Here is a 41987-nt window from a genome sequence, read left to right on the forward strand (position 1 = left end):
CAGATACTAAATGTGATACTTTAGTGATCATGCCGCGGATAGCAGCATTATCGTTTTGTTCTACTGTTTGGTTTACTTTACGTAGACCTAATGCTTTAACTGTTTCGCGTTGGTCTTGAGGACGACCAATTACGCTTTTAGTGAGGGTAATTTCCAGTTTGTTTGCCATCTAATTTCCCTCCTTATCCTAACAGTTCTTCTACTGATTTACCACGTAACTTCGCTACGTCTTCAGCACGTTTTAATTGTTTTAAACCGTCTAAAGTTGCACGAACCATGTTAATTGGTGTGTTTGTTCCTAAAGATTTAGATAGGATATCAGCAACACCAGCTAACTCAAGCACTGCACGCACTGGGCCACCAGCGATAACTCCAGTACCTTCAGAAGCAGGTTTTAGCAAGATTTCACCAGCACCGAAGTGTCCGATAATTTCGTGTGGGATTGTTGTACCAACCATAGGTACTGCCACAAGATTTTTCTTCGCATCTTCAACTGCTTTACGGATTGCATCTGGTACCTCTTGAGCTTTACCAGTACCAAAACCAACATTGCCATTTTTATCTCCAACAACTACAAGTGCAGAGAAACGGAAACGACGTCCACCTTTAACAACTTTCGCTACACGGTTGATAGTAACAACGCGTTCTTCAAGTTCAAGTTTGTTTGGATCAATACTACGACTACGCATCTATTTTTGTCCCTCCTTTGACTATTAAAATTCTAAGCCGTTCTCACGAGCAGCATCAGCTAAAGCTTTAACGCGACCATGATATAAATATCCACCGCGGTCAAAAACTACTGATTTAACGCCTTTTTCTACAGCACGTTTTGCAACTGCCTCACCGATCTTAACAGCAGCATCAACATTACTAGCAGATTCTAAGTTAAGCTCTTTATCTAAAGTAGACGCACTAGCGATTGTTACACCATTAACATCATCAATAAGTTGAGCGTAAATGTGTTTGTTTGAACGGAACACATTTAAACGAGGACGAGCTTGAGTACCGCTTAATTTAGAACGCACACGTGCGTGTCTTTTTTTACGGGTTACATTCTTGTCAGCCTTCGTAATCATTCAGGTCACTCCTTTCATTTGCCTATATGGCATTACTTACCTGTTTTACCTTCTTTTCTACGTACGAATTCGCCTTCATAACGAATACCTTTACCTTTGTAAGGCTCTGGTGGACGAACGTCACGGATGTTAGCAGCAAGTGCTCCAACGCGCTCTTTGTTAGTTCCTTTAACAATAACTTTAGTAGCAGAAGGAACTTCAATTTCAATTCCTGCTTCTGGTTCGATCTCAACTGGATGAGAGTAACCTACGTTAAGAACAAGTTTGCTTCCTTGTTTTTGCGCACGGTAACCTACACCGATAAGTTCAAGACCTCTTTCAAAACCTTTAGAAACACCTTCGACCATGTTAGCTAACAAAGCGCGAGTTGTTCCGTGCAATGCACGATGTTCCTTCGCATCAGAAGGACGAGTTACGTTAATTACGTTCTCTTCAACGTTAATTGCGATATCAGAGTTAAAAGTACGAGTTAATTCGCCTTTAGGACCTTTAACCGTTACAGTACTGTTATCAATAGTAACTGTAACGCCTGCTGGTACTTCGACTGGTTTTTTACCTACACGAGACATTTAGTTGCACCTCCATTCATTTAAACCTTTATTACCAAACGTATGCTAAAACTTCTCCGCCAACTTGTTTAGCGCGAGCTTCTTTATCAGTAATTACTCCTTGAGAAGTAGAAACTAGTGCGATTCCAAGACCGTTTAGTACACGTGGAACTTCAGTAGCTTTCGCATATACACGAAGACCAGGTTTACTAATACGTTTAAGTCCAGTAATTACACGCTCATTGCTAGAACCGTATTTAAGGAAAATGCGGATGATTCCTTGTTTGTTGTCTTCAATATACTCAACATCACGGATGAAACCTTCACGCTTAAGAATTTCAGCGATTTCTTTTTTCACATTAGAAGCAGGAACCTCTAATTTTTCGTGACGTACCATATTCGCATTACGGATTCTTGTAAGCAAATCTGCAATTGGATCTGTCATAACCATTGTATTAACCTCCTTCCCATAATGGGGTTTTACCAGCTAGCTTTTTTCACACCAGGAATTTGTCCCTTATATGCTAATTCACGGAAACAAATACGGCAAAGCTTAAATTTACGGTACACAGAATGTGGACGACCACAACGTTCGCAGCGTGTATATTCTTGTACTTTATATTTAGGCGTGCGCTTTTGTTTCGCAATCATTGACTTTTTAGCCACATTTACGCCTCCCTCTAATTAAGGATTACTTTTGGAACGGCATTCCAAATTGAGTTAATAATTCACGAGCTTCTTCATCAGTGTTAGCTGTTGTAACGATAACAATATCCATACCTCTAACTTTGTTTACTTTATCGTAATCAACTTCAGGGAAGATCAATTGTTCTTTAACACCTAGAGTGTAGTTACCACGGCCGTCAAAAGATTTCTTAGAAATACCGCGGAAGTCACGAACACGTGGTAGAGAAACAGATACTAGTTTATCAAAAAACTCATACATGCGTTCTCCACGAAGTGTAACTTTCGCTCCGATTGGCATACCTTCACGTAGACGGAAGCCTGCGATAGATTTTTTTGCACGAGTAACAACTGGCTTTTGACCAGAAATTACTGTCAATTCTTCAACTGCAATGTCCAATGCTTTTGCGTTAGCAACTGCTTCACCAACACCCATGTTGATAACAATCTTCTCAAGCTTTGGAACTTGCATTACAGATTTATAATTGAACTTGCTCATAAGAGCAGGTACAGTTTCTTTTGTGTACTTTTCTTTTAGGCGGTTCATCCATAGTACCTCCCTTCTTTTTTAAACTATTTATCTAGAATTTCACCGGATTTTTTCGCTACGCGTACTTTTTTACCGTCAACAGATGTTGAACCTACACGAGTAGGAGTACCTGTTTTAGGATCGATAAGCATAACGTTGGATACATGAATAGCTGCTTCCTGGTCATTGATTCCACCTTGTGGATTCAACTGGGATGGCTTATTGTGTTTCTTAACAATGTTGATTCCTTCAACTAGCACACGGCTTTTTTTAGGGAATGCTGCAAGAACAACACCAGTTTTGCCTTTATCCTTACCAGAGATGACCATTACTTTGTCACCTTTTTTAACATGCATCTTTTCGCACCTCCTTAAAGGCAATTGTATTTATGATTTATAGTACTTCTGGAGCTAATGATACAATCTTCATGAAGTTGTTATCGCGTAATTCGCGAGCAACTGGTCCAAAGATACGAGTTCCACGTGGACTCTTATCATCACGGATAATTACACATGCGTTTTCATCGAAACGAATGTAAGTACCGTCTGCGCGGCGTACACCACTCTTAGTTCTTACTACTACTGCTTTTACTACGTCACCTTTTTTAACAACGCCACCTGGTGTTGCTTGTTTCACAGTAACAACGATGATATCACCGATATTTGCAGTTTTGCGGCCAGAGCCACCAAGAACTTTAATAGTTAGTACTTCACGAGCACCAGAGTTGTCAGCAACTTTCAAACGTGATTCTTGTTGAATCATGTGTGTAACCTCCCTTCGGGATGAAGCTTATTCCGAACAATTATATAATAACTGCTTTTTCTACTACTTCTACAAGACGGAAACGTTTTGTAGCTGATAATGGACGTGTTTCCATAATACGTACTACATCGCCAATTTTAGCTGTATTTTGCTCATCGTGAGCTTTATACTTTTTAGAGTATTTCACGCGTTTGCCATATAATGGGTGCTTTTTGTAAGTTTCTACTACAACAGAAACGGTTTTATCCATTTTGTCAGAAACAACACGACCAGTGTAGACTTTGCGTTGATTGCGTTCGCTCATCTTACGAACCTCCTCTCACGTTATCGATTATTGACGCCGATTTCTCTTTCACGAATAACTGTTTTCATGCGAGCAATCGCTTTGCGTACTTCACGAATGCGAGCTGTATTTTCAAGTTGTCCTGTCGCTAATTGAAAGCGAAGGTTGAAAAGCTCTTCTTTTAAAGATTTAACTTTTTGTTCAATTTCTGCAGTGGTAAGGTCACGAATTTCATTAGCTTTCATTAGTTTCACCACCAATTTCTTCACGTTTTACAAACTTACATTTAACTGGAAGTTTGTGTGATGCAAGGCGAAGTGCCTCACGAGCGATCTCTTCAGAAACACCAGCAATTTCGAACATAATTTTTCCAGGCTTAACAACTGCTACCCAACCTTCTGGAGCACCCTTACCGGAACCCATGCGGACTTCTAGAGGCTTTGCAGTGTAAGGCTTATGTGGGAAAATTTTGATCCAAACTTTACCGCCACGTTTCATGTAACGAGTCATCGCGATACGAGCAGATTCAATTTGACGGTTAGTAATCCAAGATGCTTCTAAAGATTGCAAACCATATTCACCGAAAGTTACTTCTGTGCCGCCTTTTGCTTGACCGCGCATTTTTCCACGGTGTACACGACGGTATTTAACACGTTTAGGTAGTAACATTATTATTTGCCTCCTTCCTCAGTTTTCTTCTTCGTTGGAAGGATCTCTCCACGATAGATCCAAACTTTAACGCCTAATTTACCATAAGTAGTATCTGCTTCAGCTGTAGCGTAGTCGATGTCAGCACGTAGAGTGTGCAAAGGAACAGTTCCTTCACTATATGACTCAGAACGAGCGATATCTGCACCGCCAAGACGACCTGATACCATTGTTTTAATACCTTTAGCACCCGCACGCATTGAACGTTGGATAGCTTGTTTTTGAGCACGACGGAAAGATACACGGTTTTCTAATTGACGAGCAATGTTCTCAGCAACAAGTTTTGCATCCATGTCCGCTCTTTTAATTTCAAGAATATTGATGTGTACACGTTTGCCAGTAAGTGAGTTAAGAGCTTTACGTAAAGCTTCTACCTCTGTACCACCTTTACCAATAACCATTCCTGGTTTAGCAGTGTGAACAGTAACATTCAAACGATTAGCAGCACGTTCGATTTCAACTTTAGAAACAGAAGCGTCATTTAAACGTTTTGTAATGTACTCACGTACTTTAAGGTCTTCGTGTAAAAGATCAGCATAGTCTTTGCCTGCGTACCATTTAGATTCCCAATCACGGATTATCCCGACACGCAAACCGACTGGATTTACTTTTTGACCCACTGATTACCCCTCCTTCTTTTCTGATACAACGATAGTGATGTGGCTAGTACGTTTATTGATCTGACTTGCACGACCCATAGCACGTGGACGGAAACGTTTAAGTGTTGGTCCTTCGTTAACGTATGCTTGTTCAACCACTAAGTTATTGATATCCATTTCGTAGTTATGCTCTGCATTTGCAATAGCAGATTTAAGAACTTTTTCTACGATAGGTGAAGCAGCTTTTGGAGTTAACTTCAAAATTGCTACCGCTTCGCCTACTTGCTTACCTCGAATTAAATCTACGACTAAACGAGCTTTACGAGGAGCAATACGAACTGTATTTGCAACAGCTTTAGCTTGCATATGAATGCCCTCCTCTCATTAACGTCTTGTTTTCTTATCGTCACTTGCATGACCTTTGTAAGTACGGGATGGAGCGAATTCTCCAAGTTTGTGACCTACCATGTCTTCAGTAATGTAGACAGGTACATGCTTACGACCATCATAAACTGCGATTGTTTGACCGATGAATTGTGGGAAGATAGTAGAACGACGAGACCAAGTTTTGATAACTTGTTTCTTATCAGACTCACTTAATTTTTCGATCTTTGATAGTAAATGATCATCAACAAAAGGTCCTTTTTTTAAGCTGCGACCCATGAGTGAACCTCCCTTCGTGATTGTTCTACGGTTCTAGTTATGAACCGTAGTTCAACCCCGTTATTTTTTACGGCTACGTACGATAAATTTATCTGATTTGTTTTTCTTCTTGCGAGTTTTAGCACCAAGAGTTGGTTTACCCCAAGGAGACATTGGTGATTTACGTCCGATTGGAGCGCGTCCTTCACCACCACCGTGTGGATGGTCGTTAGGGTTCATTACAGAACCACGAACTGTTGGGCGTTTGCCTAACCAGCGAGAGCGTCCTGCTTTACCAATTTTAATTAATTCGTGTTGCTCGTTACCTACTTGACCGATCGAAGCACGGCATGTAGCAAGAACTAAACGTACTTCACCAGAATTTAAACGTACAAGTACGTATTTACCTTCTTTACCAAGAACTTGTGCAGAAGTACCTGCAGAACGAACCAGTTGTCCGCCTTTACCTGGTTTTAATTCGATGTTGTGGATAACAGTACCCACTGGAATGTTAACTAGTGGTAGTGCATTACCTGGCTTGATATCAGCCTCAGGTCCTGACATTACTTCTAAGCCAACTTCTAGATTTTTTGGTGCAAGAATGTAGCGTTTTTCACCGTCTACATAGTTGATTAACGCGATGTTAGCAGATCTGTTTGGATCATACTCAATTGTAGCAACGCGTCCTGGAATGCCATCTTTATCGCGTTTGAAATCGATGATACGATATTGACGCTTATGACCTCCACCTTGATGACGAACAGTTAACTTACCTTGGTTATTACGGCCGCCTTTTCTGTGTAAAGGAGCAAGCAATGATTTTTCTGGAGTACTTGTAGTGATTTCACTAAAGTCAGAAGATGTCATGTTGCGTCGACCATTAGAGGTAGGTTTGTATTTTTTAATCGCCATTTGTGTTCCCTCCTCTTCTCAGTTATATATTAAGCTTCGAAAAATTCGATTTCTTTGCTGTTAGCTGTTAGCTTAACAATTGCCTTACGACGTTTGTTAGTGTAGCCTCCGAAACGGCCCATACGCTTGAACTTACCTTTGTAGTTCATAATGTTAACTTTCTCAACTTCAACGCCGAAAATTTCTTCTACAGCATCTTTAACTTGAGTTTTGTTAGCTCTAACATCAACTTCAAACGTATATTTTTTCTCAGCCATTAAGTCAGTAGAACGTTCAGTGATAACGGGGCGCTTAATAGTATCGCGTGCATCCATTATGCAAGCACCTCCTCTACTTTTTCAACTGCTGCTTTCGTCATGATTAATTTATCATGATTTAATACATCTAATACTGTAACATCAGAAGCAGAAACGACAGTAATTCCAGGAATGTTACGAGCAGATAATGCTACGTTCTCATCTAGGTCAGCTGTAACGATAAGTGCTTTCTTCTCTACAGATAGATTACCTAAAACAGTTTTGAATTCTTTAGTTTTTGGTGCATCGAAAGCTAGGCTTTGCAATACTAAAATGCTTTCTTCTAATACTTTAGTAGAAAGTGCAGATTTGATTGCAAGTCTGCGTACCTTTTTAGGTAATTTGTAGCTGTAGCTACGTGGAACTGGTCCAAACACTGTTCCACCACCACGCCATTGTGGAGATCTGATAGAACCTTGACGTGCACGTCCTGTACCTTTTTGGCGCCATGGCTTACGGCCACCACCAGCAACCTCAGAACGAATTTTAGTTTTATGAGTACCTTGACGTAAAGAAGCTCTTTGCATAACAACTGCTTCAAATAGAACGCTGTTGTTAGGCTCGATACCGAATACAGAATCCTTTAATTCGATATCTCCAGCTTGAGTACCGTCTTGGTTGAATAATGCAACTTTAGGCATTCTTGTTTCCTCCTTTCCGGTTTACTAATTATGCTTTAACCGCACTTTTTACTTTTAATAGAGCTTTTTTAGCTCCAGGAACATTACCTTTGATCAATAGAAGGTTACGCTCAACATCAACCTTAACGATTTCAAGGTTTTGAACAGTTACTTGTTCTCCGCCCATACGTCCTGGTAATGCTTTACCTTTGAATACACGGTTTGGAGCTACTGGGCCCATTGAACCTGGACGACGGTGGTAGCGAGACCCGTGAGACATTGGTCCGCGAGATTGTCCATGGCGTTTAATTGAACCTTGGAAACCTTTACCTTTAGATATTCCTGTTACATCTACGATGTCGCCTTCAGCGAAAACATCAACTTTGACTTCTTGACCAACTTCGTACTCTGCTAAGCTAACTTCTCGCAATTCACGAACGAAGCGCTTAGGAGCAGTGTTTGCTTTAGCAACGTGCCCTTTTTCAGGTTTGTTAGACAACTTTTCACGTTTATCTTCGAAACCGATTTGAACAGCTTCATAGCCGTCAGTTTCAATAGATTTCTTTTGAAGTACAACGTTTTGAGCAGCTTCAACTACTGTTACCGGGATAAGATCGCCGTTTTCAGCAAAAACTTGAGTCATACCAATTTTTCTTCCTAAGATTCCTTTGGTCATTTCAGTCACACCTCCTGGTAGTTATATATTTATTTAAATTATAGTTTGATTTCGATATCTACACCTGATGGTAAATCCAAACGCATTAATGAATCTACAGTTTGTGGTGTTGGGTTAACGATGTCGATTAGACGTTTATGCGTACGCATTTCAAATTGCTCACGAGAATCTTTATATTTATGAACCGCACGTAGGATTGTGTAGATAGACTTTTCAGTTGGTAACGGAATAGGTCCAGATACAGCAGCACCAGAGCGTTTAGCAGTTTCAACAATTTTCTCAGCAGATTGATCAAGAATTCTGTGATCATACGCTTTTAAACGAATACGAATTTTTTGTTTTGCCATTATTTTCCCTCCTTTTCGCCTATTTTAGAATAGACAGTTCTCCGCAAAAATTTCCCACACACTCGCCATGGCAAAGCGGCCGGGTGTGTCAGCAACCTTCTGCTTCATCGCAGTCAAAGACCAACATTGTCTATTATACATAAACATTGTAAGAAAAGCAATACCTAAATTATTTTTCTTTATACGTTTTGTACACTTTGATTATTATACAGCGACAATCAATATTTTTCAACCCATTAATGAATAGTTGTAAAATTACAATCTATTCCAAACTAATCAGCATTAAATAATAATCATCGAAATTAAAACATATATATAGAAGGAAATAGAAATTACTTGTTTTTCACATAAAAACAGACCGGGATAAACCGGCCTGTTTATTAAGTAATATTATTCAACGATTGTAGCAACTACGCCAGCGCCTACAGTACGTCCACCCTCACGGATAGAGAATTTAGTACCTTCTTCGATAGCGATAGAAGAAATCAATTCAACATCCATTTCGATGTTGTCGCCAGGCATAACCATTTCTACACCTTCAGGAAGGTTGCAGATACCAGTTACGTCAGTTGTACGGAAGTAGAACTGTGGGCGGTAGTTTGTGAAGAATGGAGTATGACGTCCACCTTCTTCTTTAGACAAAACGTAAACTTCAGCTTTGAATTTTACGTGTGGAGTAATTGTGCCTGGTTTAGCCAATACTTGACCACGTTGGATATCTTCACGAGCAACCCCACGAAGAAGTGCACCAATGTTGTCACCAGCTTCAGCATAGTCAAGCAATTTACGGAACATTTCAACACCAGTTACAGTAGTTGATTTTTTCTCTTCAGCAAGACCGATAATGTCGATAACGTCTCCGACTTTAACTTGTCCACGCTCAACACGTCCAGTAGCAACTGTACCACGACCTGTGATAGAGAACACGTCCTCTACAGGCATCATGAATGGTTTTTCAGTGTCACGAGCTGGAGTTGGGATGTACTCATCAACAGCAGCCATAAGCTCGTTGATTTTTTCTTCCCATTCTGCTTCGCCTTCAAGTGCTTTAAGAGCAGAACCTTTGATAACTGGAATGTCATCACCAGGGAACTCATACTCAGAAAGAAGATCGCGAACTTCCATTTCAACTAGTTCAAGAAGCTCTTCGTCATCAACCATATCACATTTGTTCAAGAATACAACTAGGTGAGGTACACCAACCTGGCGAGACAATAGGATGTGCTCACGAGTTTGTGGCATTGGACCATCAGTTGCAGAAACAACTAGGATACCGCCATCCATTTGAGCAGCTCCAGTGATCATGTTTTTAACATAGTCAGCATGTCCTGGGCAGTCTACGTGCGCATAGTGACGAGTAGCTGTTTCGTACTCAACGTGTGCAGTAGAGATTGTGATACCACGCTCGCGCTCTTCAGGAGCAGCGTCGATTTGGTCGTAACCTTTTGCTTCACCGCCACCTGCTTTTGCAAGTACAGTAGTGATAGCAGCTGTTAGAGTTGTTTTACCATGGTCAACGTGACCAATAGTTCCGATATTTACATGGGGCTTTGAACGATCGTATTTAGCTTTTGCCATTAGGAAAATCCTCCTTTGATTTGTAAAAATTAAGTATTGAGCTGTGACGTTATATCACAGCTTTATTGCTTACATAGTAGTTATACTTCATTAAAAGAGTAAAATCAATTATTACCCTTTATTTTTTTTGATGATCTCTTCAGAGATTGATTTTGGTACTTCTTCGTAGTGATCAAATGTCATTGAGAACACACCACGACCTTGAGTGCTTGAACGTAAAGTTGTAGCATAACCAAACATTTCTGATAGAGGTACCATTGCACGAACAACTTGTGCGTTACCACGAGCTTCCATACCTTCTACACGGCCACGGCGAGAAGTAATGTTACCCATGATATCACCCATGTATTCTTCTGGAATGATAACTTCTACTTTCATTACTGGCTCAAGGATTACAGGGTTACATTTTGAAGCAGCATTTTTAAGTGCCATAGAAGCGGCAATTTTAAACGCCATTTCAGATGAGTCAACATCATGGTATGAACCATCAAATAATTTAGCTTTAATGTCTACCAATGGGTATCCTGCAAGAACTCCTCTTTCCAATGCATCTTCAAGACCTGCTTGAACTGGAGCGATATATTCACGTGGAACAACCCCACCAACTACAGCATTTTCAAATTCGAAGCCTTTACCTTCTTCGTTCGGAGCGAATTCGATCCAAACGTGTCCGTATTGTCCGCGTCCACCAGACTGACGTGAGAACTTACCTTCAACTGCAGCAGATGAACGGAATGTTTCACGGTAAGCAACCTGAGGTGCACCAACATTAGCTTCTACCTTGAATTCACGACGCATACGGTCTACTAAAATGTCCAAGTGAAGCTCACCCATACCAGCAATGATTACTTGTCCAGTTTCCTGGTTAGTATGTGCACGGAATGTAGGATCTTCTTCTTGTAATTTTTGTAGTGCAGTTGTCATTTTATCTTGGTCAGCTTTTGATTTTGGTTCAATTGATAATTCAATAACTGGCTCTGGGAATTCCATAGACTCTAGAATAACTAGGTTTTTGTCATCACATAGAGTATCTCCAGTTGTTGTATCTTTTAAACCAACAGCAGCAGCGATGTCACCAGCATGTACTTCTGTAATCTCTTCACGGCTGTTAGCATGCATTTGCAGGATACGTCCTACACGCTCACGCTTACCTTTAGTCGAGTTTTGTACGTATGAACCAGAGTTCAAAGTACCAGAGTATACGCGGAAGAAAGTTAATTTACCAACATAAGGGTCAGTCATAACTTTAAACGCTAATGCAGCGAATGGCTGATCATCACTTGATGGTCTTGTTACTTCTTCATCAGTATTAGGAACTGTACCTTTAATAGCTGGTACATCTAATGGTGATGGCAAGTAGTCAATAACTGCATCAAGCATTTTTTGAACACCTTTGTTTTTGAAGGCAGAACCACAAATTACAGGGTAGAATTCAACGTTTACAGTTCCTTTACGGATTCCTGCTTTCAATTCTTCTGTTGTGATTTCTTCTCCACCAAGATATTTTTCCATCAGTTCTTCATCAAGCTCAGCTACTGCTTCAACCAATTTTTCATGGTATTCTTCAGCAAGGTCTTTGTATTCTTCAGGAATTTCTCGGTCTTCGATATCAGTTCCTAGGTCATTACCATAGAACGTTGCCTTCATTTCAACTAGGTCAATGATGCCTTCGAATTGATCTTCAGCACCGATTGGTAGTTGAATTGCATGAGCATTTGCTTGTAGGCGGTCATGCAAAGTTTTTAATGAATAAAGGAAGTCTGCACCAATTTTATCCATTTTGTTAACAAATACAACACGAGGTACACCGTATGTTGTTGCTTGACGCCAAACTGTTTCAGTTTGTGGTTCAACACCAGACTGTGCATCCAATACTGCTACAGCACCATCTAATACACGTAGAGAACGTTCAACTTCAACAGTGAAGTCTACGTGCCCTGGAGTATCGATAATGTTTACACGATTACCTTTCCATTGTGCAGTTGTTGCTGCAGATGTGATCGTGATACCACGTTCTTGTTCTTGCTCCATCCAGTCCATTTGAGATGCACCTTCGTGAGTTTCACCAATTTTGTGGATACGACCAGTATAGTAAAGTACGCGCTCAGTTGTAGTCGTTTTACCGGCATCGATGTGAGCCATGATACCGATATTACGAGTATTTTCTAAGGAGAACTCTCTAGCCATTGGTATTTCTCCTTCCATAAGAAAGTATTTTTAAAATATTTGATCCTACCAGCGGTAATGAGCAAATGCTTTGTTTGCTTCCGCCATTTTGTGTGTATCTTCACGTTTCTTAACTGATGCACCAGTGTTGTTAGCTGCATCTAGAATTTCGTTAGCTAATCTCTCTTCCATCGTTTTTTCTCCACGAAGACGAGCGTAATTAACTAACCAACGAAGACCTAAAGTCGTACGTCTGTCTGGACGAACCTCCACTGGTACTTGATAGTTAGAACCACCAACACGACGAGCTTTAACTTCAAGTACTGGCATGATGTTCTTAAGAGCTTGATCGAATACTTCGATAGCCTCTTGTCCAGAACGTTGTGCAACGATATCAAAAGCTGAGTATAGGATAGCTTGAGATTTACCTCTCTTACCATCTATCATCATTTTGTTAATCAAACGAGATACAAGTTTAGAATTGTATATTGGATCTGGTAATACGTCTCTTTTTGCTACAGGACCTTTACGTGGCATTTGATTTCCTCCTTTCAACCGATTGTTATATTATTAGTTTATTATTTTTTTGCTGGTTTTGGTCTTTTCGTACCGTATTTAGAACGACCTTGCATACGACCGTTAACACCAGCTGTGTCAAGAGCACCACGTACGATATGGTAACGTACCCCTGGTAAATCTTTTACACGTCCTCCACGGATAAGTACAACACTATGTTCTTGTAGGTTGTGACCAATTCCAGGAATGTAAGCTGTAACCTCGATACCGTTAGTCAAACGCACACGAGCATATTTACGCAACGCTGAGTTTGGTTTTTTCGGTGTCATTGTACCAACACGAGTACATACCCCGCGTTTTTGAGGTGAAGATACATCAGTTTGTGATTTTTTGAAGCTGTTATAACCTTTGTTTAACGCAGGAGACTTCGACTTCTCTTGAGCAGATTGACGAGGCTTGCGCACTAATTGGTTAATAGTTGGCATTTATTTTTCCTCCCTTCCATTTATGTTTGAAGTCCACACATCCAGGTGGTTCATATTAGGGCAAAAACAAAGTCTTCATGGCTTATTACCATAAAAACAGTTTTTAAATATTTATCGCAACAGTCGTCGCGCCTACTTCAATTCCACATGACTTGCCAAGCTTTATCATGGAGTCTACGAGTATGACAGGTACATTTGCTTCTTTGGCAGCTTCTATAACTTTCCCAATTAGAATCGGGTCGGCATCTTTAGCTATAATCACTTCCGCAACTTTCCCAGCCTTTAACGCTTTTACCGTTTGCTTTGTTCCTACTACTATTTTTTTGGCCTGTGATACTTTTTCATAAGACATAAAATGATATCCTCCAAAGCAACAGGTGAATAGGAGCACCTTTGATATAGTATCATCTATGAAAATAGATGTCAATTCTTTTCCCAAAAAAATTATAGGTTTATTACAATATACCAAGAGCAGTGCTAAAAACTATGTCAATGTCTTTAGCAACTGCTTATTGGTATCATATTAATTTATCTCAGTAAATTATTCTACTGAAACGGATTCTTCTGTTGTTTCATCCACTGTAATTGGCTCTGCATTACGGTATCTTGGCATACCTGTTCCAGCTGGAACTAGTTTACCAATGATAACATTTTCTTTCAATCCAAGCAGTTCATCACGTTTACCTTTAATAGCAGCATCTGTAAGAACTCTTGTAGTTTCTTGGAATGAAGCTGCAGATAGGAATGAATCAGTTTCAAGAGATGCTTTTGTTATACCTAACAATACTGGTCTACCAGTTGCAGGCAATTTGCCTTCTCTTAAAGCTTTCGCATTTGCATCAGTAAATTGGTGGATATCCAGTAGTGTTCCTGGTAGAACTTCTGTTTCACCAGCATCAACTACACGCACTTTGCGAAGCATTTGGCGCACCATTACTTCAACGTGTTTATCCCCGATTTCAACACCCTGCATACGATAAACCTTTTGCACTTCACGAAGAAGATATTCCTGTACAGCAGTAACGTTCTTCACTTTGATCAATTCTTTTGGATCTATAGAACCCTCAGTCAATTCTTGACCTTGTTCTACTACATCGTCTATCTTAACTTTAAGTCTAGCAGTATAAGGCGCAGTGTAAGTTCTTGTTTCAAGTTCTCCTTGAACCACGATTTCATGCTGACGGTCTCTTCCTTCGTTGATTCCGACAACAACCCCTGCCATTTCTGTAATAACAGCCTGACCTTTAGGGTTACGTGCTTCAAAAATTTCCTGAATACGAGGTAGACCCTGAGTGATATCGTCTCCAGCAACCCCACCTGTATGGAATGTACGCATCGTTAACTGTGTTCCTGGCTCTCCGATTGATTGGGCAGCAATAATACCAACTGCTTCACCAACTTCAACTTCTTGACCAGTAGCAAGGTTACGTCCGTAGCATTTTTTACATACGCCATGGCGAGTGTTACAAGTAAACGCAGAACGAATCCACACTTCTTTAATGTCAGCTTCTACGATTTCAACAGCAAGATCTTCTGTAATAAGTTCGTTTTCTGCTACAATAACTGCTTTTGTTTCTGGGTGTTTAATTGCTCTTCTTGCATAACGTCCAATTAGGCGCTCATCCAATGGCTCAATAATTTCTGTGCCTTCTTTAAGAGCTGCAACAAGCAATCCTCTATCAGTTCCACAGTCATCATCACGTACAATGACATCCTGAGCAACGTCAACAAGACGGCGAGTCAAGTAACCTGAATCGGCTGTTTTTAGTGCTGTATCGGCAAGACCTTTACGAGCACCATGTGTAGAGATGAAGTATTCCAATACTGTTAATCCCTCACGGAAACTTGAGATGATAGGTAACTCGATGATTCTACCAGCCGGGTTGGCCATCAATCCGCGCATACCTGCTAGCTGTGTAAAGTTAGATGCGTTACCACGGGCACCGGAATCACTCATCATGAAGATTGGGTTTCGTATATCCAATGACTTCATCAGTTTCGCTTGGATGACATCCTTAGCAGCACTCCAGATAGAAATTACTCTGTCATAACGCTCTTCTTCCGTGATTAGACCACGTCTGAATTGCTTCATAACATTGTCTACTTTACCTTGTGCTTCATCAATAATTTCTTGTTTTTCTCCAAGAACTACGATATCCGCAACACCAACAGTAATACCTGCTTTTGTTGAGTGTCTAAAGCCAAGATCCTTCATTCTATCAAGCATCTTAGAAGTTTCAGTGATTTTGAATCGCTTGAAGACTTCAGCAATGATATTTCCAAGTATTTTCTTCTTGAATGGCTCAATGATTGGCATAGCTTGAATAGCTGCACGTACATCTGTACCTTGCTCCACAAAGAATCTTTCTGGAGTTTTTTCTTCAAGATTAGATTTTGTTGGTTCGTTAATGTATGGGAAAGATTCAGGAAGAATTTCGTTGAATACTAATTTCCCTACAGTTGTCAAAAGAAGCTGGTTGTTTTGTTCTTCTGTGAATGTTTGGTTATTCAAAGAACTTGCACGCACAGCAACACGAGTATGCAAATGAACATAACCATTTTGGTATGCCAATAATGCTTCGCTCGTATCATTGAAGATCATACCTTCACCAACAGAGTCTTCTCTTTCAAGTGTCAAGTAGTAGTTACCAAGAACCATATCCTGTGACGGCGTAACAACTGGTTTTCCATCCTTAGGGTTCAAGATGTTCTGAGCAGCAAGCATTAGCAATCTAGCTTCAGCTTGTGCTTCGGAAGACAACGGAACATGGACAGCCATTTGGTCACCATCAAAGTCAGCATTATAAGCTGTACAAACAAGTGGATGCAAACGGATAGCGCGACCTTCAACTAGTGTTGGTTCAAACGCTTGGATACCTAGTCTGTGCAAAGTCGGTGCACGGTTAAGCAATACTGGATGCTCTCTGATAACTTCTTCTAAGACGTCCCATACTTCTGGTTGAACTCTTTCAATTTTACGCTTAGCAGATTTAATGTTATGCGCTAAACCTTTTTCAACCAATTCTTTCATAACGAAAGGCTTAAATAGCTCTAACGCCATTTCTCTTGGAAGTCCACATTGATACATTTTCAAGTTTGGTCCAACTACGATAACAGAACGACCTGAGTAGTCAACACGTTTACCAAGTAAGTTTTGACGGAAACGACCTTGTTTCCCTTTAAGCATATGAGAAAGTGATTTAAGCGGTCTGTTCCCTGGACCTGTAACAGGACGGCCACGACGACCATTGTCGATAAGCGCATCTACTGCTTCTTGAAGCATACGCTTTTCGTTTTGCACAATGATACTTGGAGCACCTAAATCCAAAAGTCTTTTCAGACGATTATTACGGTTAATTACACGGCGGTATAAATCATTTAGATCTGATGTCGCAAAACGTCCACCATCCAATTGAACCATTGGTCGCAATTCAGGAGGAATGACAGGAAGAACATCTAAAATCATCCATGAAGGTTCATTCCCAGAACCACGGAATGCTTCAAGAACTTCCAATCTTTTAATTGCACGTGTACGGCGTTGGCCTTGTGCTGTTTTCAATTCTTCTTTTAAACCTTCTACATCTTTGTTCAAATCGATGTCAGAAAGAAGCTTTTTGATTGCCTCAGCACCCATGGATGCCTGGAACTTAACACCATACTTGTCTCGGTATGCACGGTACTCTTTTTCTGATAGAAGCTGTTTCTTTTCAAGTGCAGTATCACCTGGATCAGTTACTACATATGAAGCGAAGTAAATAACTTCTTCTAAAGCACGTGGTGACATATCCAATACAAGACCCATGCGGCTCGGAATGCCTTTGAAGTACCATATGTGAGAAACAGGTGCTGCCAATTCAATATGACCCATACGTTCACGACGCACTTTGGCACGAGTTACTTCTACTCCACAGCGGTCACAAACTACACCTTTATATCTTACACGCTTGTATTTCCCACAATGACATTCCCAGTCTTTTGTAGGACCAAAAATACGCTCACAGAATAAGCCGTCTTTTTCTGGTTTTAAAGTTCTATAGTTAATTGTTTCAGGTTTTTTTACCTCACCAAATGACCATGAACGGATTTTATCTGGCGAAGCTAAACCGATTTTCATGAATTCAAAATTATTTACATCCAACAAGGGTCCTACCTCCCTTTTGATCTTCAGGCTAAGCCCTACATACATTTGCTAAAAAAAGTCTAATCTAGGAAGGCTGACCCTTTTTCACTAGTGTCAGCCTTCCTCCAAAATTACGTCAAGTTACTCTTGCATGCCTACTTTTTCTGATGCAGGCTCTTGTGCATCCGGTGCTATAGTTAGAGATTCAGCTTGTTGAATATCATCATCATCTTCTGTATCTCGCATTTCTATTTCTTCTTCTGTGCTGGAAAGAATTTTAACATCCAATCCTAAGCTTTGAAGCTCCTTCATCAATACGCGGAATGACTCTGGAACACCTGGTTCTGGTACATTTTCACCTTTAACAATTGCTTCATACGTCTTCACACGACCAACAACGTCATCTGATTTAACAGTAAGAATCTCTTGTAAAGTATATGCTGCACCATAAGCCTCAAGTGCCCAAACCTCCATCTCACCGAAACGCTGTCCACCAAATTGAGCTTTACCGCCAAGTGGCTGCTGCGTAACAAGAGAGTAAGGACCAGTTGATCTAGCATGAAGCTTATCATCAACCATGTGAGCAAGTTTAATCATGTACATGACACCAACAGATACCCTGTTATCAAATGGTTCGCCTGAACGTCCATCATAAAGTACTGTTTTAGCATCCTGTGCCATTCCAGCTTCTCTTATTGTTTCCCAAACATCTTCCTCGCGTGCACCATCGAATACTGGAGAAGCTACATGGATATTTAGGCTTCTTGCAGCCATACCCAAGTGAAGCTCAAGCACCTGTCCGATATTCATACGAGAAGGAACGCCTAATGGGTTTAACATGATATCAACAGGTGTACCATCAGGAAGGTAAGGCATATCTTCTTCAGGCAATATGCGGGAGATAACCCCTTTATTACCGTGGCGTCCTGCCATTTTATCGCCTTCATGAATTTTACGTTTTTGTACAATGTAAACACGTACAAGCTGGTTTACACCTGGTGGAAGTTCATCTCCATCTTCACGGTTAAACACTTTAACGTCGTGGACAATTCCGCCGCCGCCATGTGGTACACGAAGACTAGTATCACGAACTTCACGTGCTTTTTCACCAAAGATTGCATGAAGCAGACGCTCTTCTGCTGTAAGCTCTGTTACCCCTTTAGGAGTTACTTTACCAACAAGAAGATCTCCATCTTTAACTTCAGCACCTACACGGATAATACCGCGGTCATCCAAGTTGCGAAGAGCATCTTCCCCAACGTTAGGAATATCACGTGTAATTTCTTCAGGTCCTAGTTTTGTATCACGAGACTCAGATTCATATTCCTCAATATGGATGGAAGTATAAACATCATCTTTTACTAGTCGTTCACTCATGATGATGGCATCCTCATAGTTGTAGCCATCCCAAGTCATGAAGGCAACAAGGACGTTTCTTCCTAGAGCTAATTCTCCCAATTCCATGGAAGGTCCATCAGCAAGGATTTCACCCTTAGTCACTCTATTCCCAACAGCCACGATAGGTCTTTGGTTGTAGCATGTTCCTTGGTTAGAACGAATGAACTTAAGCATTCTGTATTTATCTAAATTGCCTTTAACTTCTTGGCCGTCAATAACAGTAATTCTTCTTACCCAAACTTCACGCGCTTCTACATGTTCAACAATACCTTCGTGTTTACAAATAACAGCTGCACCTGAGTCTTTACCTGATACATATTCCATACCAGTACCAACTCTTGGAGCTTCTGGCTGCATCAAAGGTACAGCTTGACGTTGCATGTTCGCTCCCATTAGGGCACGGTTCGAGTCATCGTTTTCCAAGAATGGAATACATGCTGTCGCAGCAGACACAACTTGCTTTGGAGATACATCCATATAGTCAATGCGATCGCGCTTAACAACAGTGTTTTCCCCTCTGAAACGTGACACTACTTCTTCATCAAGGAATGATCCGTCATCACCAAGACGAGAGTTCGCCTGTGCAACAACATAGTTATCTTCCTCATCAGCAGTCAAGTAATCGATATGATTCGTTACTTGGCCTGTTTCTGCATCAACACGTCTGTAAGGTGTTTCAATGAAACCAAAACGGTTCACTTTAGCAAATGAAGACAAGGAGTTAATCAAACCAATGTTTGGTCCCTCTGGAGTCTCGATTGGACACATACGCCCATAGTGAGAATAGTGAACGTCGCGCACTTCAAATCCAGCACGTTCACGAGTCAAACCACCAGGTCCTAATGCAGACAAACGACGTTTGTGTGTCAATTCAGCAAGTGGATTCGTTTGGTCCATGAACTGAGAAAGCTGTGAGCTTCCGAAGAACTCTTTAATGGATGCAATAACAGGTCTGATGTTAATCAGTTGCTGTGGAGTGATCGTGTTTGTATCCTGGATGGACATTCTTTCACGCACTACACGCTCCATTCTTGATAAACCAATACGGAATTGGTTTTGAAGCAATTCACCAACTGAACGAAGACGTCTGTTACCTAAATGGTCAATATCATCTGTAAGACCTACACCATGAAGTAAGTTAAAGAAATAGCTGATTGAAGAAATAATATCTGCAGGAGAGATGTTTTTAACAGCTTCCTCCACATATGCATTACTTATTACATTAATTTCTTTTTCTCCATCATCGATAGGTGCATAGATTTTAACTGATTGAACTGTTACATCATCTTCTAAAACGCCAGCATAAGGGCTAAGTGTCTTGAAACCGATGTTGTTTTCCAAATTAGGAATAATACGGTCCAATGCACGGCGATCTAAAAGTGTACCCTTCTCAGCAATAATCTCACCAGTTTCAGGGTCTACAAGCGTTTCTGCTAGACGTTGACCGAACAATCTATTTTTAATATGAAGCTTTTTGTTGATTTTATATCTACCTACGTTTGCTAAGTCATATCTTTTAGGATCAAAGAATCTTGATACTAATAGACTTTTAGCATTTTCAACAGTAGGTGGCTCACCAGGACGTAAACGCTCATAGATTTCTAATAGAGCTTTTTCCGTACCTTCAGTATTGTCTTTTTCTAAAGTATTTCTTAAGTATTCATTGTCACCGATTAAATCAAGGATTTCTTGATCGGATCCAAATCCTAGCGCACGCAATAATACAGTAATTGGAAGCTTACGTGTACGGTCAATACGTACATATACAACATCCTTTGCATCCGTTTCATACTCAAGCCAAGCACCACGGTTTGGAATTACTGTAGCTGTAAAACCTTTTTTACCGTTTTTATCTAATTTACCATTATAATAAACACTCGGAGAACGCACTAACTGCGAAACGATAACACGCTCTGCGCCGTTAATAACGAACGTACCAGTCTCTGTCATAAGTGGGAAATCACCCATGAACACATCTTGGTCCTTTACTTCCCCTGTTTCTTTGTTAACAAGACGCACCTTTACACGCAATGGCGCGGAATATGTAACATCTCGCTCTTTTGATTCCTCGACAGAGTACTTTGGTTCACCTAAGCTATAGTCGATAAAATCTAATGATAAGTTGCCAGTAAAATCTTCAATTGGTGAAATATCTTGGAACATTTCACGCAATCCCTCATCTAGAAACCATTGATAGGAAGAGGTTTGGATTTCTATTAGATTTGGTAATTCTAAAACTTCACTAATTCGTGCGTAGCTTCTGCGCTGGCGGTGTCGTCCATACTGAACAAGTTGACCTGTCAACTGATTCACCCCTCAAATCAAACGTTATAGTACATCTATTAACATCTTATAAGCAGCATATAACACTATTTATAAGACAAAAAGAAAAAGGGTTTTCAAAACAAAAAACCGCATTTTTCATATTTCAAGTATTATTTTGTTAGCTTTTCCGAAATCCACCATATTTATACAGTAATTGAATAAAAATTATGGATAAAAGAAAAATAATATATTGGCATTATACAATGCTATCACAACGATTCGGACTAGTCAATCCTTTTTGCTTTTATAATAAAATATCCTTTTTGCTTTTCTACAACTTCCACTTCTTGAAATAATTGCTCTAGCTTTTCTAGAGCAGAAGGTGCACCTTGCTTTTTCTGAATTACAACCCACAACTCTCCATTATGGATAAGATGTTCAAAACTCTGCTCAAAGATATCATGGACTACCTTTTTCCCTGCACGAATTGGCGGGTTTGTTAAGATAGCAGCAAATTTATTCCCTTTCACCTGCAACAATCTGTCACTTTCATAAATTAAAACATTATCTATATGGTTGATTTCCGCATTTTCTTGCGCAAGATTCAATGCTCTTTCATTCACATCAACCATATGTATAGTTCTGCCGTTCCCCTCTTTTGCTAGAGAAAGTCCAATCGGTCCATATCCGCAGCCAACATCAAGTATGTCGCCATCCACTTCCGGATATGAAAATGCTTCTATTAATACGCGCGAACCGAAGTCGACTTCTTTTTTTGAAAAAACACCGTTATCTGTTTTAAAGCGAAACGCGTTTCCTTTCAGAGTGAAATCCCAATGATTTGGATCACTGCTAACATTTTGGGAACGAGAGAAATAATGTTCAGTCATATTTGACCACCTCCATGGAGAAATTTATAGAAGAATAATACCGAGGATATTAACAAAACTCATTTTAACAGTTGTTCATTTCAAGGTCAAAAAAGCCCGCCTATGCAGCGGGCTTTTCCAAACTAACATTACTTAACTTCAACGTTAGCTCCAACTTCTTCAAGTTTAGCTTTGATTTCTTCAGCTTCTTCTTTAGTAGCTCCTTCTTTAACTGCTTTAGGAGTGTTGTCAACAAGTTCTTTCGCTTCTTTAAGACCAAGGCCTGTGATTTCACGAACAACTTTGATAACTTTGATTTTTTGATCTCCAGCAGATGCAAGAACAACATCAAATTCAGTTTGTTCAGCTGCAGCTTCTCCGCCAGCAGCACCAGCAACAGCAACAGGAGCTGCTGCAGTTACACCGAATTCTTCTTCAATAGCTTTAACTAGGTCGTTTAGTTCTAAAACAGTCATGTTTTTAACTGCTTCTAAGATTTGTTCTTTAGACATTATATATTTCCTCCTTGTTTTGTATGTGTTTTATTAGGATACTTGATAGTAGCGTAATAGATTACGCTCCTTGTTCTTCTTTTTGATCTGCAACTGCTTTTGTAGCAAGAGCCAAGTTGCGGATTGGTGCTTGAAGCACGCTGAGAAGCATAGAAAGAAGTCCTTCGCGAGATGGTAGCTCAGCAAGAGCTTTAACATCTTCAACAGAAGCGATATTTCCTTCGATTACACCCGCTTTAATTTCAAGCGCTTCGTGTTTCTTAGCAAAGTCGTTAATGATTTTAGCTGGTGCAACTACATCTTCATTACTGAATGCAATAGCGTTAGGACCAGTCAAAGCTTCATTAAGACCGCTTAGTTCAGCGACTTCTGCAGCGCGGCGTGTCATTGAGTTCTTGAAAACTTTGAATTCAACGCCAGCTTCACGAAGTTGTTTACGAAGTTCAGTTACTTCAGAAACAGTAAGACCACGGTAGTCAACAACAATTGTTGATTTACTTGCTTTCAATTTATCTGCGATATCAGATACAATTTGCTGCTTTTGTTCGATAATGCTGCTCATCTTTACACCTCCTGTAGAATTACATTCATACCGGCAAATAAAATCCTCCATATCAGGAAAAGACATGGAGGAATATACAATAGTCGTTTACACAACTGTTAAGTCTATCGTATTACCTCGGCAGGAAATTAAGCTCAATGCACCTGCTGTCTTTGGTATAAATGTTTATATTTATTTTAACAACAAGATGAAGTATATGCTATTCATCTTATTTTGTCAAATGTCAATTTTTATCAAACAGTAGAAGGATCTACTTTAACGCCAGGACCCATTGTTGAAGTAACAGAAACGTTCTTCATGTAAGTTCCTTTAGCTGCTGCTGGCTTAACTTTTTGCATTGTATCAAAAATAGTTGTGAAGTTATCAACTAGTTGAGCATCTTCGAAAGATACTTTACCGATTGGTACGTGGATGTTTCCAGCTTTATCAACACGGTATTCTACTTTACCAGCTTTAATTTCGTTAACTGCTTTTGTTACATCAAAAGTAACTGTACCAGTTTTAGGGTTTGGCATTAAACCTTTAGGTCCTAATACGCGACCAAGTTTACCAACTTCACCCATCATGTCTGGTGTAGCAACGATAACGTCAAAATCGAACCAACCTTGTTGGATTTTAGTGATATAATCAGCATCTCCAACAAAATCTGCACCTGCAGCTTCTGCTTCTTTAAGTTTTTCACCTTTAGCAAAAACTAACACGCGTTGAGTTTTACCAGTACCGTGTGGGAGAACAACTGCTCCACGGATTTGTTGGTCAGCTTTCTTAGGATCTACTCCTAGACGGAAAGCAACTTCAACTGATGCATCGAATTTTGTAGTGCTTGTTTTTTTAACTAGTTCAATTGCTTCTGCAACTGGGTAAGCTTTAGTACGATCAACTTGTTTGATAGCTTCTAAATACTTCTTACCTTTTTTAGCCATAACTATATTTCCTCCTTGAATTGTGGTTTTAGCGGAATTACCTCCCACGAATAAAGGTTGCGACGCTAACAAAAGATGTCGCAACCTTAATCAACAGAACCATATTGGATATGGTTTAGTCTTCAATAACAATACCCATGCTGCGGGCAGTACCCTCAACCATGCGCATAGCTGCTTCAACGCTAGCTGCATTTAGATCAGGCATTTTTGTTTCAGCAATCTCGCGTACTTTATCACGCTTAACAGTAGCTACTTTATTACGGTTAGGTTCACCAGAACCAGACTCAATACCAGCTGCTTTTTTCAATAAAACTGCAGCAGGTGGAGTTTTTGTAATAAATGTAAATGAACGGTCTTCAAAAACCGTAATCTCAACAGGAATAATTAAACCAGCTTGTTCAGCTGTACGAGCGTTAAACTCCTTACAGAATCCCATGATGTTAACACCTGCTTGACCTAGTGCTGGTCCAACTGGTGGTGCCGGATTTGCTTTAGCTGCTGGAATTTGCAATTTAACAACCTTAATTACTTTTTTAGCCACGAGACACACCTCCTTAAAGTCCGTGATGTGGTAATAGGGGTTTTCCCCTCCCACTCAACACATATGATCTTTATATTATCATAAAGAATTCGACAATATCTTGTCTCTTTATTTGAGACATACTGACCTTTGAAATATTAACACTTTTTCGTGCTCATTTCAAGTTTTTCAGATTAAAATTTTTCAATTTGTGTAAAATCAAGCTCCACAGGAGTATCTCTGCCGAACATGTTCACTAAAACTTTCACTTTTGCCTTGTCATTATCGATCTCTTCAACTGACCCAGTAAAGTTTGCAAACGGACCTTCATTTACCTTCACTGTTTCACCTAATTCGAATTCAATTTCGAAGCGCTGCTCGTCAACACCCATTCTCTTAAGGATGACTTGCACCTCATCAGGCATAAGTGGTGTCGGCTTCGAACCAGAACCAGCAGAACCAACAAATCCTGTTACTCCTGGCGTATTGCGGACAACATACCACGAATCATCTGTCATGACGATTTCCACAAGCACATAGCCTGGGAAAACCTTTCTTTTAACAACTTTCGTCTTGCCGTTTCTTACATCTGTTTCTTCTTCTTCTGGCACGATTACACGGAATATCTTATCTTGCATTCCCATTGTTTCAACGCGCTTTTCCAAGTTAGTTTTAACTTTATTCTCATAACCAGAATAAGTATGAACTACATACCAATTTTTTTCCATATTAGAGGACTGTTATGTCCGTCCCTCCTTAACGCTATTTACTCTTCATGCCTTATATAACCTAGCCCTATAAAAAAGAGCTATCACATGAAAAAGCTTGTTTATTATTTTCAAGCAATGAAAAAACCCGTTTCCGGGCTTTGTTTGTTTCCTATTGTGTTACCATTATACCATGAGTGGACAACAGTTATTCAAGTATTAAACGAATTAGTTCGGAAATTCCCATATCTACAAGTGCAAAGAACACAGAAAAGAATATTACTGTCGCAAGAACAGTGATTGTATAGTTAGTCAGTTCTTTCCTCTTTGGCCAACTAACCTTTTTCATTTCTCTGCCTACTTCACGGAAAAAGTTAACAGTGCGTTGCATTTCGTTACCTCCATATTTAAAAGCGGGTAGCCTGTCTTAAGCAGTAATTTGCTATTTTGTCTCTTTATGAACTGTATGTGCATTGCATGTTTGACAATATTTCTTTACTTCAAGGCGATCTGCGGTTTTGCTGCTCATTGTAGAATAGTTTCTTGAGCTGCACTTCTCACAAGCCAGTACAATCTTATTTTTCATTTAAATTACACCTACTACGTCCTTTATATCTCCCCAAACTGTAACATGGACATGAATGTATGTCAATATTAGTCAGTTTTTTGCCTTTTCTTACGAATTTGCTTCTATTAGAGGGAAAACTCACGAATCTCTAAATAACGCTCAAGCTTTCTTTTAACCCTTTGAAGAGCATTATCTATCGACTTCACATGTCTGTTCAGCTCTTCTGAAATTTCCTGATAGGATTGGCCATCTAAATAAAGTGCCAGCACTTTTCTTTCCAAATCACTAAGAAGCTCCGACATTTTCACTTCAATATGGTCAAACTCTTCCTGATTGATAATCAACTCTTCTGGATCTAATATCTTTGCTCCAGAAATAACATCCATTAATGTTCGATCTGACTCTTCATCATAAATTGGCTTATCAAGAGAGACGTAGGAATTTAAAGGAATATGCTTCTGTCTTGTTGCTGTCTTAATAGCAGTGATAATCTGCCTTGTAATACATAATTCGGCAAATGCTTTAAACGACGAGAGCTTGTCCCCTTTAAAATCACGGATTGCCTTATATAAGCCGATCATGCCTTCTTGGACAATATCTTCTTTATCAGCACCAATTAGGAAATAGGATCTAGCTTTAGCTCTAACAAAATTACGATACTTCTGGATGAGAAAGTCTAATGCATCACTTTCTCCTTTATGAACTAATTCGACCAGTGTTTCATCTTCAAGCTCTAAATACTTCTCAACACTTTCATTGCTTTTACTCCTGTTGTCAGTACTCATACAGATCCCCCCGACCGCGCAATCATGGATAAAACCATTATACAGTAGGGTTTTTTTAAGCGTCAACAACTCATTTTTCGCCACGGCGCCATTTTTCAAATAATTCTTCCATTTCTTTCGAAAGCGGTATCTTGATTACAGGCTTTCTTTCCTTAATTCGCTTCACTTTTTTTTCAATATTTTTTTCTATCTCTGCCATTTCAATCAGAAGCTCTCTTGCTGATATTCTTAGAGCTCCTTGTCCAAAAATAGCCCACTGTTCGGTAAAGTCAGATGTGGCAACATGGATTTGTGTTCTCCTGTTGCTGAGCTCCTTGGCAAGCTTTTCAATTCTTTCATCAGCCGTTTCATTTTCCTTTGTAAAGATGACCTCAACCTTGGAGTTCTTAAGCTTCTTTTCTGTGCCCCTAACATAATAAGCATCGAAAACTACGATAACACGAAAGCCTGAGAACCCTTGATATTCTGCCATTTTCTCTAAAAGAGCATCTCTTGCAGCAGATAAATCCTTATTTTTCAGCTTGTTGAGCTCTGGCCATGCTCCAATAATGTTATAGCCATCAACTAAGAGTATATCCATTGTTATCCCTCAAGTGGATGGCGTTTACGATAAACCTCATACATTAAGAGTGCTGCAGCTACAGATGCATTCAATGATGTAACCGCTCCTGCCATTGGTAGCTGAATTAGAAAATCGCACTTATCACGGATGAGCCTTCCCATGCCCTTTCCTTCACTTCCAATAACAAGACCAAGCGGCATCGTACCATCAAACTGGCGATAATCCTCTTTCCCTTTAGCATCAGTTCCCGCAATCCAGACTCCTCTTTCCTTCAGTTCATCGATTGCTCTAGCCATATTTGTTACCCTAACGACTGGAATATGCTCAATTGCACCTGTTGATGCTTTAGCTACTGTTGCAGTAAGGCCAACAGCTCTCCTTCTTGGGATAATAATACCATGCGCACCGACAGCATCCGCAGTCCTCATGATAGATCCCAAATTATGAGGATCTTCTATCTCGTCAAGCAGCATGAAGAATGGTGCTTCGTTCCGTTTTTCTGCCAGAGCAAACAAATCATCTATTTCAGCATATTGATATGCTGCTACTTGTGCAACAACACCTTGGTGATTCGCATCCACTAATGTATCTAACTTTTTCTTTGGTACAAACTGGACAAGCACATTTTCAGTTTTTGCCAAACCTATAACAATCTGCATCTGTCCTTTATGAGAACCCTCTGCTATAAAGATTTTATTAACATCTCTTTCGGATTTTAACGCTTCAATTACGGCGTTTTTCCCAACAATATAATCATTATCCACTTCTTTGCTCCTCCTACTGCTTTTCAATGATGGACAGTGCGGCTTGGATAATCTCCTCAAGCCGCTTCTCATCCTCAGTTAAATATAAATATCCAAGCACAGCTTCAAACCCTGTACTGTACCTGTATGTTTGAACATCTGTGTTCTTCGGTATACTTCCTGATTTCGCGTTCCTTCCTCTTTTCATGACCGCGAATTCTTCAGGTGTAAAGAATTCATCTTCTATAAGTGCATGAACAACTTTTGCCTGCCCCTTGGCAGAAACATACTTTGTTGCTTCTCTATGCAGCTGGTTTGGTCGAACCTTCCCACTGTATAAAAGATGCCTTCGCACATATATCTCCAGAACAGCATCACCCATATAAGCAAGCGCTAAGCTGTTCAATTGTTTTTCATCAAGTTTCTTATCATAAAGGAGCATCCATTACCCTCTTTTCCAGCGAATGCCCTGTGGTGTATCTTCTAAAATGATGTTCATCGCCTTCAGTTGATCTCTAATTTGGTCTGCCAACTGGAAATTACGGTCCTTACGAGCTTGGTTACGCTTCTCAATAAGCGCTTCAATCTCTTCATCAAGCAGTTCTTCCTTCACAAGAGAAAGTCCAAGAACACCAAACAGCTCTTCAAACTCTTTTATGAAAGCATTAATGACTGCTGCAGACGTTGTCTTTTCCAACAAGTAATAGTTTGCTTGCTGTGAAAGCTCAAATAGAACAGAGATTCCGTTGGCCGTATTAAAATCGTCATCCATGCTTGTGATGAACTGTTCATGTAGGTCGTTAATCTTATTTAACCACTCTTCATTTGTATCCGTTAAGTCAGTACTTGTAACCTTACGATGGAGCAGATTGTCATAAGAAGTTCTAATACGTTCCAATCCAGCCCTTGTATTCTCTAATACTTCTTCACTGTAATTAATCGGGTTACGATAATGAACTGACAGCATGAAGAATCTTAATACTTGGGGATCATGAATCTTCAAGATATCGTGAACTGTAATAAAGTTACCTAATGATTTGGACATTTTTTCATTATCTATATTAATATAGCCGTTGTGCATCCAATAGTTTGCAAACGTCTTACCGGATAATGCCTCAGACTGGGCAATTTCATTCTCATGATGAGGGAAAGCTAAATCCTGTCCTCCTGCATGGATATCAATTGTGTCTCCTAAATACTTCTTCACCATCGCTGAGCACTCAATATGCCAACCAGGTCTTCCTTGCCCCCAGGGACTATCCCAAGAAATCTCTCCTGCTTTCGCGTTCTTCCAGAGCGCAAAATCAAGGGAATCCTGTTTTTTCTCTCCAACAGCTATTCTTGCACCAGACTTCAGTTCATCAATTGATTGATGAGATAATTTACCATACCCCTCAAACTTTCTAGTACGGTAATACACATCTCCCTCAGACTCATAAGCATAGCCTTTATCTATGAGTGCCTCTATAAATTCAATTATGATGTCCATGCTTTCCGTTACACGCGGATGAGTATCTGCTTTTTTGCACCCCAATGCAGTAACATCTTCAAAATATGCTTCAATAAATCGGTCTGCAATTGCAGGAACCTCTTCACCTAACTCATTGGCAGCTCTGATAAGTTTATCGTCAACATCAGTGAAATTAGAAACAAAGTTAACGTCATATCCTCTAAATTCTAAATATCTCCTTACTGTATCAAATACAATGGCAGGTCTTGCGTTTCCAATATGGATATAGTTGTATACCGTTGGACCGCAAACGTACATTTTAACCTTACCCTCTTCTAATGGGACAAACTCTTCTTTTTCTCTTGATAATGTATTGTAAATTTGAATCGACATTATCTATATCTCCCTTCCTTTTTCAACTCATTCAATTCATTTTTTAAATTAAGTAACTCATTTTCAAGTTCCTTCATTCGCTCTGCAAACGGGTCGGGCAAATCGGAATGGTTTAAGTCTTTTTTTATCCTAATACCATCCTGCACCACTACAGTCCCAGGAATACCTACAACAGTAGAATTAGGCGGCACATCTTTCAAAACGACAGACCCGGCACCAATTTTTGCATTTTCGCCAATTGTTATTGATCCTAACACCTTTGCTCCTGTTGCAATCAGAGCATTATCATTAACGGTTGGATGTCTCTTTCCTTTCTCTTTCCCTGTTCCCCCTAAGGTTACCCCTTGAAATATTGTGACATTATCGCCTATTTCACATGTTTCCCCTATAACAACTCCCATGCCATGATCAATAAAGAGTCTTCTTCCGATTGTTGCACCTGGATGTATTTCTATACCAGTTAGTAAACGGCTGAATTGAGATATTGTACGGGCCAGAAAATACCATCTATGTTTATAGAAGCGGTGCGCAATGCGGTGATGCCAAATTGCATGTAATCCAGAGTAAGTAAGGACTACTTCGATTGAGCTTCTCGCTGCCGGATCTTGTTCAAATACTACTGATATATCTTCTTTAATGCGCTTAAACATTTTAACCCTCCCAATTCATCCTCTATTTACATGAAAGCCGACTATTCTGTTCCCCAGCTTTGTTTATACTATCGAACTACACAAAAAAAAACGCCTCTGTCCTAAAAGACAGAGACGCTTTTACACGCGGTTCCACTCTGTTTAGATTATTCCCTAGGTAATAATCTCCACTTAAACCTTGTTAACGGTTAGGCACCGCCTCTACTTACTAAACCAAAGTCCTAGGCTATTATTCTGCCTATGCTTAGTTGTTCCATACAGGACTCAGAGGGGCACTTCAAAAAAGGAGAGGCTTGAACCACTTTCAGCCGATGATGATTCTCTCTTATAAGCATCCTTTTTTTACTTTTCCTCTTCTACGTTTTTGTTTTATATACGTTTTTTCTTTACTATATTACATTTTTATCAGATTGTTAACTAATTAGCGATAATAATCTTTTTTCAATCTTAGAAGCTCCAAGCAATGCAATTGCTTTTGGCAGATCGGGACCATGAGTTTGACCGGTTGCAGCGACACGAATTGGCATAAATAAGTTCTTGCCTTTTTGGCCTGTTGCTTTTTGAACGCTTTTTATAGCAGCTTTAATGTTATCTGCATTCCAATCAGTTAAGCTAGCAAGCTCTTCCTTGAAAGAAGAGAGTACATCTTTCACTTGCTCACCAGATAAAACCTCTTTTGCTTCTTCATCATACTGTAAATCTTCACTGAAGAATAAAGAAGACAGTTCCACAATATCAGCACCACAGCTCATTTGTTCTTGATACAAGCCAATCAGGTTATGAACCCATTGCTCTTCTTCACTAGAACGGTTCTCTTGCACAAGGCCTGCTTTAATAAGATGCGGCAATGCTAAGTCAATAACTTTGCTTAAGTCAGCCTTTTTAATGTATTGGTTGTTCATCCATGCTAGCTTATTCTGATCAAACAAAGCTGGTGACTTCGATAATCTGGCAGCATCAAAGATTTTGATGAACTCTTCCTTCGTAAATAATTCCTCTTCACCTTCTGGAGACCAGCCTAGCAGTGTGATGAAATTGAAAAGTGCTTCTGGCAAGTAGCCAAGTTCTTCATATTGCTCAATAAACTGAATGATGGATTCATCACGTTTGCTCAATTTTTTTCTGCTCTCATTGACGATTAACGTCATATGACCAAAAATTGGCCTTTTCCAGTTAAGTGCGTCATATACCATTAACTGTTTTGGTGTATTTGTAATATGGTCATCACCTCTAAGAACATGAGAGATTTCCATTAGATGATCATCAATAGCAACCGCAAAGTTATATGTTGGTGTACCATCCTTTTTAACGATAACGTAATCGCCTATTGTTTCTGATTCAAAAGAAACAGATCCTTTAACCATATCTTCGAACTCATAAACAACATTCTCTGGAACTTTAATGCGAATGCTTGGCTGTCTGCCTTCTGCCTCAAGACGCGCTTGATCTTCCTTTGTCAAATGACGGCATTTACCTGAATATTTAGGTGTCTCATTGTTGTTAACTTGCTCTTCACGCTCTGCTTCAATTTCAGCTTCTGTACAATAGCATTTATATGCTAATTCTCGATCAAGCAATTCCGTGTAATATTTTTTGTAAATATCATTTCGCTCAGATTGGCGGTATGGTCCAAATTCCCCACCCACATCTACGCTTTCATCCCAGTCGATGCCAAGCCATTTCAAGTACTTTAATTGGCTTTGTTCTCCACCTTCGATATTACGTTTTTTATCTGTATCCTCAATTCGGATAATAAACTTTCCACCCAAATTGCGTGCATATAAATAATTAAATAATGCAGTACGTGCATTCCCTATGTGCAAATGTCCCGTTGGACTTGGGGCATAACGAACACGTATTTCGTTAGTCATGGTTCTGCCTCCTTGATTTTGTTTCAACATATTTCTTGTTTATTCTATCATTTAGTATTTTCCATTAAAAGAGTGTTACTGTACTTTTCTCTGTAAAAGGACTACTGCTAACGAAGCAATGCCCTCTCCTCTTCCAGTAAATCCTAATTTTTCAGTCGTCGTCGCCTTTACATTGACATTTTCCGTCTCTGTTTCCAACAGTTCAGCAATTCTTGATTGCATTGCTTTAATATGAGGAGCCATTTTAGGCTGCTGTGCCATAATGGTGCAATCAGCATTAACCAATTCATAACCTTTGGATTTCACCAGACTCCAGACCTCTTTTAACAGAATTGCCGAATCAAAGTCCTTAAACGCTTGATCTGTATCAGGGAAATGCTTGCCAATATCGCCTTCTCCAATTGCCCCTAAACAAGCATCTGCTATAGTATGTAAAAGTACATCTGCATCTGAGTGGCCAAGCAGACCCTTTTCATATGGAATTTCAATACCGCCAATGATGAGGGGTCTTCCTGCTACTAGTTGATGCACATCAAAGCCTTGTCCTATTCGTAACATATTATGTACTCCTTTTACTGTTATATTTAGACTTTATATTTTTGAATGATTGCTTCAGCAAAATATAAATCCTCTGGTGTCGTTAATTTTATATTGTCATAGTTACCCATGACTATTTTCACTTTTTGTCCCAATCTTTCTACAAGACTAGCATCATCTGTTCCAAGAAACTCCTCACGAATTGCCTTTTCATGGGCTTCTTTTAATAAAGAAATACGAAAAGCTTGTGGGGTTTGGATAGCCCACAAGCTAGAACGATCTACTGTCTCTTCGACTACGTCACCTGTTACCTTTTTAACGGTATCTTTAATTGGGACTGCTAAGACAGCTGCTCCATTCGTTGCTGCAACTTCTGTCAATTCCTTCATCTGGTGAACATCAATGAATGGTCTGGCGGCATCATGGACTAATACAATAGCATCTTTAGAAATTTCTTTTACAGCATTGTAGACACTATATTGTCTTTCATCTCCACCATCAACAATTGCAGCAATTTTCGTTATTTTATTCCTTTTTATTAGTGAATGCATTTCTTGTTTATCCTGGGTGCTGGTCACCAGCCAAATCTTACTGCAGTTTTCGTCTTTTTCAAACACCTTTAAGGTATGAATAAAAACTGGCAGACCGTCTATTTTAAGGAACAGTTTATTTTTTCCTGCTCCCATTCTTTTCCCCTGACCCGCGGCCGGTATAATGACTTCATAAGCCATAAAACAAACTCCCATCCATTACAATGCTTTTTCTAATAATTTCGGTTTTGCAAAAATCATTCTTCCTGCAGATGTCTGTAAAACACTCGTTACTAGGACATCAATATGTTTTCCGATAAAATTGCGACCTTCTTCTACAACGATCATTGTGCCGTCATCTAAGTAGGCTACACCTTGATTATGTTCTTTACCGTCCTTAATAATAAGAATCTTCATTTCTTCACCTGGAAGTACAACTGGTTTAACAGCGTTAGCTAAATCATTAATATTAAGAACAGCTACTTGCTGCAATTCACAAACTTTGTTTAAGTTAAAGTCATTTGTAACTACAACACCATTTGTTATTTTAGCCAGCTTAACAAGCTTACTGTCCACTTCTGTAATCTCTTCAAAATCGCCTTCATATATCTCTACCTTAATTGCAAGTTCCTTTTGAATACGGTTGAGAATATCTAATCCTCTTCTACCTCTGTTTCGTTTCAATGCATCAGAGGAATCAGCGATATGCTGCAATTCTCCAAGCACAAATTGAGGTATCACAATCGTTCCTTCAAGAAAACCAGTTTGGCAGATATCAGCGATTCTCCCGTCAATAATGACGCTTGTATCTAGTATTTTCAACTTGCCCTTTTCTGTTTTTAATACTTCTTCTTCATTTGATTTTTTCTTTCTAGCCGCAAAAAGATTGGATAGCTCGTCTCTCTTTTTGAATCCTACTTGAAAACCTAAATAGCCAAAAAGTAAAGTTAAAAGAATAGGCGCGACCGTATTGATTAACGGTACTTTTATGGCGGTAAGTGCATAGCCGATTAAAAAGGCCAATATCAGTCCGAAAGCTAAACCGACACTTCCGAAAATAATATCAGTGATTGGAGCCTTTACAAGGGTTTCTTCCACCAGCTTGATAAAATTAACAATATAATCTATCGCCCATAAAGTAATAAAATAAAAAATAATGGCACCAAGTATTGCCGATACGTAAGGGTTATTTATTAAATTATGATTTAGATTAACCATATTTAACAAATCAGGAATAAAGACTATTCCTAAAGTACCCCCAATAATTAAAAAACATGCCTGTACAATCCGTCTTAACAATACTTACACCTCCTCTTTCACATTATAAACAAATTCCCGAATTTGAAACCTAATATTACAGAGAATTTTTTTATTTGTAATGAAAAAGTTAATTAGCAAACTTTTTGTTCTTTTTTGGCTATTTTTAGAGTAGCATTATTGGTAATTCACTGTCAAATTATTAAACATTACATTTTATCATACCAATAATGCAACATCAAACGTTTTTTTGTTACGTAAGACGGTTATTCCCCTAACGCTGCCTTTAACGCCTCCCCGACAGAGCTGACGCCTATTAGCTGAATACCTTCAGGAGCTTTGAGACCAGATAGGTTATTGGTAGGCATTATAACGCGTTCGAAGCCCAATTTAGCTGCTTCCTGAACTCTTTGTTCAATCCTCGATACTCGACGTACTTCTCCAGTTAACCCGACTTCCCCGATAATACAATCAGTTGCTCTGGTTGTCTTATCTCTAAAGCTGGATGCAATACTAACTGCAATAGCTAAGTCAATTGCTGGTTCATCGAGTTTAACCCCTCCTGCAACCTTTAAATAAGCATCCTGGTTTTGAAGCAGCATTCCTACCCTTTTCTCAAGGACAGCCATTAGCAGCGGCACTCGATTATGATCTATCCCTGTTGCCATCCTTCTTGGGTTCCCAAAGCTTGTCGGAGAAATAAGGGCTTGAATCTCAACAAGTACTGGTCTTGTTCCTTCCATAGAAGCAACAACAGTTGAACCAGCAGCACCTTGTGAGCGTTCCTCTAGGAATATTTCTGAAGGATTTTCCACTTCCTCCAACCCAAATTCTTTCATTTCAAAAATGCCCATTTCATTTGTGGATCCGAAACGGTTTTTGACTGCTCTTAATATTCTGTATGTGTGGTGTCTTTCCCCTTCAAAATATAGAACAGTGTCGACCATATGCTCAAGCAGTCTCGGACCTGCAATAGAACCTTCCTTCGTCACATGACCAACGATAAAGATAGCAATTCCTTTCGTCTTTCCTATCCTCATTAACTCCGCCGTACACTCTCGCACTTGAGAGACACTTCCCGGGGCAGATGTAACTTCTGGATGGAAAATTGTCTGGATGGAATCTATAACGACAAAATCAACCTTCGTATTTTCTATTGTTCTGCTGATTTCCTCTAAATTAGTCTCTGAATATACAAGAAGCTGATCAGACATTACGCCAAGCCTGTCTGCTCTTAATTTTGTTTGTTTTTGAGATTCCTCACCTGAAACATATAGGACGGATTGTTTTTTCAGTGCTAATTGCGCAGAAACCTGAAGTAGAAGCGTCGACTTTCCGATCCCAGGATCTCCACCAATTAGAACAAGGGAACCCGGTACTACACCACCACCTAAAACGCGGTTAAGCTCTCCTAAGTCTGTCTTTATTCTAGGTTCATTAACTGTTTCAATGCTCGTAACAGGGATAGGCTTAGCAGCTAATGTCATTCCTTGAGAATGAGCAAAGGCACCTTTTCTTTGTGCAGGTGCTTTTTCTACTTCCTCCACCATCGTATTCCAGTTTCCGCAGCCAGGACATTTACCCATCCATTTTGCGGATTCATAACCGCATTCCTGACATAAGAATTTAGTCTTTCTTTTCGCCATTCTTGTATCTCCTTACCTATTGTCAATCAGGTAACCTAAAAGGCCCCTATAAAGAACAAATGGCACACGCAATAGTAAAACGTGTGCCATTTATGATATTAACCGTTATTTTTGCAAGTTTGTCAATTGCTGTGCGTCCTTCACATTTACAGTGAATTCCCCATCAGCTACATCTAAATCAATATGCTGACCATTTAGGACAGTACCTTTAAGGAGCTCTTCTGACAGACGGTCCTCAATATGCTTTTGAATAGCCCTGCGCAATGGTCTTGCTCCGTACTCTGGATCATAGCCTTCCTCTGCAATCTTCGCTTTAGCTGCATCTGTAATAGTAAGATAAATATCTTGCTCTTTAAGTCTGCTAACTAACTGATCTGCCATTAGAGAAACGATTTCTTGAAGGTGTTTCTTCTCCAAGGAATGGAATACGATAATTTCATCAATACGGTTCAAGAACTCTGGTCGGAATGCTCTTTTCAGCTCTTCCATTACACGACCCTTCATATCCTTATAGTCTTGTTCTCCGTCCTGAATATTGAAGCCTACATATTTATTCGTTTTTAATGCAGATGCACCGACATTTGATGTCATAATCAGCACAGTATTTCTGAAGTCTACTGTTCGACCTTTTGAGTCAGTTAAGCGTCCATCTTCTAACACCTGCAATAGGATGTTGAAAACATCAGGGTGCGCTTTTTCTATTTCATCTAAAAGTACAACTGAATAAGGTTTTCTTCTTACTTTTTCAGTAAGCTGTCCGCCTTCCTCATAACCTACATACCCTGGAGGTGAACCTACAAGTCTAGAAGTGGAATGCTTCTCCATATATTCGGACATATCAATACGAATCATCGCATCCTCGTCTCCAAACATAGATTCAGCAAGGGCACGGGCAAGCTCTGTTTTACCAACACCTGTCGGACCTAAGAAGATGAAGGAGCCGATTGGACGTTTAGGATCCTTTAATCCAGCTCTTGCTCTTCTGACAGCTTTAGAGATTGCTTTTACTGCTTCTTCCTGACCAATTACTCTGTTATGAAGAATGCTTTCCATATTAAGAAGCTTATCAGTTTCTGTTTGTGCCAATCTTGATACAGGAATTCCAGTCCAGCTTGATACGACACTTGCAATATCTTCAACTGTCACTTCTGTATTTTCCTGACCTTGTTTCTCTTTCCAATTTTTCTTCGTTTCTTCTAGCTGTTCACGAAGTCTTTGCTCTGTATCGCGTAATGAAGCAGCTTTTTCAAACTCTTGACTTTGAACAGATGCATCCTTCTCTTTACGCACCTCTTCTAGTTTAACCTCTAATTCTTTAAGATTAGGAGGAGTTGTATACGATCTTAATCTTACTTTCGAACCAGCTTCATCAATTAAATCAATCGCTTTATCTGGCAAGAAGCGGTCTGAAATATAACGGTCTGATAATTTTACCGCTGCTTCAATTGCTTCATCAATAATGGATACTCGGTGATGCGCTTCATATCTGTCGCGCAATCCTTTAAGAATCTGAATAGATTCTTCCATTGTTGGCTCATCAACTGTGATTGGCTGGAAGCGTCTTTCTAATGCTGCATCTTTTTCAATATACTTGCGGTATTCATCAAGTGTAGTTGCACCGATACATTGCAGCTCTCCTCTTGCTAATGACGGCTTTAATATGTTGGATGCATCGATAGCACCTTCTGCTCCACCTGCTCCAATTAACGTATGCAACTCGTCAATGAATAAGATGATGTTTCCTGCTTGGCGAATTTCATCCATCACCTTTTTCAAGCGATCTTCAAACTCACCGCGGTATTTTGTTCCTGCCACAACAGTACCCATATCTAAAGTCATTACCCTTTTATCTCTCAAAATCTCAGGTACTTCATTTTGAACAATTTGTTGTGCTAAGCCTTCTGCGATAGCTGTTTTACCGACACCAGGCTCCCCGATCAGCACTGGATTATTCTTTGTTCTTCTGCTCAATACTTCAATAACACGTTGAATTTCTTTGCTTCTGCCAATAACCGGATCAAGGCTGCCTTCTCTTGCAATCGAAGTCAAATCCCTCGCAAGGCTATCAAGTGTTGGAGTATTTGCACTTGCAGCAGAGCTGCCTTGATGACCACCTGATTCACTGCTTCCAAGCAGCTGTAGTACCTGTTGTCTCGCCTTATTCAGACTTACACCAACATTATTCAATACTCGTGCTGCCACACCTTCTCCTTCACGGATAAGTCCAAGAAGAATATGTTCTGTTCCTACATAGGAGTGACCAAGCTTTCTTGCTTCATCCATAGATAGTTCAATTACCTTTTTTGCTCTAGGAGTATAATGAATTGTTTGAGAGCCCTCTGTCCCACGGCCAATAAGATTTTCAACTTCTTCTTGAATTTTTTCAGGTCCTAACCCAAGAGCTTGCAATGCCTTTGCAGCAATGCCTTCTCCCTCACGGACTAATCCAAGTAAAATATGTTCTGTTCCAATATTATTATGTCCTAAGCGGATTGCTTCTTCTTGTGAAAGTGCTAATACCTTTTGTGCTCTTTCTGTAAAACGTCCAAACATCATAATGTCATCCTCCCAATTATATAATTACTCTGTTTCCAACAATAATCTTTCTCTTATTAAGGATGCGCGGCGAATGTCGCGATCATTTGGATTCATTTGCCCGCCTGAATAAAGCTGAAGAAAACCAGGCTGAGTCAAGATAAGCAGCTCGTTAAGTATACCTTTTGAGACATTTTTGATAAAACCAAGGTCAATTCCCAATTGAAGATCTGATAAGCATTTAGCTGCTTCTTTTGTTTCAATGATTCGGCTGTTGCAGAGGATTCCATATGATCGGAAAACTCTATCTTCTAATTGTATGTTTGAAGTTCTTGCTAATGCCTCTCTTGCAGCTCTTTCTTGCTCAATTAGCTGAAGTACTACACTTTTTAATTCTTCTACAATATCTGTTTCTGATTTGCCTAATGTAATTTGGTTGGAGATTTGAAATATATTCCCTAAAGCTTCGCTGCCCTCCCCGTAAATTCCTCTTACAACAAGCCCTAATTGATTAATGGCTGGTATAATTCTATTCATCTGCTGGGTTAAGACCATCCCGGGGAGATGCATCATGACAGAGGCCCTTAAACCTGTGCCTATATTTGTGGGACAACTAGTTAAATACCCTAATTCAAGATGATACGCATAATCTACAGATTCTTCTAACCAATTATCTATATCATTTGCCTTTTCTAAAGCTTCCATTACCTGTAGTCCAGGTTTGATGCACTGGATTCTAATATGATCCTCTTCATTAAGCATAATACTTACCTCTTCATCGTCTGATAGAACACACGCTCCATAGACAGCTTCATTAGCAAGAAGAGGACTGATTAAATGCTTTTCCACAAGCACCCTTTTTTCAAGTTGTTGCAGTTCTTCCATCTTCAATAGCTCTAAATTACCAACTTTTTCATTGGATTGATCAGCAAGCTTTTCACTGACCTTATGAATTACGGATTCTGCTTCCTCATTAGAAAACAGAATTGGAAACCTAAATGTGTTTATATTTCTGGCTAATCTGATTCGAGAGGTAAGTACAATATCAGAGTCAGGTCCATCTGAACACATCCAGGATGTTTTTGCATTATTAATGAATTTTTCAAAAGACAACTCCTACTCTCCCCTCTCATCAAAAGTTACCAGTTGTTTTTCTTTTTTTCTTATGTCATCTCTGACTTCAGCAGCCTTTTCAAACTCTTCCTGGATAATAAGTTCCTTTAAGTGTTCCCGTAGCTTACCAATTTCCTTTTTAATTAGAATATGGCCCCCTGCTCTTGCTGGAACCTTCCCTTTATTTTCAACATTTCCACCATGAAGTCTTTTGAATATAGGTTGGAGTCTATCCTTGAATGTATCATAGCAATTTGGACAGCCAAATCTTCCTATCTTCGTAAACTGTGGGAAAGTCATAGAGCAATGCTTGCATTGAAGGTCTGCTTCCTGTTGATATGTATCATGCTTAATTTGCTGAAAACTAGGCTCCATATTAAGCAAACTGGCTAAAAGGCTATTGAATGAGAATCCAGGAGATTCATTGGCGACAATTAAGTCACCCTTTTCTTTAGCACAATGTTCACAAAGATGAAACTCGATTTTGTTACCATTTATGGTTTTAGAAAAATGAAGTGTTGCAGGTCTTTGCTGACATTCTGAACAGTTCATGCTTTCACCTCACAGCTAACATTCTTATTTATATTTTAATGTTGTTAACATTGCTTTTAATAGTCTTGCTCTTAGTTCATCTCTATATGGAAGGTCAAGGTACAGCACAGAGCGATCAATAACACTCAGCATTATTTTCGCTTCTCGTTCATTAATTACCTCTTCTTCAACGAGTCGGAAAATAACGTCTTCTGCACTGCTTTGAGGTATTCGACTTTGTATAAGGGATATTAATTGGTCAATGAGATCAGCGGAATCATGTGATTGCACCTTCACTATTCGGATGAAGCCGCCTCCACCACGTTTACTTTCAACCATGTATCCTTTTTCAATTGTAAATCGAGTATTGATGACATAGTTTATTTGTGATGGTACACAATCAAACCTATCGGCAACTTCACTTCTTTTAATTTCAACAAGTGATTTTCCGCTCATCTCTAACACTTGTTTTAAATAATTCTCAATTATATCCGAAATATTTCTCACCAAGCCTCCCCCTTCTGACTTTGACTATATTTGACTATAATTATACATGATAAAAAAGATTTTTAGCAAGATTGATGTTTTATTAATTTTCCCATTATTACTCAATCTCAAACCTGAAAGGGGCGAACTTTTATTAATGAACAGTAAGTTTTTATGATTAAATTATATATACTATAGTCTGATTTGAATCGATTATCAAGTGAGAGCTGTAGATCCTGAAGAATTAATCTTAGAAAATGGGGTGAACTAGGAAGGAAAGTTTATAAATGTATGATTAAAATCTATAAAAATAAATAAAAAAGCCTTAAAAGCAAATGCTTTTAAGGCTTTAGGTGCCTGGCGACGTCCTACTCTCACAGGGGGAGAGCCCCCAACTACCATCGGCGCTGAGAAGCTTAACTTCCGTGTTCGGTATGGGAACGGGTGTGACCTTCTCGCTATCGCCACCAGACTATTATGTTTTTATGAGTTGTTCTCTCAAAACTAAATCATATAAGAAGAAAAGCAAGAACCAAGTAATCTTTTGTCCAGCTTCAAAAGCCAAATCGTACGGCTGTTTCACTCACTCACACACAGTCTTACGACTGCTAATCGTGCGCTCCAACACCCTACCGATTTAAGCGGTCTTTTTCCGCTTTTCATTTTAGTTAAGTCCTCGATCTATTAGTATTTGTCAGCTCCACATGTCACCATGCTTCCACCTCAAACCTATCAACCTGATCATCTTTCAGGGATCTTACTAGCTTACGCTATGGGAAATCTCATCTCGAGGGGGGCTTCATGCTTAGATGCTTTCAGCACTTATCCCTTCCGCACATAGCTACCCAGCTATGCCTTTGGCAAGACAACTGGTACACCAGCGGTGCGTCCATCCCGGTCCTCTCGTACTAAGGACAGCTCCTCTCAAATTTCCTACGCCCACGACGGATAGGGACCGAACTGTCTCACGACGTTCTGAACCCAGCTCGCGTACCGCTTTAATGGGCGAACAGCCCAACCCTTGGGA

General features: G+C 39.6%; 50 protein-coding genes, 2 rRNA genes and 1 other annotated feature (2 of these 53 running past the window's edge). All 52 genes read right to left on the minus strand.

Annotated features, from left to right (window positions below; genetic code table 11):
* Positions 1–169, minus strand: partial view of a 50S ribosomal protein L30 gene (rpmD, locus tag CEQ21_RS12385; RefSeq protein ID WP_127742433.1) — the 5' portion only. 14 nt of this gene lie to the left of the window's left edge; 169 of the gene's 183 nt are visible here — the first part of the coding sequence; its start codon is at positions 167–169; the stop codon falls past the left edge of the window.
* A gap of 13 nt (positions 170–182) precedes the next feature.
* The gene (gene rpsE, locus CEQ21_RS12390) at positions 183–689 is read right to left on the minus strand and encodes a 30S ribosomal protein S5 (RefSeq protein ID WP_127742431.1); all 507 of its coding nucleotides are present in this window, start codon (positions 687–689) and stop codon (positions 183–185) included.
* A 24-nt stretch (positions 690–713) separates the two neighbouring features.
* A complete protein-coding gene (rplR, locus tag CEQ21_RS12395; RefSeq protein ID WP_127742429.1) occupies positions 714–1076 on the minus strand; it encodes a 50S ribosomal protein L18 in 363 nt (120 codons plus the stop codon).
* A gap of 32 nt (positions 1077–1108) precedes the next feature.
* Positions 1109–1645, minus strand: a complete 537-nt coding sequence (gene rplF / locus CEQ21_RS12400; protein ID WP_185764836.1) for a 50S ribosomal protein L6 — start codon at positions 1643–1645, stop codon at positions 1109–1111.
* Between the two features lie 31 nt (positions 1646–1676).
* Positions 1677–2075 carry a 30S ribosomal protein S8 gene (rpsH, locus tag CEQ21_RS12405; RefSeq protein WP_127742425.1) on the minus strand — a complete coding sequence of 133 codons (399 nt, stop codon included), beginning with the start codon at positions 2073–2075 and terminating at the stop codon, positions 1677–1679.
* 29 nt (positions 2076–2104) lie between these two features.
* Positions 2105–2290: a 30S ribosomal protein S14 gene (gene rpsN / locus CEQ21_RS12410; protein ID WP_009499044.1), complete on the minus strand. Its 186-nt coding sequence runs from the start codon at positions 2288–2290 to the stop codon at positions 2105–2107.
* 25 nt (positions 2291–2315) lie between these two features.
* A complete protein-coding gene (gene rplE / locus CEQ21_RS12415) occupies positions 2316–2855 on the minus strand; it encodes a 50S ribosomal protein L5 (RefSeq protein WP_127742423.1) in 540 nt (179 codons plus the stop codon).
* A gap of 26 nt (positions 2856–2881) precedes the next feature.
* Positions 2882–3193: a 50S ribosomal protein L24 gene (rplX, locus tag CEQ21_RS12420; protein ID WP_127742421.1), complete on the minus strand. Its 312-nt coding sequence runs from the start codon at positions 3191–3193 to the stop codon at positions 2882–2884.
* 37 nt (positions 3194–3230) lie between these two features.
* Positions 3231–3599 (minus strand): 50S ribosomal protein L14, encoded by a 369-nt coding sequence (gene rplN, locus CEQ21_RS12425; protein ID WP_016204567.1) that lies wholly within the window; start codon positions 3597–3599, stop codon positions 3231–3233.
* Positions 3600–3639: 40 nt separating this feature from the next.
* On the minus strand, positions 3640–3903 hold the full coding sequence (gene rpsQ, locus CEQ21_RS12430) for a 30S ribosomal protein S17 (protein WP_185764837.1): 264 nt from the start codon (positions 3901–3903) through the stop codon (positions 3640–3642).
* Positions 3904–3923: 20 nt separating this feature from the next.
* The gene (rpmC, locus tag CEQ21_RS12435) at positions 3924–4127 is read right to left on the minus strand and encodes a 50S ribosomal protein L29 (protein WP_003351417.1); all 204 of its coding nucleotides are present in this window, start codon (positions 4125–4127) and stop codon (positions 3924–3926) included.
* A complete protein-coding gene (rplP, locus tag CEQ21_RS12440) occupies positions 4117–4551 on the minus strand; it encodes a 50S ribosomal protein L16 (RefSeq protein ID WP_127742417.1) in 435 nt (144 codons plus the stop codon). Before rplP ends, rpmC begins: the two co-directional genes overlap by 11 nt.
* Before the next feature lie 2 nt (positions 4552–4553).
* Positions 4554–5210 carry a 30S ribosomal protein S3 gene (gene rpsC, locus CEQ21_RS12445; RefSeq protein ID WP_127742415.1) on the minus strand — a complete coding sequence of 219 codons (657 nt, stop codon included), beginning with the start codon at positions 5208–5210 and terminating at the stop codon, positions 4554–4556.
* A 3-nt stretch (positions 5211–5213) separates the two neighbouring features.
* Complete coding sequence (rplV, locus tag CEQ21_RS12450) at positions 5214–5555, minus strand: 50S ribosomal protein L22 (RefSeq protein WP_127742413.1); 342 nt, start codon at positions 5553–5555, stop codon at positions 5214–5216.
* A gap of 18 nt (positions 5556–5573) precedes the next feature.
* A complete protein-coding gene (gene rpsS / locus CEQ21_RS12455) occupies positions 5574–5852 on the minus strand; it encodes a 30S ribosomal protein S19 (RefSeq protein WP_127742411.1) in 279 nt (92 codons plus the stop codon).
* Between the two features lie 60 nt (positions 5853–5912).
* Positions 5913–6743: a 50S ribosomal protein L2 gene (gene rplB / locus CEQ21_RS12460; protein WP_127742408.1), complete on the minus strand. Its 831-nt coding sequence runs from the start codon at positions 6741–6743 to the stop codon at positions 5913–5915.
* 29 nt (positions 6744–6772) lie between these two features.
* Positions 6773–7057: a 50S ribosomal protein L23 gene (gene rplW, locus CEQ21_RS12465; RefSeq protein WP_127742406.1), complete on the minus strand. Its 285-nt coding sequence runs from the start codon at positions 7055–7057 to the stop codon at positions 6773–6775.
* Positions 7057–7680: a 50S ribosomal protein L4 gene (gene rplD / locus CEQ21_RS12470; RefSeq protein WP_127742403.1), complete on the minus strand. Its 624-nt coding sequence runs from the start codon at positions 7678–7680 to the stop codon at positions 7057–7059. Before rplD ends, rplW begins: the two co-directional genes overlap by 1 nt.
* Before the next feature lie 28 nt (positions 7681–7708).
* A complete protein-coding gene (gene rplC, locus CEQ21_RS12475) occupies positions 7709–8335 on the minus strand; it encodes a 50S ribosomal protein L3 (protein WP_127742401.1) in 627 nt (208 codons plus the stop codon).
* Positions 8336–8373: 38 nt separating this feature from the next.
* Entirely contained in the window at positions 8374–8682 is a 309-nt protein-coding gene (gene rpsJ / locus CEQ21_RS12480; RefSeq protein WP_009336571.1) for a 30S ribosomal protein S10, read from the minus strand.
* Positions 8683–9072: 390 nt separating this feature from the next.
* Positions 9073–10260 (minus strand): elongation factor Tu, encoded by a 1188-nt coding sequence (tuf, locus tag CEQ21_RS12485; RefSeq protein WP_127742399.1) that lies wholly within the window; start codon positions 10258–10260, stop codon positions 9073–9075.
* Between the two features lie 111 nt (positions 10261–10371).
* On the minus strand, positions 10372–12447 hold the full coding sequence (gene fusA / locus CEQ21_RS12490) for an elongation factor G (RefSeq protein ID WP_185764838.1): 2076 nt from the start codon (positions 12445–12447) through the stop codon (positions 10372–10374).
* A gap of 45 nt (positions 12448–12492) precedes the next feature.
* Entirely contained in the window at positions 12493–12963 is a 471-nt protein-coding gene (gene rpsG / locus CEQ21_RS12495) for a 30S ribosomal protein S7 (RefSeq protein WP_127742395.1), read from the minus strand.
* Positions 12964–13004: 41 nt separating this feature from the next.
* Positions 13005–13427, minus strand: a complete 423-nt coding sequence (gene rpsL, locus CEQ21_RS12500; RefSeq protein ID WP_127742393.1) for a 30S ribosomal protein S12 — start codon at positions 13425–13427, stop codon at positions 13005–13007.
* A 103-nt stretch (positions 13428–13530) separates the two neighbouring features.
* Positions 13531–13779, minus strand: a complete 249-nt coding sequence (locus CEQ21_RS12505) for a 50S ribosomal protein L7ae-like protein (RefSeq protein ID WP_185764839.1) — start codon at positions 13777–13779, stop codon at positions 13531–13533.
* Between the two features lie 189 nt (positions 13780–13968).
* Positions 13969–17568, minus strand: a complete 3600-nt coding sequence (rpoC, locus tag CEQ21_RS12510) for a DNA-directed RNA polymerase subunit beta' (RefSeq protein WP_185764840.1) — start codon at positions 17566–17568, stop codon at positions 13969–13971.
* A 120-nt stretch (positions 17569–17688) separates the two neighbouring features.
* Positions 17689–21249: a DNA-directed RNA polymerase subunit beta gene (gene rpoB, locus CEQ21_RS12515; RefSeq protein ID WP_127742387.1), complete on the minus strand. Its 3561-nt coding sequence runs from the start codon at positions 21247–21249 to the stop codon at positions 17689–17691.
* Between the two features lie 245 nt (positions 21250–21494).
* Positions 21495–22100: a class I SAM-dependent methyltransferase gene (locus CEQ21_RS12520; RefSeq protein ID WP_185764841.1), complete on the minus strand. Its 606-nt coding sequence runs from the start codon at positions 22098–22100 to the stop codon at positions 21495–21497.
* A 128-nt stretch (positions 22101–22228) separates the two neighbouring features.
* Positions 22229–22591 (minus strand): 50S ribosomal protein L7/L12, encoded by a 363-nt coding sequence (gene rplL, locus CEQ21_RS12525; RefSeq protein WP_127742383.1) that lies wholly within the window; start codon positions 22589–22591, stop codon positions 22229–22231.
* Positions 22592–22652: 61 nt separating this feature from the next.
* Positions 22653–23153 carry a 50S ribosomal protein L10 gene (gene rplJ, locus CEQ21_RS12530; protein WP_127742381.1) on the minus strand — a complete coding sequence of 167 codons (501 nt, stop codon included), beginning with the start codon at positions 23151–23153 and terminating at the stop codon, positions 22653–22655.
* Between the two features lie 29 nt (positions 23154–23182).
* Positions 23183–23327, minus strand: a sequence feature (ribosomal protein L10 leader region).
* Positions 23328–23386: 59 nt separating this feature from the next.
* Positions 23387–24076 carry a 50S ribosomal protein L1 gene (gene rplA, locus CEQ21_RS12535; protein ID WP_185764842.1) on the minus strand — a complete coding sequence of 230 codons (690 nt, stop codon included), beginning with the start codon at positions 24074–24076 and terminating at the stop codon, positions 23387–23389.
* Positions 24077–24191: 115 nt separating this feature from the next.
* Positions 24192–24617 carry a 50S ribosomal protein L11 gene (gene rplK, locus CEQ21_RS12540; RefSeq protein ID WP_141434103.1) on the minus strand — a complete coding sequence of 142 codons (426 nt, stop codon included), beginning with the start codon at positions 24615–24617 and terminating at the stop codon, positions 24192–24194.
* A gap of 173 nt (positions 24618–24790) precedes the next feature.
* Entirely contained in the window at positions 24791–25324 is a 534-nt protein-coding gene (gene nusG / locus CEQ21_RS12545) for a transcription termination/antitermination protein NusG (RefSeq protein ID WP_185764843.1), read from the minus strand.
* Between the two features lie 187 nt (positions 25325–25511).
* A complete protein-coding gene (gene secE / locus CEQ21_RS12550) occupies positions 25512–25694 on the minus strand; it encodes a preprotein translocase subunit SecE (RefSeq protein ID WP_127742375.1) in 183 nt (60 codons plus the stop codon).
* Between the two features lie 51 nt (positions 25695–25745).
* The gene (rpmG, locus tag CEQ21_RS12555) at positions 25746–25889 is read right to left on the minus strand and encodes a 50S ribosomal protein L33 (protein WP_127742373.1); all 144 of its coding nucleotides are present in this window, start codon (positions 25887–25889) and stop codon (positions 25746–25748) included.
* Positions 25890–25996: 107 nt separating this feature from the next.
* Positions 25997–26656, minus strand: a complete 660-nt coding sequence (gene sigH / locus CEQ21_RS12560; protein WP_127742371.1) for an RNA polymerase sporulation sigma factor SigH — start codon at positions 26654–26656, stop codon at positions 25997–25999.
* Between the two features lie 70 nt (positions 26657–26726).
* Complete coding sequence (locus CEQ21_RS12565; RefSeq protein ID WP_185764844.1) at positions 26727–27236, minus strand: NYN domain-containing protein; 510 nt, start codon at positions 27234–27236, stop codon at positions 26727–26729.
* Positions 27237–27238: 2 nt separating this feature from the next.
* Positions 27239–27982, minus strand: coding sequence for a 23S rRNA (guanosine(2251)-2'-O)-methyltransferase RlmB (gene rlmB, locus CEQ21_RS12570; RefSeq protein ID WP_185764845.1), 744 nt, complete (start codon positions 27980–27982; stop codon positions 27239–27241).
* Positions 27983–27995: 13 nt separating this feature from the next.
* On the minus strand, positions 27996–28403 hold the full coding sequence (locus CEQ21_RS12575; protein ID WP_127742365.1) for a Mini-ribonuclease 3: 408 nt from the start codon (positions 28401–28403) through the stop codon (positions 27996–27998).
* A 3-nt stretch (positions 28404–28406) separates the two neighbouring features.
* On the minus strand, positions 28407–29804 hold the full coding sequence (gene cysS, locus CEQ21_RS12580) for a cysteine--tRNA ligase (RefSeq protein ID WP_185764846.1): 1398 nt from the start codon (positions 29802–29804) through the stop codon (positions 28407–28409).
* Positions 29804–30454 carry a serine O-acetyltransferase gene (cysE, locus tag CEQ21_RS12585; protein WP_185764847.1) on the minus strand — a complete coding sequence of 217 codons (651 nt, stop codon included), beginning with the start codon at positions 30452–30454 and terminating at the stop codon, positions 29804–29806. Before cysE ends, cysS begins: the two co-directional genes overlap by 1 nt.
* A 413-nt stretch (positions 30455–30867) precedes the next feature.
* A complete protein-coding gene (gene gltX, locus CEQ21_RS12590; protein WP_185764848.1) occupies positions 30868–32325 on the minus strand; it encodes a glutamate--tRNA ligase in 1458 nt (485 codons plus the stop codon).
* A 75-nt stretch (positions 32326–32400) separates the two neighbouring features.
* Complete coding sequence (gene ispF / locus CEQ21_RS12595) at positions 32401–32883, minus strand: 2-C-methyl-D-erythritol 2,4-cyclodiphosphate synthase (RefSeq protein ID WP_185764849.1); 483 nt, start codon at positions 32881–32883, stop codon at positions 32401–32403.
* Positions 32884–32909: 26 nt separating this feature from the next.
* Positions 32910–33593 (minus strand): 2-C-methyl-D-erythritol 4-phosphate cytidylyltransferase, encoded by a 684-nt coding sequence (gene ispD / locus CEQ21_RS12600; protein WP_185764850.1) that lies wholly within the window; start codon positions 33591–33593, stop codon positions 32910–32912.
* 18 nt (positions 33594–33611) lie between these two features.
* A complete protein-coding gene (locus CEQ21_RS12605; RefSeq protein ID WP_127742353.1) occupies positions 33612–34691 on the minus strand; it encodes a PIN/TRAM domain-containing protein in 1080 nt (359 codons plus the stop codon).
* 224 nt (positions 34692–34915) lie between these two features.
* Positions 34916–36295 (minus strand): DNA repair protein RadA, encoded by a 1380-nt coding sequence (gene radA / locus CEQ21_RS12610; protein ID WP_185764851.1) that lies wholly within the window; start codon positions 36293–36295, stop codon positions 34916–34918.
* A 105-nt stretch (positions 36296–36400) separates the two neighbouring features.
* Positions 36401–38851 (minus strand): ATP-dependent protease ATP-binding subunit ClpC, encoded by a 2451-nt coding sequence (gene clpC, locus CEQ21_RS12615; protein ID WP_185764852.1) that lies wholly within the window; start codon positions 38849–38851, stop codon positions 36401–36403.
* Between the two features lie 24 nt (positions 38852–38875).
* Complete coding sequence (locus CEQ21_RS12620) at positions 38876–39943, minus strand: protein arginine kinase (RefSeq protein ID WP_185764853.1); 1068 nt, start codon at positions 39941–39943, stop codon at positions 38876–38878.
* A gap of 3 nt (positions 39944–39946) precedes the next feature.
* Positions 39947–40495 (minus strand): UvrB/UvrC motif-containing protein, encoded by a 549-nt coding sequence (locus tag CEQ21_RS12625; protein WP_185764854.1) that lies wholly within the window; start codon positions 40493–40495, stop codon positions 39947–39949.
* Between the two features lie 24 nt (positions 40496–40519).
* Positions 40520–40981: a CtsR family transcriptional regulator gene (locus CEQ21_RS12630; protein WP_185764855.1), complete on the minus strand. Its 462-nt coding sequence runs from the start codon at positions 40979–40981 to the stop codon at positions 40520–40522.
* A gap of 334 nt (positions 40982–41315) precedes the next feature.
* Positions 41316–41432 (minus strand): 5S ribosomal RNA (gene rrf, locus CEQ21_RS12635).
* A 192-nt stretch (positions 41433–41624) separates the two neighbouring features.
* A 23S ribosomal RNA gene (locus CEQ21_RS12640) occupies positions 41625–41987 on the minus strand; it runs 2572 nt beyond the window's last position.

The sequence above is a fragment of the Niallia circulans genome (assembly GCF_007273535.1).
In the GTDB taxonomy this organism is placed as follows: Bacteria; Bacillota; Bacilli; order Bacillales; family Cytobacillaceae; genus Niallia; species Niallia circulans_B.

Coding starts and splice junctions, on each gene's coding strand:
- rpsE (WP_127742431.1), bottom strand. CDS start 689: ATGCGTAGTCGTAGTATTGATCCAAACAAACTTGAACTTGAAGAACGC.
- rplR (WP_127742429.1), bottom strand. CDS start 1,076: ATGATTACGAAGGCTGACAAGAATGTAACCCGTAAAAAAAGACACGCA.
- rplF (WP_185764836.1), bottom strand. CDS start 1,645: ATGTCTCGTGTAGGTAAAAAACCAGTCGAAGTACCAGCAGGCGTTACA.
- rpsH (WP_127742425.1), bottom strand. CDS start 2,075: ATGGTTATGACAGATCCAATTGCAGATTTGCTTACAAGAATCCGTAAT.
- rplE (WP_127742423.1), bottom strand. CDS start 2,855: ATGAACCGCCTAAAAGAAAAGTACACAAAAGAAACTGTACCTGCTCTT.
- rplX (WP_127742421.1), bottom strand. CDS start 3,193: ATGCATGTTAAAAAAGGTGACAAAGTAATGGTCATCTCTGGTAAGGAT.
- rplN (WP_016204567.1), bottom strand. CDS start 3,599: ATGATTCAACAAGAATCACGTTTGAAAGTTGCTGACAACTCTGGTGCT.
- rpsQ (WP_185764837.1), bottom strand. CDS start 3,903: ATGAGCGAACGCAATCAACGCAAAGTCTACACTGGTCGTGTTGTTTCT.
- rpmC (WP_003351417.1), bottom strand. CDS start 4,127: ATGAAAGCTAATGAAATTCGTGACCTTACCACTGCAGAAATTGAACAA.
- rplP (WP_127742417.1), bottom strand. CDS start 4,551: ATGTTACTACCTAAACGTGTTAAATACCGTCGTGTACACCGTGGAAAA.
- rplV (WP_127742413.1), bottom strand. CDS start 5,555: ATGCAAGCTAAAGCTGTTGCAAATACAGTTCGTATTGCTCCTCGTAAA.
- rpsS (WP_127742411.1), bottom strand. CDS start 5,852: ATGGGTCGCAGCTTAAAAAAAGGACCTTTTGTTGATGATCATTTACTA.
- rplB (WP_127742408.1), bottom strand. CDS start 6,743: ATGGCGATTAAAAAATACAAACCTACCTCTAATGGTCGACGCAACATG.
- rplW (WP_127742406.1), bottom strand. CDS start 7,057: ATGGATGCACGCGATACTATTAAGCGCCCCGTTATCACTGAACGTTCT.
- rplD (WP_127742403.1), bottom strand. CDS start 7,680: ATGCCTAAAGTTGCATTATTCAACCAAGACGGTACTCAAGCTGGAGAT.
- rplC (WP_127742401.1), bottom strand. CDS start 8,335: ATGACCAAAGGAATCTTAGGAAGAAAAATTGGTATGACTCAAGTTTTT.
- rpsJ (WP_009336571.1), bottom strand. CDS start 8,682: ATGGCAAAACAAAAAATTCGTATTCGTTTAAAAGCGTATGATCACAGA.
- tuf (WP_127742399.1), bottom strand. CDS start 10,260: ATGGCAAAAGCTAAATACGATCGTTCAAAGCCCCATGTAAATATCGGA.
- fusA (WP_185764838.1), bottom strand. CDS start 12,447: ATGGCTAGAGAGTTCTCCTTAGAAAATACTCGTAATATCGGTATCATG.
- rpsG (WP_127742395.1), bottom strand. CDS start 12,963: ATGCCACGTAAAGGTCCTGTAGCAAAAAGAGACGTATTACCAGATCCA.
- rpsL (WP_127742393.1), bottom strand. CDS start 13,427: ATGCCAACTATTAACCAATTAGTGCGCAAGCCTCGTCAATCTGCTCAA.
- CEQ21_RS12505 (WP_185764839.1), bottom strand. CDS start 13,779: ATGTCTTATGAAAAAGTATCACAGGCCAAAAAAATAGTAGTAGGAACA.
- CEQ21_RS12520 (WP_185764841.1), bottom strand. CDS start 22,100: ATGACTGAACATTATTTCTCTCGTTCCCAAAATGTTAGCAGTGATCCA.
- rplL (WP_127742383.1), bottom strand. CDS start 22,591: ATGTCTAAAGAACAAATCTTAGAAGCAGTTAAAAACATGACTGTTTTA.
- rplJ (WP_127742381.1), bottom strand. CDS start 23,153: ATGAGCAGCATTATCGAACAAAAGCAGCAAATTGTATCTGATATCGCA.
- rplA (WP_185764842.1), bottom strand. CDS start 24,076: ATGGCTAAAAAAGGTAAGAAGTATTTAGAAGCTATCAAACAAGTTGAT.
- nusG (WP_185764843.1), bottom strand. CDS start 25,324: ATGGAAAAAAATTGGTATGTAGTTCATACTTATTCTGGTTATGAGAAT.
- secE (WP_127742375.1), bottom strand. CDS start 25,694: ATGCAACGCACTGTTAACTTTTTCCGTGAAGTAGGCAGAGAAATGAAA.
- rpmG (WP_127742373.1), bottom strand. CDS start 25,889: ATGAAAAATAAGATTGTACTGGCTTGTGAGAAGTGCAGCTCAAGAAAC.
- sigH (WP_127742371.1), bottom strand. CDS start 26,656: ATGAGTACTGACAACAGGAGTAAAAGCAATGAAAGTGTTGAGAAGTAT.
- CEQ21_RS12565 (WP_185764844.1), bottom strand. CDS start 27,236: ATGGATATACTCTTAGTTGATGGCTATAACATTATTGGAGCATGGCCA.
- CEQ21_RS12575 (WP_127742365.1), bottom strand. CDS start 28,403: ATGCTCCTTTATGATAAGAAACTTGATGAAAAACAATTGAACAGCTTA.
- cysS (WP_185764846.1), bottom strand. CDS start 29,804: ATGTCGATTCAAATTTACAATACATTATCAAGAGAAAAAGAAGAGTTT.
- cysE (WP_185764847.1), bottom strand. CDS start 30,454: ATGTTTAAGCGCATTAAAGAAGATATATCAGTAGTATTTGAACAAGAT.
- gltX (WP_185764848.1), bottom strand. CDS start 32,325: ATGACTAACGAAATACGTGTTCGTTATGCCCCAAGTCCAACGGGACAT.
- ispF (WP_185764849.1), bottom strand. CDS start 32,883: ATGTTACGAATAGGACAAGGCTTTGATGTGCATCAACTAGTAGCAGGA.
- ispD (WP_185764850.1), bottom strand. CDS start 33,593: ATGGCTTATGAAGTCATTATACCGGCCGCGGGTCAGGGGAAAAGAATG.
- radA (WP_185764851.1), bottom strand. CDS start 36,295: ATGGCGAAAAGAAAGACTAAATTCTTATGTCAGGAATGCGGTTATGAA.
- clpC (WP_185764852.1), bottom strand. CDS start 38,851: ATGATGTTTGGACGTTTTACAGAAAGAGCACAAAAGGTATTAGCACTT.
- CEQ21_RS12625 (WP_185764854.1), bottom strand. CDS start 40,495: ATGAACTGTTCAGAATGTCAGCAAAGACCTGCAACACTTCATTTTTCT.